The organism is Pseudomonas sp. AM8, assembly GCF_036346475.1.
GTDB lineage: Bacteria > Pseudomonadota > Gammaproteobacteria > Pseudomonadales > Pseudomonadaceae > Aquipseudomonas > Aquipseudomonas marginalis.
In genome coordinates this window covers 735021-791957 of record NZ_JAOTNX010000001.1, presented here as the reverse complement: position 1 = coordinate 791957, position 56937 = coordinate 735021, and the positions used below count along the sequence as shown (strand labels likewise).

The following is a 56937-nucleotide window of genomic DNA, read 5'->3' as shown; positions in this document are numbered from 1 at the left end:
ACCGTGGCCGGTTGCAGCCGTACGGTGCTGGCCGGGCCGCCGGTGGCCGGCATGCTCAGGGTTTCTCCCGGCAACACGTAGGTGCGCGGCAGCATCGCCTTGCCATCACCGGGCAGCAGGCGCAGTTCCTGGGCCAGGCGCACTACATACGGGCTGTCGTTGCGCACCTGCAAGGTGGCGCCGTGCTGCGACCAGCTCAGTAGAGTCCATGGTGTGCGATTGCGCGCCAGGCCTTTGGGATGAATGATCACCGGCAAGTTCTGGCGCACCGTCACGCCTACCCGTGCATGCCCGGCTTCAGTGGCCGGCCGGCCCTGGGGCATGCCTTCAAAGATTGCCCGCTTGAGTCGCTGGGTGAGCAACGGTTGCTGGCTTTGCAGGATGAAACGCACCAGTTGCGATTTGGACGGTTCGACCCGCGACAGTGGCGGCGTGACCACCAGTAACGACTCGGTGTCCTCGGGAACATCTTCCAGGGTGACGTGCAGCAAGGCGAGTTGGCTGTCGGTGTTGGTCACCGATACGGCGGCTTCGCCATCGGTTTCGTAAATGATCACCACGGAGGTGTCTGGGACCATGCCATCGGCCTGTGCATAAGTGGCCGGCAGCAACGTCAGGGCAGCCAGGCAGGCCGCGGTTTTCAACAATGTCGTCGTCATGACGGGGTTTCCCATAGGGGCAGCATAAAGAAGTCAGAGGTAGCGCAAATCCAGGACGATGGAGCCATCGAGCGGCACTTCCTGGTTCAGGGTCAGGTACTGGGCCAGGTTGATGGCGGTGTCGATTTGCAGTTGGGCGCTCAACTGGCCGATGAAGTCGGGCTGGCGATCACCGATGGGGGCAAAACCGACGTAGGTCCTGGGGGAGGCATTGGGGTGCGGTGCCCAGGTTTCGCCGTTGTCGCTGGAAGCCAGCGCTTGCATGGGTTGCGCATCGCCCAACGGGTTGCGATAAGACAGCGCCACCGACCCCAGGCGTTCGGCGGGCGCGTGGATGTTTCTGCCCAGGCTGTAAAGCCCGGGGCCCAAGGCGGACTCGGCTCGGTTGTCGATCCCAACCAGGGCAAATAGCATGGGCCTGGCGCACTGCACATTCAGCGCCAATGCCCGGCTGGGCAGTAGGGTGAACTCGCTGGGACTGAGGGTGTGAGCCGGGATTTTGCCGTGATCGACCGTGCCCTCGTCAGACAGCGTCACGTGGCAAGCGTCCGGCGTCAGCCGACCGGTCACCGTGATGTCGACAAACGACGCGGCAAAGGCCGCCGTGGCGTTCGTCAGTAAAAGGACTGTCGCCAAGAGGCGAGGGTAGGTAGTCATCGGTTTGCGCCACTGGCCGACGTGCAAACGGCCGAAACGGAAGAAATGCCCATGCCTGCCTGTTCCCGCCAGGCATGGGCGCCCAAGGCTTACAGGTACTTCACTTCCAGGGTGGCCGAGCCGTCGAGCGTCACCTCGTTGCTCAGGTCCAGGCCATCGGTGCGGGCGATGGAGGTGTCTACTACCAACTCCGTCACCAGTTCCTTGATGGAGGCCGGTTGGGTGGCGTCGTCCAGGGTGGCCAGCGCCATGTACAAGCCGGCGTCCCAGAACTTTTCGCTGTACCAGGTGTTGCCGCCATCCGAGGACGCAATCGGTTGCATCTGTGCGCCGTCGGCGACGGCGTTACGCAGCATGAGTTGGAACCAACCCAGCTTCTGGGTACCGTTGATCAGGCCCAGGCCGTAATCGGAAGACACGAGGGAGGAGCCTGCGCGGTTATCGATGGAGTGCAGGGCAAACTGAATGGGCGCGTCGCACACCACCACCAGGGTCATGACATGGGTCCCGATGTGTGTAGGGTTGTCCGGACGCAGGTCTTTTGCGGAAATCTTGCCGTGGTCGATGATCCCGCCACTGCTCATGTTTGGCGTGCAGGCGCTAGGCACGATCAGGCCCTTGACGGTCAGGTCGACGGTAGACGCGGCGTAGGTGCTGGCGGAGCCGAGCAGCAGCAGGCTGGTGGTGAGGGTGGTTAACAGGGCTTTCATAGGGGCGAGTTCCTTTCGAGTGAGTCTGTGTGTGGCACTTACAAGTAGCTGACCTGGACCGTGGCGTGCCCGTCAACGGGCACTTCATCCGTCAGCGTCAGGCTATCGGCGGGGGCGATGTGGGTGAACAGGCGGATTTCAGCGTCGAAATCCTTCACCGCGATCGGCACCAGTTGGTTGCCCACCGCGACGGCGGTCAGCAGGGTGTGCGTCAGCAGGCTGGTTGGTAGCCACGTCACGCCGCCGTCTTGTGAGGTGATGGTGCGTACCGCGACACCATCAGCCACGGGACCATAGAGATGGAAAACCGTGCCGCCGAGCTTTTCGCCTTCCTGGGTCAGGCCCAGCCCATGCCAGTACTGGTGGTTGGCAGAGGAGCCGGCGCGGTTGTCGACGGTGGTCAGGGTGAAGAACGTCGGTGCTTCACAACGCACGCTCAATTGCATGGATTGGTTGGGCAATGAGGTGTATTGCCCGGCGTTGAGGTCCTTGACTGCCATTTTTCCGAAGTCGATTGTGCCGCCGCCGGAGATCAGTGGCGCACAGGCGCTCGGGGTGATGGTGCCTTTGACCGTGAGGTCGGTGTTGCTGTCGGCCATCGCGATGGATGAAGCGCCGACTAAGCAGACAATCAAGGGGATGGCGTTGAGAAAGTGCGGCATGTGTGCCCTCCTGGCGTTCTGGTTGGTTATTACAGGTACATCACCTCAAGCGTTCCGGAGCCGTCGATGGGCTGCTCTTCGCTGAAGTCGAACTGATCCGCACGTGCGATTTGGGTGCTGACTTCGAGGTCCATGACCAGATCCTTGACCGGGAGCAGGGTCGTGGCATCGTCCAAAGCACCCGCGCCCCACAAGGTTTGCAGTTCCCAAGCCCACTCCGCATACCAGGTGCGGCCGCCATCGCCGGATGCGATGGGTTGAACCGGCACCGCATCAGCGACCATGTTCAGGGGCGTCAGGTAAAACCGGCCGAGTTTCTTGTTTGTGTTGATCAGGCCCAGTCCAAAGTCACTGCTGCCGATGGCGGTACCGGCGCGGTTATCGACGGGGCGGATGGCGATGGTGGTGGGGCCTTCGCAATTGATCGACAGCTTCAACATGGCCTTGGGCAAGAGGGTTGGGTTGTTCTGCACCAGGTCCTTGGACGCGATCTTTCCATGGTCGACCACACCGCCACCGGAGAAGGTGGGTGTGCAGGCGTTGGGCGTGATCACACCTTTTACCGTCAGGTCCACGGAGCTGGCGGCAAAGGCAGAGGCAGTGTTGGCGAGTAGCAGGGCGGTACACACCAGGGTGAGGGACGTGTTCATGTTCAGGTTGATCCAGTGCAAGGTCGGCGGTTGATGCGCGCATAGCTCCGTGCCAGTCCCTTTGAGGGGCAGGTTGCAAGGCGGCTTGGCGCGCTGTGTCGAGGCTGCCGCAGTGCGGCGAGCCCGTTCCCTCTGATCGGGGTGGGGCGCAATGTAGCGAGGGGAGGGGCCGCGAGAAATACAACTTTTACGACAATGCCGAGGGGGCCTGAAAGTCAATCGGGTCCATGTCGGAATAGATGCGAGATCATGTAGGAAAATTGGTTTTTCGTAGTTGTTGCATCGTCTTAGAAGTGGTCATGAAGATATTTTAGTCTGGCGATGACGGTCATATGAGTGTGCTTAGGCGCATCTCTGACTCTTGCGCCAGCGCCAACCGGGCGCTGGCGAACCGATCGCAACACTGAGGTGACCATGGAGACTGGCGTATCGTTGAGCGCAGTGCTTTCCCGTGAATTGACTCCCTCGACCGCGCTGCCACCACACTGGCAGCATTTGAAGGTGCTGGTGGTGGAAGACCACTCCGCCTACCGCGCCTTGATGGGGTGGTTTCTGCATAAACTGGGGCTTGGCCATCAGCTGGCCGTCGATGGGCTGGACGGCCTCGCGGCGCTCGCCGAATACCCCTACGATCTGGTGATCAGCGACTGCCAGATGCCCGTCATGGACGGCTACAGCATGAGCCGGGCGATTCGACGGCGCGAATGCGCGAATGCGTCGGCACGCGTACCGATCATTGCCTTGACCGGCAACTTGGTAGACGACGATCCGCAACGTTGCCGCGAAGCAGGCATGGACGCCTGGCTGCTCAAACCATTGACCTTCGATCAACTGCGTGAGGTGCTGGCACTGTGGCTTCCCGGCCCGCCTGTTGCTGCACCGGTTTATCGGCTGTCAGCGCGTTGGCCAACCCGCGCCGGCCTGATTGATACCTTTGGAGATGCCCAAGTCGTGAGCCAGATGCTGGCCAGCCTGCTCTGTGAAGTCCAGGAGGACAGCGCTGCCCTGTTTCAAGCCCGGCTGGCCTTGGATGTCCCTTCGACTGTCGAACGCCTGCATCGCCTGGTGGGAAGCCTGGCGTTTCTCGGCGTGGCTGAATTGGAGGTGCGAGGCATGAGCTTGATCGATCAAGTCCATGCTCAGGGCATCAGGCCGAGCACGCCTGCGTTGGAAGCCTTTGAGCGGGAGCTGCGTGACTACCTCACGTACTTGGGTTCCCTGTGAAGCCATTGCTGTTTGTAGGAAAAATAAAGCCTGAATTGCAGTCTATGGATGTAGGGTTTTTCTTTTTATTTTGTAGGCCTGCATGGAGCAGCTACGAAACGTTGATCGCAACGCAAACGCCTGGATTTAGACGGTTGTTGAGGGCCGCGGGCGAGGGTATTTTGCGCTGAATCAAGTTGCCATCATCTGTGGGTGTTTATGCTTCGCGTGATTATTGCTGACGACCATCCCATCGTGCGTATCGGGCAGCGAGTGGTGGTCGAGGCCAATGGCAGGTGCAAAGTGGTCGGCGAGGCCGATGGGCCTGACCAACTGCTGCGTTTGCTGGAAACGACCCCCTGTGACGTGCTGGTGACCGATTTCGCCATGCCGGGTGGCCAGCAGGCCGACGGGTATGGCTTGTTGAGCCTGTTGCACCGCCAGTACCCGACGTTGCCGGTGATTCTGGTCACGATGTTCGCCAACGTCGCCACGTTGCGCGCCTCTTTTGCCCATGGGGCCCAGGCGATTGTGGCCAAAAGTGCCTCGGCCAAAGAGTTGCCGCTGGCGATCAATTCGGTCAGCGCAGGCCAGACCTTTGTCAGCGAGTGCTTGCGGGTGCAATTGATAGAGGCGGGAACCGGCGACCAATCGCAACAGCCACAGTTGTCGGGCAAGGAACGGGAAGTGGTGCGCATGCTGGCCAGTGGGCTGACGGTCAGCCAGATCGCCGCTCGGGTCAATCGCAGCATCTCGACCATCAGCAAGCAGAAAAGTACGGCGATGCAGCGTCTGTGCATCTCTACCGATGTCGACTTGTTCGCCTATGCCCGCAGTTGCGGCATGGTGCCGTAGGTGCACCGGCATTCGCCGGATAAATGCCGATAGTGTTCAACCGCGCCAGGGCTTATCGTACCGAGCCCTGAACCTGATGGATGGAAGCTGCCCATGAGTGACGCCCACACCGCGCTGATCACCACGTTCTACAGTGCGTTTCAACGGCTGGATGCCGAGGCCATGAGTGCCTGCTACACCGAGGATGTACTGTTCAGCGACCCGGCTTTCGGCGAGTTGCGCGGGCGCGATGCCGGCGACATGTGGCGCATGCTGACCACGCGGGCCAAGGATTTTTCGCTGACGTTCGACCAGGTTCGCAGCGATGACACCACGGGCAGTGCCCATTGGGTGGCAACTTACCTGTTCAGCCAGACCGGCAATGTCGTGGTCAACGATATCCAGGCGCGTTTTGTGTTTCGTGACGGCAAGATCTGCGAGCACCACGATCACTTCGACCTGTGGCGTTGGTCGCGCCAGGCATTGGGCACCAAGGGCCTGCTGCTGGGCTGGACGCCGCTGGTGAAAAACGCCGTGCGCGCCCAGGCGAACAAAGGCTTGAAGGCATTCCAGGCCAGTCGTTGATAAGCTTGGCGCTCCTCTGGTGTGTTGAAGCTTGCCGTGACTGATCCCGCTGAACCCAAACCCTGGTACGTCTACCTGGTGCGCGCCGCCAACGGCGCGCTGTATTGCGGCATCAGCAATGACCCGCTGCGCCGGTTCGCCTCGCACCAGAGCGGCAAAGGCGCGCGGTTTTTCCTGAGCAGCCCGGCGGTGGCGCTGGTGTATACGGAGCAATGCGCGAGCAAGGGCGAGGCGCTGCGCCAGGAGCGGTTGATCAAGAAACTGAAGAAGAGCGCCAAGGAATGTCTGGCGGCGCAGGGCTCATTGATATGACTGATAGGCTCCCATCACGCCACCAGAGCCGGTTGCACGCTAAGCTGCGGGTTCATTTACCCCGTGGACCCCAGCATGCCTGAGCTAATCCTGCACCACTACCCAACGTCTCCTTTCGCGGAAAAAGCTCGGCTGCTGCTGGGCTTCAAAGGTTTGTCCTGGCATTCGGTGCATATCTCGCCGGTGATGCCCAAGCCAGACCTGACAGCCCTCACCGGCGGCTACCGTAAAACCCCAGTGCTGCAAGTGGGCGCCGATATCTACTGCGACACCGCCTTGATCGCCCGCCGCCTGGAGCAGGAAAAAACCGCGCCCGCGCTGTTCCCGCTCGGCCAGGAAATGATCACCCAAACCTTTGCTACCTGGGCCGACAGCGTGGTGTTTGCCCACGCGGTGAGCCTGGTGTTTCAGCCAGAATCGGTGGCGGTGCGCTTCGGCAAACTGCCGCCGGAAGCGATCAAGGCGTTTCTCGCCGATCGCGCCGCGCTGTTCAGCGGCGGCACCGCGAGCAAGTTGCCAGCCGAACTGGCCAAGCACCAATGGCCAGCGATCATGGCGCGCCTGGAGCAGCAATTGCAGCGCGAGGCCGGGGACTTCCTGTTTGGCGAGCCGTCGATTGCCGACTTTGCCCTGGCCCACCCGTTGTGGTTCCTCAAGGCCACGCCGGTGACTGCGCCGTTGGTGGATGCTTATCCGGCTGTGTCTGCATGGCTGGGCCGCGTGCTCGGTTTCGGCCACGGCACGTCCAGCCAGATGACGGCCGAGCAGGCCTTGGAGATTGCGCGCGACGCCACACCGGCAGCGTTGCCGGACGAAGTGTTCGAGGACTTGAATGGCTTTAAGGCCGGCCAGCAGGTGAGCATCAGCGCCATCGACTACGGCGTCGACCCGGTCGCCGGCGAATTGCTGTTTGCCGGGCGCGAAGAACTGATCCTGCGCCGTACCGACCCACGCGCCGGCACCGTGCACGTGCACTTCCCGCGCTTTGGTTTTCGCCTTCAGGCGCACTAACTGAAAATATTTGCAAATAAACGTGAGGTAAACCGGCGGCCCATCCGTGTAGTGCTTGAAACTGCGATCTATTCGCATTAACTGCGTTTTCTACACGGGTTCTCACAGCATGAAGTCGACGGCGGGCGGTTTGGTTAAACAGTGGCTGGGAGCCTCGGTACTGGCGGTATCGGGGCTGGCCTTGCTGCCCCTGTGTGTGGCACAGGCGCAGGAGCAGCAAAGCGCCCAGTTCAAGTTTGCCCTGGCTTCCAAACCGCTGCCCCAGGCCCTGAGTGATTTCAGCCGGGTCACCGGTATCAGTGTGATCTACACCGATGAAGCGCCCTACGGCCTCAGCGCCCCGGCGGTCAGCGGGCAGATGAGCGCGACGCAGGCCTTGCAACGCCTGCTGGGCAACTCCGGGTTCACCTTCCGCCAGATCGACGCCCGCACCCTGGCGCTTGAGCCGCTGCCGACCGACGGCGCGGTCAACCTCGGCGCTACCACCATCAGTGGCATCGGCCAACCCCAGGACAGCACCAGCTACCAGCCGCCGCCCACCAGCTCGGTGATGCGCTCCCGTGCCTTGCTGCTGGAAACCCCGCAGACCGTCAACGTGGTCCCCGCCCAAGTGCTGCGCGACCAGACCCCGCGCAATCTGGATGACGCCCTGGGCAACATCAGCGGCATCACCCAGGCCAACACCCTGGCCAGCACCCAGGACGCGGTGATGCTGCGCGGCTTTGGCGACAACCGTAACGGCTCGATCATGCGCGACGGCATGCCGGTGGTGCAGGGCCGTGCGTTGAACGCCACGGCGGAGCGTGTCGAAGTGCTCAAGGGCCCGTCCTCGCTGCTGTATGGCATCCAGGACCCGGGCGGCGTGGTGAATATCGTCAGCAAAAAGCCCGAGCTGACCCAATCCACAGCCCTGACCGTGCGCGGCTCCACCTTCGGCAACGGCAAGAACGGCAGCGGTGGCAGCCTCGACACCACCGGGCCGATCGGTGACTCGGGCCTGGCCTATCGCCTGATCGTCGACCATGAAGACGAAGACTACTGGCGCAATTTCGGCACCCACCGCGAGTCGCTGGTGGCGCCGTCCCTGGCCTGGTACGGCGATTCAACCAAGTTGTTGTTCGCCTACGAACACCGCGAATTCCTCTCGCCGTTCGACCGCGGCACCGCCATCGACAAGTCCAACCACCCGCTGGACATCCCGGCCACTCGCCGTCTGGACGAGCCGTTCAACAACATGGAAGGGCGTTCCGACCTGTATCGTTTTGAAGCCGACCACGACTTGAACGACGACTGGAAAGCCCATTTCGGCTACAGCTGGAACCGTGAGACCTATGATGCCAGCCAGGTGCGTGTCAGCGCGGTAAATACCAACGGCACCCTGACCCGCAAGATGGACGGCACCAAAGGTGCGATCACCACCGACCGTTTCGCCACGGCCAGCCTGGAAGGCAAGGTCAATGTGCTGGGCATGCAGCATGACCTGGTGTTCGGCCTGGACGACGAGTACCGCAAGATCTACCGCGCCGACCTGATTCGCCAGAACTCGCGCGGTACGTTCAACTACAACAACCCGGTGTACGGCAACGAAGTCGCGGGCACTACCGTCAGCGCCGCCGACAGCGCCCAGACCGACCTGTTGCGCAGCGACTCGCTGTTCTTCCAGGACGCGATTCACCTGACCGACCAGTGGATCTTTGTGGCCGGTGCGCGCTATCAGATGTATGACCAGTACGCCGGCAAGGGCGTGCCGTTCAAGGCCAACACCGACGGCAACGGCCAGGCCTGGGTGCCGCGTGCCGGCCTGGTGTATCGCTACACCGATGAGTTGTCGTTCTACGGCAGCTACACCGAGTCGTTCAAACCCAACTCCACCATCGCCGCCTTGGCCGATGGCAGCACGTTGACCGGTGACCTCACGCCGGAGGAATCCAAGTCGTGGGAGCTGGGCGCCAAGCTCGACATCCCCGGGCGCATCACCGCCAGCGCAGCGTTGTTCACTATCGACAAGCGCAATGTGTTGGTGTCGGTGGGGTCCCTCGCGAACACCGTCTACAGCATCGCCGGCCAAGTGCGCTCCCGTGGCCTGGAGCTGGACGCCAGTGGCCAGTTGACCGACAAGTGGAGCGTGATCGGCAGCTACGCCTACACCGACGCCGAAGACATCAAGGACAAGGACCCGACGCTGGAAGGCAACCGCCTGCAAAACGTGGCCAAGCACACCGGCTCGCTGGCGGTGGCCTACGACTTCGGTAGCATCTTCGGTGGCGACCAATTGCGCGTGGGCACCGGTGCACGCTACGTCGGCGAACGCGCCGGCGACGCCGCCAACGATTTCAACCTGCCGGGCTACACCGTGGCTGACGCCTTCGCCACCTACGACACCAGGATCGACGGGCAGAAGGTCAAGTTCCAGGTCAACGTGAAAAACCTGTTCGACCGCGTTTACTACACCTCGGCGGCCAGTCGCCTGTTTGTGTCCATGGGCGATGCGCGGCAGGTATCGGTGTCCAGCACCCTGGAGTTCTAAAACCTGGCGAGCTCCCTATGGCAAGTGTGCTCCTTGTTGTGGGCAGGCTTCCTCTGGTGAGCGGGCTTCCTCTGGTGAGTGGGCTTCCTGTGGTGAGCGGGCTTGCCCCGCGTTGGGCTGCGAAGCAGCCCCAAAACAGACTCCATGGTGTTCCTGAAAGAACGCGACGGCATCATTAAGGGCGGCTTCGCCACCCAACGCGGGGCAAGCCCGCTCGCCACAAAGGTACGGAGCTGTTAGCGTTGCGGCCATTAATGGCTTTGCGGAACACAGTACTGATGCACTTTGGACGATGGCTGCACCTGCTGTGCCTGAGCGTTTTACTGGGCGGCTGCGCGAGTGTTTCGCAGCCTTCCACGCCTTCAACCCTGGATCAGCTGTTGGCCGATCCTGTCCTCAACGGCGCCACGGTTTCTATCATGGTGCGCGACGCCCTCAGCGGCAGTACCCTCTATCAGCACAACCCGCGCACCCGTCTGATTCCGGCTTCCAACCTTAAGTTGCTCACCACCGCTGCGGCGATGGATGTGCTGGGGCCGCAATACCGTTTTTCCACCCAGCTGTTGAGCAACGGCACCCGGCAAGGCGAGCGCCTGGCCGGCAACCTGTACCTGCGCGGCCTCGGCGACCCGACCACGCAGTTCGTCGACTACCAGGCATTGGCCGCCCAGTTGGCGAGCCGGGGCGTGCGCCAGGTACAAGGCGACCTGGTTTTCGACGACACCTGGTTCGACGCCGAACGCCTGGGCGTGGATTGGGCGCAAGACGATGAAAGCACCTACTACGGCGCGCAGATTTCGGCATTGACGGTGTCTCCCAATGCGGATTTTGACGCGGGCACCTTGCTTGTCACCGCGAAGGCGCCCGTCGCGCTCGGCCAGCCAGTAAGCGTGATGCTGAGCCCGTCCACCGACTACGTGCAACTGAGCAACCGTGCCGTCAGCGGCCCCGGCAACAGCTACGCCATTACCCGCCAGCACGGTACCAACCTGCTGCAACTCAGCGGCGCGCTCGCCCCGGGCAAGCAAAGTCGGCAGTGGGTGAGTGTGTGGGAACCGACGCAACTGGTGGCCAATCTGTTTGAGCAGGCCTTGGCGCAGCAGGGCATCCAGGTGCTGGGCCGGCGCGTGATCGGTGGCGCCAGCCCCGCGACGGCGACGGTGTTGGCGGAGCATCAATCGGCGCCGTTGCAGGACTTGATCACACCGCTGCTCAAGCTCTCGAACAACAACATGTCCGAAGCGTTGCTCAAGGCCATGGGCCGCAAAACGGCCAACGCGGGTACGGCGGCGGCGGGCGTGGTGGCGGTAGCGGCGTTCATGCAGCGCCAGGGCCTGGACCCGGCGACGCTCAGCCAGGTGGATGGCTCAGGTTTGTCGCGGCGCAATCTGGTCTCGTCGCAGAACCTGACCGACCTGCTGCTGGCTAGCGCCAAACAGCCCTGGTTCGATGCCTGGTACAACGCCTTGCCGATTGCCGGCAATGCCGACCGTATGACCGGCGGCAGCCTGCGCTATCGACTGCGCGGGACGGCTGCGGAAAACAACCTGCACGCCAAGACCGGCTCCATGGCCGGCGTATCATCGCTGAGCGGCTATATCACCGATGCCGAGGGACGGCGCCTGGTGTTTTCGATGATCAGTAATAACTACGTCAGCGACGCAGCCCCTGTCCGCGCCCTCGAGAACCGCATGGCGTTGGCGCTGGCCCAGTGGCACGACTAGCTCAGGGCTGGTAGCCCATCCGCCAACTCACGGCCTGGGTCGCCGCCAGCAAACGCTGCGCCGCCGGGCCATCTTCGTCGGCGTGGAACAGCGAGGTGGGGCCGACCACGGTCATCACCGCCGCCACGTGCCCGACCGCGTTGAATACCGGTGCCGACAGCGCATCCACCCCCGGCATCAGCAGGCCATGCACAAAGTGCAGGCCGCGCCGGCGGATTTGTTCACAGGCCATGGCGTAGGCCTGGTCGTCGGCGAGGGCATGGGCGGTGCCGGCCTGGATTTCACGCTCACGCAACTCGACGGTTTCCCGCGACGGCAGGAAGGCACTGAACACCAGCCCGGTGGACGAACTGAGCAGAGGCAACACCGACCCCAATTGCGTCACCACCGTCACCGCGCGTACTGCCGGTTCGATCTGCACCACCGTCGCGCCCTGGTTGCCCCATACCGCCAGGAAGCAGGTTTCATTCAACTCGTCGCGCAGCTCTGCCAGGGGCATCGCGCCGACTTTCAGCACGTCCATGCTGCCCAGCGCGGCCAGGCCCACGCGCAGCGCCTCGCGCCCCAGGCCGTAATGGTTGGTGGCAGTGTTCTGTTCGGCAAAACCCGAGGCGATCAGCGCCTGTAAATAACGATGCACCTTGCTCGCCGGCATCTGCACATGATCGGCCAGCCGCGACAACGACGTGGAGGGCGACAGTTCGGCCAGGGCCTTGAGGATGTCGGTGCCCACTTCGGCCGAGCGGACTTTCTGTTTACCGGTGTCGCGGGGCTTTTCCATGGAGGGGCGAGAATCCGAGAGATGAATGGGCGTCTTTATAGCTTGACGGTCGATAGTGATCAAATTACGTTATGCGTAACTGGATTACGATAAAAACAACTTCCGCCTTGAGGATGATCCATGAACCTCGAATACCTGTCGGGCTTCGGCAATGAATTCGCCAGCGAAGCCCTGCCCGGCGCCTTGCCGGTCGGCCAGAACTCTCCGCAAAAAGCACCCTACGGGCTGTATACCGAACTGTTTTCCGGCACCGCCTTCACCATGGTGCGCAGCGAAGCCCGCCGCACCTGGCTGTACCGCATCCAGCCATCGGCCAATCACCCGGCGTTCGTCAAGCTGGAGCGGCAGCTGGCCGGCGGCCCGTTGGGGACGGTGACGCCCAATCGCCTGCGTTGGAACCCGTTGGATATTCCGAGTGAGCCGACGGACTTTATCGACGGCCTGGTCGGCATGGTGGCCAACTCAGGGGCGGAAAAACCCTCAGGCATCAGCATCTACACCTACCGCGCCAACCGCTCGATGGACCGCGTGTTCTTCAATGCCGACGGCGAACTGTTGATCGTGCCCGAGCAGGGCCGCCTGCGCATCGCCACCGAACTGGGGGTGCTGGACGTCGAGCCGCTGGACATTGTCGTGTTGCCCCGTGGCCTCAAATTTCGTGTCGAACTGCTGGATGCACAGGCGCGCGGTTACGTCGCCGAAAACCATGGCGCGCCGCTGCGCCTGCCGGACCTGGGGCCTATCGGCAGCAACGGCCTGGCCAATCCGCGTGACTTCCTCACCCCGGTGGCCCACTACGAAGACCTCAGGCAACCGACCACGCTGGTGCAGAAATTCCTCGGTGAACTGTGGGCGTGCGAGCTGGACCATTCACCACTGAACGTGGTGGCCTGGCACGGCAATAACGTGCCGTACAAATACGACCTGGGCCGCTTCAACACCCTTGGCACCGTGAGTTTCGATCATCCCGATCCGTCGATCTTCACTGTATTGACATCGCCCACCAGCGTGCACGGCCTGGCCAACCTCGACTTCGTGATCTTCCCGCCGCGCTGGATGGTGGCCGAGAACACCTTCCGTCCGCCGTGGTTCCACCGCAACCTGATGAACGAGTACATGGGCCTGATCCAGGGCGCCTACGACGCCAAGGCCGAAGGCTTCCTGCCCGGTGGCGCGTCGCTGCACAGCTGCATGAGCGCCCACGGCCCGGACGGCGAGACCTGCACCAAGGCCATCAACGTGGACCTGGCACCGCACAAGATCGATAACACCATGGCCTTCATGTTCGAGACCAGCCAAGTGCTGCGTCCCACTCAGTTCGCCCTGGAGTGCCCGCAACTGCAACCTTCCTATGACGCGTGCTGGGCCTCGTTGCCCGTCACCTTCAACCCGAACCGGAGATAACCCATGACGCAGCCAACCCCTACCCGCAGTTGGGTAGCCTCCGCCAATGGTCACCGTGATTTCCCCCTGCAAAACCTGCCGCTGGGTGTGTTCAGCATCAACGGCTCGGTGCCGCGCAGTGGCGTGGCGATTGGCGACGCGATCCTCGACCTGCACGCCGCCGTGGATGAGTTTGAAGGCGAAGCCCGCCGCGCCGTTGATGCGACTGCGGGCGGCCAGTTGAACGCCTTTTTCGAGCTGGGCCGTGGCCCGCGCGTGGCCTTGCGCGAGCGCCTCCTGGAGCTGCTCGCCGAGGGCAGCAAGCTGCAGGCCCGTGAAGCGCAGGTGCTGCACCGCGCCGCCGATTGCCAGATGCACCTGCCGGCGAAGATCAACGACTACACCGACTTCTACGTCGGCATCGAGCATGCGCAAAACGTCGGCAAACTGTTCCGCCCGGATAACCCGCTGTTGCCGAACTACAAGTACGTGCCGATCGGTTATCACGGCCGCGCCTCGACCATTCGCCCCTCGGGTGCTGACGTCCGTCGCCCCAAAGGCCAGACCTTGCCGGCCGGCCAGACCGAACCAAGCTTCGGCCCCTGCGCGCGCCTGGACTACGAACTCGAGCTGGGCATCTGGATCGGCCAGGGCAACGCCATCGGCGACTCGATTGCCATCGGCGATGCAGCCGAGCATATCGCCGGTTTCTGCCTGCTCAATGACTGGTCGGCGCGGGACATCCAGGCCTGGGAATATCAGCCGCTGGGCCCGTTCCTGTCCAAGAGCTTCATCACCAGCATTTCACCGTGGGTGGTCACGGCCGAAGCCCTGGAACCGTTCCGCAAAGCACAGCCGGCGCGGCCCGAAGGCGATCCGCAGCCACTGCCGTACCTGCTGGATAACCGCGATCAGGCGGCCGGCGCGCTCGATATTGAGCTGGAGGTACTCATCACCACTGCTTCGATGCGCGAGCAAAACCTGCCGGCTCATCGCCTCGCCCTGAGCAACAGCCTGCATATGTACTGGACCGTCGCGCAGTTGGTGGCGCACCACAGCGTCAACGGTTGCCAACTGCAGGCCGGTGACCTGTTTGGTTCGGGCACCTTGTCCGGCCCTGAAGCCGGGCAGTTCGGCAGCCTGCTGGAGATGACCGAAGGCGGCAAGAAGGTCATCGAACTGCCCTGCGGCGAAGTGCGCAGGTTCCTTGAAGACGGCGACGAAATCATCCTGCGCGCCCGTTGCAGTCGTGAAGGCTTCGCCTCCATCGGCTTCGGCGAATGCCGTGGCACCGTGGTCGCGGCGCGCTAGGAGGGCAGGGCGATGGAACTCTATACCTACTACCGCTCTACGGCGTCCTATCGGGTGCGCATCGCCCTTGCGCTCAAGGGCCTGGATTTCACTGCGGTGCCCGTCAACCTGCTGGTGCCGGCGGGTGGCGCCAATCGCCAGCCGGAGTACCTGGCCATCAACCCCCAAGGTCGTGTGCCGGCCTTGCGCACCGATGACGGCGAGCTGCTGATTCAGTCCGCGGCGATCATTGAATACCTGGACGAACGTTATCCACAGGCGCCGCTGCTTTCCAAGGACATGGCCACCCGTGCCCATGAACGCGCAGTGGCGTCGATCATCGGCTGCGATATTCACCCGCTGCACAACTCCAGCACCCAGAACCTGTTGCGTCAGTGGGGACATGACGAGGCGCAGGTGCTGGAGTGGATCGGGCATTGGATCAGCCAGGGGCTGGGGGCAGTGGAGCAGTTGATTGGCGATAAGGGCTATTGCTTTGGCGAGCAGCCGGGCATGGCCGATGCCTTCCTGATTCCCCAACTGTATGCGGCGGAGCGCTTCAAGGTGCCGTTGGGGGCGTATCCGCGCATCGGCAGGGTGGCGGCGTTGGCGGCGCAGCATCCGGCATTTATCCAGGCCCATCCTGCCAATCAACCCGACACTCCTGAGTGATCGTGCCCACGCAGAGCGTGAGCACAATAATAAAAACAGGTACCTTGCGATGCACAATCAGATTGCCAGCTTTCGCGCGGCACTCGATGCCCGTCCGGTGTCGCGCTACCAGTGGTTGATTCTCCTGTTGCTGGCCTTGTTGCTGGTAACCGATGGCTACGATGCCCAGGTGCTGGGTTATGTGGTACCGGCGCTGGCGTCGGATTGGGGGCTGGAAAAGGCCGCGTTCGGCCCGGTATTCAGTGCCAACCTGCTGGGGCTCACGCTGGGCTCGCTGCTGGTGACTCCCCTGGCCGACCGCTTTGGCGTTCGCCGCATCCTGCTGGGCTGCGTGCTGATCTACGCCAGCCTCACGGTGTTGATGGTCTTCGCCAGCTCGCTGACCACGCTGATGGCGGCGCGCTTTATCTGCGGTATCGGCATGGGCGGCGCGATGCCCAGTGCCATGGCGTTGATGTCGGACTATTCCCCGCCACGCTTGCGCACCTTGATGGTGACGTTGGCGGCGTGCGGCTTTTCGTTCGGCGGCGCAGCCGGTGGGTTTGTGGCCGCAGGATTTATCGACGGCTTTGGCTGGCAGGCGGTGTTTCTTGCCGGCGGCGTGACGCCGTTGCTGCTGTTCCCTTTCCTGGTGTGGCTGCTGCCGGAATCCCTGCCGCGCCTGCTGCGCGATGCGCCGCCGTATGCACGCTTGCATAAGGTCACCGCGCGCATGTTGCCTGGGTGGCGTGCGCCGCTGGCGAGCGAGGACGAAAACCGCCGCGAGCAGGGCAGCCCATTGACGGTGGTGGAGCTGTTTCGCCATGGCTATGCACGCCCGACCGTGCTGATCTGGGCGACCTTCTTTGTCAGCCTGATCCTGCTGTATTTCATGATCAGCTGGTTGCCGTCACTGCTGCTGGAAAGTGGCCTGGCGTTGAGTGAAGCCAACCTGGTGACCTCGATGTTCCTGTTCGCCGGCACCTTGGGTGCCATCGGCATGGCCTGGTTTGCCGATCGATTGAAGCACAAGGTGCGGCTGTTGTCCGGCGTGCTGGCGGCAGCGGCGGTGTGTACCGTGCTGCTGGGGCTGAACCACGACAATCCGCGCTATCTGGTGGCCTGTGTATTTGCCGCCGGGTTTTGCATCATCGGCGGGCAACTGACCCTTAATGCTTTCGCCAGCAATTTTTATCCGGCGCATGTACGCGCCACCGGTACGGGTTGGGCATTGGGTGTAGGGCGCTTCGGCTCGATCCTGGGCCCGTTGCTGGGCAGCATGCTGCTGGCGATGCATATTCCGGTGCAGCAGATTTTCTTCTTCTGCGCGATTCCGGCGGTGATCGCGGCGTTGTTGATCATTCAAGTGCGCTCGCCCGCGCCTGACGCGCCGAAGAGCTCTTTGCACGGCGATATCCTCAAGGTACCGGCCAATCACTGAAGATGTTGCATCTACATCGAGCAGGATCACTGTGGTGAGCGGGCTTGCCCCGCGCTGGGCTGCGTAGCGGCCCCAAAAATCGTGGGAGCGCTTCGCACTCCAGCGCGGGGCAAGCCCGCTCACCACAGAAGGCCGCTCACCACAGGGAAATAGGCGCTTGAGAGCAGTGGGTTCAATGCACCACGGAGTTGGGCGGCAGGTGCCCCAGGCGTTCAGTCAGGCGCAGGCGTTGGATTGGGTCTTCGCTGAGCATCAGCGCGTGTTCAAGGTCGAAGCGCTCGGCGTTGGGGCAGTCCAGGCGTTGATACAGGCTGGCCCGTGCGAGGTAATCGGCAGCGCTGGCATTGCCCAGTTCCAGCACGCGCTCGGCGTCGATCAGCGCGGCCAGGGGGTTGTCATTGGCCAGGTGCAACTGGCGCAGGTTGCGGGACAGCCGTTGCAGGATCGAACGGGGTTCGGCGGTGTGCAAGTGGTCGACCTGCAACTTGAGGTTGGGGCCATACTGGCGTTGCAGCAGCTCGCGGCAATCGTTGGGGTACAGGCGTCGTCCGCCGCAGGGGTCCAGCAGGTGATCGGCACCGGGCACCCGCAGCAGGAAGTGGCCGGGAAAGTTGACGCCGACCATGGGAATGCCCAGGCGTCGCGCCAGCTCCATGGCAATCAACCCCAAGGCCAAGGGCTGCCCGCGTTTGCGCTGCAGTACCTTGTCCAGCAGGGCGGCGGCGGGGCGCAGCGGGGTGAAGTCATCCTGGGCGAAGCCGAGGTCATTCATGCGTCGCAGCAAGGGTTGGCCCAGTTCATCCGCCGGCAGCAGGGGCATGCCCAGGCTGACCTGTTGCTCGAGCAGTTTCAGGTCCTGCATGATCAACGCCGGTTGCACCGCCGGGTCATGCTCGGCGGCGATCCACAGCGCGGCTTCAAACAGCGCGGGGGGCGAACGTTCCAGGCAGGCGAAAAAAGCGTGACGGGGATTCATTGCATTCTCCGGCGAATGCCCCCGTTTTAGCCTTGCTGGGAATTTTCGTCCAGTGGCTTAAGAAATATCCTATCCGCTTATGTCACAAGACCTACAAAACCGGACGGCTTATTCCAGCGCACTTCGGCAGTTTTCTGCCGCAAGCCTATACTTGGCGACACAAGAAGTGATTCGGGAGCTCGACGATGTTTGCTCTCATGCACAGCACCCGCCTTGAATCGCTGCACCTGAGCATCGACCCGGTGACGGGGTTGAAGGCGGTCATAGCCATCCACAACAGCCGCCTGGGCCCAGCCTTGGGTGGTTGTCGCTACCTTGCCTACCCCGACGATGAAAGCGCCGTGGCGGACGCCGCGCGCCTGGCCCAAGGCATGAGCTACAAGGCCGCCCTGGCCGGGTTGCCGGTGGGTGGCGGTACGGCGGTGATCCTGCGCCCCGCCCATGTGGAAAACCGTGCGGCGCTGTTTGAAGCCTTCGGTCGTTGCATCGAGCAACTCGACGGTCGCTACATCACCGCCACCGACAGCGGCACCTCGGTCGCCGACATGGACTGCATCGCCCAGCACACTCGCTTCGTTACCAGCACCACCGCCGCCGGCGACCCTTCGCCCCATGCCGCCATGGGCGTGTTCGCCGGTATCCGCACCACCGCCATGGCCCGCCTGGGCAGCGACAACCTCGAAGGCTTGCGCGTGGCCATCCAGGGCCTGGGCAACGTGGGCTTCGCCCTGGCCGAACAACTGCACGCCGCCGGCGCCGAACTGCTGGTCAGCGATATCGACCACGGCAAGGTGCAACTGGCCATGGAACAGCTCGGCGCGCACCCTATCGCCAACGACGCCTTGCTCAGCACCCCGTGCGACATCCTCGCACCCTGCGGCCTGGGCGCCGTGTTCAACCGCCAGAGCGTCGGCCAGCTCCGCTGCGCCGCCGTCGCCGGTTCCGCCAGTGCACAACTGACCAACCTGCAAGTGGCCGACCAACTCGAAGGCCGCGGCATCCTCTACGCCCCGGACTATGTGATCAATTCCGGCGGCCTGATCTACGTCGCGCTCAAGCACAGCGGCGCCGAGCTGCCTACCATCACCGCGCACCTGTCCAACATCGGCACGCGCCTGACTGAAATCTTCGCCCACGCCCAGGCCGAAAAACGCTCACCCGCACGGGTCGCGGACGAACTGGCCGAGCGATTGCTCTACAAATAGACCACGCATTAAAAAGGCCCTGAATCCATGATTCAGGGCCTGTTCAATTCGGGCTTTATTCCGCCGGCGCGTTCAGCAACTCGGACAACGCGTCCGGTTGGCTCTTGAACGCCTTGGCAAACACATCGCGATTCTTCGCCATGTAGATCCCGGCTTCCTCCACCTGCTGCTCGCTCAGGGACGGCACGGCTTTTTGCAACACTTCTGCGAGCAACTCAGCGAGTTCAAGCATCTTGTCATGACGGTCAGCTTCGGCTTTATCCATGATTTAGTGGATCGAAAGGTGCCTACTTAATTTTAGGAATATATTAAATTGCGGAGTGGCGAACCTGCTGATAGCGCGCTATCGTCAATTAGGGGCGTCATCGCAACGCCTCGGGACCATAGATAGCGACCGCCTGTCGGAGTCCGCTGACGCGCATCTGTACCCACGAACGTTTACTAAGACGTCGGGGTTGTGCGCATGTGTATTAAAAGATCACACCTTCAATATCAATTTCGAGCCGAATCTCTAATTGGTCTACCGGGCGTTGCTTGGTGGGATGCTAAGCCCATGGGCAAGAAATTCTATGTGTCTGTGATCTTTCGCTCGTTATTGTTCGCTATAGGTAAGAAAAATCTATATCGATGTGCATTGTTTGGCTGCATATGGACGGACGCCTGCGAATCTAAATGGGGGCGTGAACTGTGAAAGTTAATCTTCGCATATCGAAGGGTCGAAAAAATCTACGGTATAAACTAGTCAAGTTTCAAGCCGAAGGGATCGGTAGATGCTTATTTGTCAATTCTAGAACACTGGTTCCGTCTTTGGCTGCATCGCTTTTCGAGGCAGCGTACGCCCGAGGGGAAAGAAAAAACAAAGGTAGCATATTTACCCTGTTTCATCACGTAGCATTTTTATTTACTTGGGCTAGCGAACGAAAAGTCGATTTAGAATTCTATCTATTGAGTGGATTTGGGCTTCGCTATAAACAAATAAAAAGTTTCTCGGATTGGCTCAGTGAGGTGGTTGACAAAGACTCAAACACTATCAGCTCCTACAATAGGCAGGTAATGCAAAGCTGTAAAACTTTTGTTGTGTGGTTTGTTTTCAACTATGTAAGCTCGAGTGAGCTGATTAAGGCGGATGTGGAGTTAATTGCCCTCGTTAATACGCAGCGTTTTTTTTGGAGTAAGGCGACCATTGGAGGGGAGGGAGGAAAACTCGCTTTGGACTTGAGCGATAGTGAAATTAATTCAATCGAGAATCTCTTGCTACATGAATTTGAAGAGGCAAAATTTGACAAGGGTATTTGTCATAGAAATTATTTATTATGGCGACTCGTAAAAGCGTTTGGATTAAGAATTGGTGAGGCACTATCGCTTAGGTTGGAAGATTTGAATTTGTCGGGTAGTGATCCGTATGTTGAAATAGTTCATCTGGATAGAAGAAATAGCAATCTAGACTCCAGAGTTCCTTATAATCCAAAAGTTAAAACGCTAGGTCGATATTTGTATATGCAGCCTGAGGATGATGATCTAGTTGGATTGCTTGAGCTGTATGTAAAGAAATATAGGGTCATGAAGAAATTTATCAGGGGCAAGATGAGAGTGACTAATTTTTTAGATCATGATTATCTGTTTGTTGCGCATGGAAGTTTTGGCGCAGGAAAACCTTTGTCTTGTTCTGCCGCGAGCCGCATCGCAAATGTCATTCAGCGGAAATCTGGAGTAACGTTTAGATGGCATTTGCTTCGCCATTCAAAGTTTAACCGATTATATATTGCAGCTCAGGAATCTCCTGACCGAAGCGCTGCAATCGATAGCATCGTATATATGGGGGGATGGCGAAGTGAAACGTCTTTGCTTCTTTATGCAAACCGGGCAGTGAGAGATTCTACACGTAGAAAAGTTACTGAAAATAATAAGAGGAGGGTTCAGAATGGAAGTCAATGAACAGGGGAAGTATGTAAACAGCGACGGGAATATCTTCATAAAGTGTTACGCTGATCCTTCTTCCTGTTTGTTGATTGATGTGACTGGGCCGAGGATAGAAAGTATCTGGAGGGGCAGAAGGTATTGGATTGACTTTTCCATGTACCTGTTTTGCTCTCAGGTAGTTGATGCAGCATACGAATATGTGTGTGATAAACTTCAAGACCATACGCCGGCAATTGTAAATGAAGTGAAGTCAGCATTAAAGATGATGGCTGTTGTATGGAAGGATGAGTGGAAAAATTTTTCGTCGTTGTCATGGCATGAACTTTTTGAGATGTTCGCTACCGCGTCGAAGTCTATAAGGCTTTGTTTTAGAAAATTTTATACATATTGTGCTGATAATGGTTTGGCCCAGGCGGACGAAATTTACGCTGCTGAACTTAATCAAATTGCAGTGGGCTCGCCATCGACAAGAGTTATATCGGATTGGGATAAAAAACGTGGGGCTTTGACTAACGCAGAGCTGGAGTTGGTGCGCCGAGCGATGCTTGAGAGTGGGAACGAGTCATGGGATGAAAATGTTGCAAGACTTTTTGTTTGGATTTCTTTTGAAACGCTCAAGCGACCAATGCAGATTTCAAGTATGGATATTGAGGCTCTCTGGTCGCCGCCAGGTATTTTAGGTGAAAAAGAATTCTTCTTGAGAATTCCGAAAATTAAGTATAACGCGGGACAGCCCAGTGATTTGTGGCCTATTACAGCTGAACTAGCTAATGAAATTTTAGAGTATGGAAAGCGTGAAGGCGTAAGTGAGTGTCAAAAGGCTAAGGGGCGGCTAATTGTAACATCTAAACCTGGCACAAAATCGAATTTCGACGCTATGATAAAAAACTGGTCCAGAAAAAAGAAAATCATTAGCCCTAGAACCAACGAAATCTTGATTTTGACGCCTTATCGTATTCGTCATAGCGGCGCAACACAAATGGCCATGCAGGGATGTACTAGCGAAGAGATAAGGTATGTGTTGGAGCATAAGAGCCTTTTCGCAGTAAACGCATATATTGACTGCCTAGTATCTGATTTTTGTCCACTCTTGGATCGTGTCGGAAGAAAGTTAGGCGGTATCTTTTCCGAGCTCACAGCTGCATTTTTTGCAGGGAAGATAGCGCCGATTTCGCCAGGTAATCCAATACTGATCCCAGTTATAGCTGCCCCCGCAGTAGTGGGGTCCTGTGGAAGTCAAGTTGCTTGTACTAAACACCCATTTTTTAGCTGTTATAACGGATGTCCATTTTTTATCGCTTGGAAAGATGCCGATCACTACCGGTCTTTGAATTACATAGAGGCTATGTTGAATAAGTGGAATGCGGCAATCAACGGATCCGAACGTAGTAAAGTGCTTAAAGAGTTGGAGCGTGTTTATCAATCCATCACAGATGTGATTGTTAAAATCGAAGCAGGTGACTAAATTGGAATTATTAAAGAAATTAAAAGCAATCGGTATGCCAAGTCAACTAATCGATAAGTGCACGCGGTGGATGCAGATTTTGGAAGATGATATCGATTTTTTTTCTGACAAATGGAATGTTTTGCGTTGGAAAAGACGTCCCGGTAATGCGCGATATTCAAATGTTCTTTTTTCGTCCATTAGTAATCTTGGTCTCAGAGCTGTAGCTAAAGCATACATATTAAATAAGCGCTGGAAATCTAATATCTGTGATGCTACCGCCGTTGGAGATATGAGGGCTATCAAAAAACTGGACGAAATCTTAGGGTCAAAAAGTATTATGCAGGTGAATAATGGTGATTTTGAAATTGCCGTGGGGAATAACGTCAATCTTCAAAAAAAGCTATTTAATTTTGGTTCTTGGCTGAGAATAAATCTAGGTCTTAGAATAAGTTATAAGGCGCTCGCAACCAGCACTATAGAGCATGGTCGGGATGGAACTGAGGAAGGGAGACGTAATAAACTCATACCTATTGAGGTGATGAGAGATTTTTTCGGGCTAGCGTCGAACGAAAGTCTTGCTCCGAAAGATCGCTTTTTTATAAATGCAATTGTACTGAATTCAGCAATGGGGGGGCGTGTTGGCGAGCTGGCAAGTTTGCCAGTTGATTGTTTAGTATTTCATGAGGGCGCGTGGGTGCTCAGACTGTTTCCCGAAAAGGTCGAAGGTCAGACGTTGAGATTGTTTCCACAGGATTTGCTGCCGGCAGTTAAAAGTGCAGTCGAGTTCTTGAAGAACCTAACAGTGGAGGGCAGACGTATAGCGCGCAAAAGAAAAGAATCATCGGCTGTCGATTGGTATAAGGTTTGGAAATCGCCGGAAGCTACAGAGTACTATGCGAGGAGATTTTGTCACGAGTGGACCACCAGCTTTAGTATCTTTACGCCTGATGCAGTTTGGGTTAGTAAACGTAATCAATTTATAGATTTTGTTGGAGTCCAGCGGCGCCTGGGTATCAATGGAGGAGCTAAGTATGTAGGTGTTAGTGCAAGGCATTTTAAAAGACAGGTTAACAGGCAAATGGCACTTAAAGAAGGTGTCTATTATTCTTTTGATTCGAATTGGCGCTCGTTTCCTGTGACGCTTGATACTCCTAATTGGAGGGAAGTATTGTTGGTGCATCCTCATTCGGTTTCATTCAATCGCTTCGAGCAGTTTTATCAGATGCGCTTTAGGCATCACAAAACAGCGACTAGTATTGTGAGGAAGATTTTTGATGTGTGTCTTTCGGATCAGTTGTTGAAAAAATCGTTCCCATTTACATATGACTCCAATTTTGAGGGAGAATTTCATAAACAAATTGAGCCAGTTATTCGAGATGGTACTGGTGCAGTGCTTGAGGTTGAGGATGCGCTGATGGTTCTACCCCGTTTCTTTTTTCATACTTCGTTCAATACGGATTTGGCTAATTATACGATGGTATCTCGAGCACAATTTTGTTATTGGCTGGCCGATGCCGCGAAAGGCCTAGATTCAGTTTTTTCTAAATACAATGTTATTGATCCTAGAACTGGTAATGTTGCCACTTTCACATGGCATGATATACGACACTGGTTGAATACTGTTTACAAGCAAGGGGGGCTGACTGATTTGCAAGTTAATGCGCTCTTGTCTAGAAAAAGCTTAGCGCAGGCGCGAGTATATGATCAGACGTTAGCGATCGATAGAAGCAAAGTTGTTCAGGATTTGCTGACAAGCATCCGGCAAGATAAAGCCATTGGGCAAATACAAGAGACTTATAACATTTTGGGCATGACCGATCGCCAAACTGCCGAACAATACCTCAAAGCCGCAGTACGGATTGTCAATCCAATGCCACATGGGGGATGTACATTAGATTTAGCTCTGAAAACGTGCAGGCATAGTCTCTCTTGCTTGTCAGTCAATGAGCGAGGAGACTGCTGTGAAAGTTTGGTGGTGGATGTAGAGAATGAAGGTCAATTTATTGAGCTGAAAAAAATCAATGATGATGCTAATACTATTAGGGAATATATTCAAGCGAACGGTGGGGAAGGTGGTCATCAAGATGTCCATTTCAGCCGCGTGGCAAGAAGTACCGCTCGCCTGTTGGAGGTTCGCCAACTTAAGTAGCGCCGGAGACTCAAAATGCAGCGTAGAGGAAAGCGGTTGAGTGAGTATCTTAATAAGTCGTTGAATGCATTGAATACTGAATATCTAAGTCGTGGGGAACAATATGTATATAGCCAAAAGGAATTAGCCGTTTTTGCGAGCGTTTCTAGAGAAACTATCAGGAAGCATCAGGGGGAGCTTGATGAAGCCATATCTACACTTTCTCTTAAAAAATATAGTCTGGACAAGGACTCGCACGCTGCCAATTTAAAAGTGAAAATTTCAAAGCTAGAGAATGACTTGACTCGTACAATCATGAGTTATGAGGCGTTGCGCGTGCAATATTTGCACGTGATCAGCGTTATCGTAAAAGAGTCGTTAGATATTTCTAAGTTTATTAGGCGTGATATGGCAGGTGTGGTCGAATGCCCTATTTGCAATCGAATGCCGGAGGTGCGTCTACATGCTATGGACCCTTAGCTGCAATTCGGTAGAAATCAATTTTTTTATACTTGATTCGAAGTGTAGGCGCGAATTATTAAATCTATTCCAACCTCAGCGATACCCATAGCTAAGGGATATGATCAAATGATTTACTTACCCTCGAAGCTAAGGCTCGCTCATTGAATAAAAATGGCCGTGCATAATTTTATATGGCTTTTAATATGTAGGCGGCTTCAGTCATTATTAAATTCAGTTTGCTAATTTTGGTGATTGGCATTTCAACTAGACGAGCTTTGTTGAAGTTGGTAAATAAGAAGAATCAGCGGATTTTTAATTTTAATATTTTGTGTCGTGAATCCTCTAAGTTGAAGGCGGGCCTACAATAGGTGTAAAAATTTAAGATAACCTGACCAGGTTGGATTTAAATGCGTTAAAGTACTGGGAAACGGACGGCATTATCATCTTGAAGATACATTCAGAAAGTATGACAATGAAAATTCCGGGTTAACGAAAACTCTTCTTCAGAAGCTTGATTCCTCAAAGCCAGAGTCTTGACCACGAATTGCTCAGACTGTATGCACTAAAGCTTGTAAATATGATCAGAAATCCTTACGTGCGTAAAGCGCACCCTCGGAATATTTAGAGAGATAATTGGTGCTGTGCCAGACTTTATGCAGAAAAGCGTTATTCGTGTTCACAAAATTTTGATAATGTGGATATGCTTCTTACTTTCAATAAATATTGTGTTTGTTTTACTGGTTTAAATGTTTTCTGCGCTTTGGGAACACCTTTTGGTATACCGTTTAAGCCGCAGAACTTTTCAGGTCTTCACTCTGTTGATGTGGCTGGACCGAAGTTGTCTTAATTGATAATTTTCTTATGACTGACTGTTACCGCTGAATGCTAAGTGCTCCCACACCTATCTGAATATATCCTGGTGACTATAGATTATAGTCTGCAGGATATATTCGGATATTTTCCGCCGGCAGCTATGCATCAGTACGGCAGCGCTACTCTTGCGGTCATTGCCGAAACTAGAATGGTTGAGGTGATGTTTATTCAAGTGGCAGAACGGTTTGCGTTGTGAATCACCATGCTCCAGCGTTTGGTGATACCTTTACCCCAAGACCCCCCTAAAAAAACGATTAGACCTAATGAGATTGACCATGAAAGGCAAACGTAAGGCCGAAACATCCAAGTGGCTCATGAAAGGTCAATTCGAGAGGGAGGCGAGGCTAATACTGCGGAGACGATCCCGTGATGCTTCGAACCATTTCCTTGATGCTGCAGCTATATTTGGAGTCGAGCATGAACCGGTAGGTTTGCTAACGGGTAAATTGCTGTGAGTGATTATATTCTCAAAACTCGCCTCCTAACGTTGTAGAAACCCCACCGATAGTTGATTGCCGGGGGCTTTTAAGGCGATAGATTGACCGCTACTGATCGACAGTTGTCAGTCACTCTTCTGAGAAATAGTATGAATACGGAATTGATGGAAGATGAGATGCGTGGGGCGCTATTCGGTGATTCTGAGCCCTCTACGCCCGCAATTAACTCAGACGTTCAGGACACAGTCACGGATGTCGTGATCGTGCAACCGGGGAAGGCAGCGAGGAAAAAGGCGGTTTCAAAAGGCTTCACATCTAGGTTGAAAGTTACGCTCCGTGTGGGGAGCGAATTCGAGGGTGAGACGCACCAGATGGTGCATGAGGCCGATACGCTGAGCTTACTAGTTGCAGAACGAGAAGCTACAAAGACGGCCAAAAAAATTTAGGTTTGTGAAAGTAGTGTCGGTCACATCGATGTAAGTGGGTACTCTCACTTTTCGCCCGCGGGGTATTAAGCCGCCTTCACTTACCGCGGGGTCATCTAACAGGTTCGTGTCGATTGAAGCTTAAAATATTAGGGGCGTCAGTCATATCCCGGACTGGATTTAACACCATCAATCGATCCAACTCTCAATGTTTAAGTGGTCGCCAACCCAAGCCAGGTATCTAAGGGTGGCGACAGGTAAAAATCGACCAGTTGCAGCGTAGCACCGCAGTTTCTTGTCTAACCCAATAGAGTTTTCTTCGCCGTCGATAGCCCCAATTTCTGTGTGCTAACCTGAGATTTAACTCGAGCCCTGAAATGGTTCAGGGGATAGTTTGATCCTTCGACTTAGGAGTTAAAACAATTGCTCCGTCGACCACTTCAATGGTCAATTCATCGCCGATACTGAGTCCCATGCTCACGAGTAGGTCGGCAGGTAAGTCAACGATGACGTCTCCACTTCCATCTGTAGGATTTTGGCATTTCACGTTCCAGCGCTGAGCTTCGATCATAATATTCTCCACGAGTTGGTCTTGGTAGGAACGATTCATTATGCTCGCGATGCCTAAGCCGGTTGAAGCGTGATAATCACTGCCGTCTGCTTTTGGCCGATTTTCTGCCTCTCCCGAAGTGCTGCAACATACGCTTTGGTCAGCGCCATTACCCATCAGCATTTTCCAGAAAGCGAAAGCTGCCATCACTCCGTTTCGATGAGTCAAAACAAGCGTCCTGCTCGAAGTTGGCTCAGCATTGGTCACCACTCAGATCTCTCTTGAATTTGAGGCAAATGACCTTAATATGATCTTATCTTGCCATCATCGTTTTCAATCATGGATGTTTCTCGGGGGTAGGTCGAAATGGCAGAACCAGAAGACGCTAAGCCCGCGATTGGGCGCTTTAACACGAATGATGAGACGAAGCGGATCGTATGGACACAGACCGCTGGTCATTGCGAACTGTGCGGCACAGATCTAACGTTCGACTATCGTGCCGGCAAGCCAATGAAATGGGGCGAGGTGGCGCATATCCTACCCGCCAGTCCCAAGGGGCCTCGGGGACGCGCGGATCATGATGCTGAGGCGCACACGAACGATACTGCTAACCTGATGCTCCTGTGCCCAGGCTGTCATGACAAAATTGATCGTGACGCAGACGGTTATCCTGAAAATGATTTGAGTGGTTTACACCAAGCATACCTAGAGCGCATCCGAATCGCCGCAACGACCCCTGATGGTGGCAGAGCGATTCCTCTCATTGTTCAGAGTCAGCATTTCCAGACGATCAACGATATTCCCGTTCGCGATCTATTGACTGCGATGTCTGCGGAGGGATTAACCGCCTTCGATCAAGGCATCAAAATTGCCTTCCCTGCGCCCGGACCGCGCGGCAGGGACGCTGCCTATTGGCAGAACGTCAAAGACAGCATCCAGTATGAGCTGGAGCAGCAACTCAAGCGTCGGGGCGGCACCTATGGCGACTCGCCCGCGCTAGCAGTAGTAGGCTTGGCCGATATCCCAGCTTTGATGATGTTGGGCCAGAGCATCGGCGATCGTTCCAAACGCTTAATCTTCTCTTTTCACCGCGAGCATCTTTTGCGCTGGCCCGATCAGTGTGCTGAGCCGCCCAGTTTTCTGTTCACGCCTCCACCCAACGGCGATGGTCCACTGGCGTTGGTGCTCTCCATTTCTGCACAAGTTCCAGTTCGCGACGTGACCGACGCTCTACCCGGTGCACGTATTGCAGAGCTGTCGATCCCTGAACCAAGCTACGCGATGGTACAGAACCGTCGGGTGATTCATGCCTTTCGCGACGCACTCCAAATACGACTGAGTCAGCTTGAGGCTCTGACTCCTGATCCTATCCACGTCTTCGCTGCCATTCCTGCGGCACTGGCCATCGAGTTTGGCGCGTTGCTCACAACGCAGCATCAACATACGTACCTGATCTTCGATCGGGACAAAGAAAACCAAGATCGGTTTACGCAAACACTGCAATTGGGCTCGGTGGCCCAGGAGGCTATGTAAATGCTTTTGAGCAACGAACAGACCAAGCGCAGCAGTTGGGAATATTTTCTGCTTCGCGCCGCGCGGGAAATCTCGCTGTCGGAAGCGCAGTACGAAAAAATCAACGACCGCTACTCCCAACTGGAAAAAATCCTCTCGGCTTCTGACAATCCGTTGCTCGCTGAGGCCCATATCTTCGTTCAGGGCTCAATGCGGCTGAAAACCACCATCAAGCCAATTCCCGGCGCGCCTGCGGATCTGGACACCATTGATGCGGACGCGATTATCTGGCTCCCTCACGCTCAAGGCGCTGGTGCGAAGGAAGTTCTAGAGGCGATTGAACAGCGTTTTAGAGAAGGCTCCCGCGTTCAGGAGGAAGTTAAGCAACTACGTCGTGGTATTCGGATCGTTTATGCCGACGAAAATCCAGGTTTCCACATTGATGTCACACCTGCCCGCGCGATCAACGGAAATGGCGAAGCAAACGGCGAGGGTAAGCTGGAGGTTCCGGATCGGATCACAGGGTGGAAAGCAAGCAGCCCTATTCCCTACTCGAATTGGTTGCAGGTTGCTTCGGCCCAGAAAATCTCTCTGGAAAGCTTGGCAATTGCCAAAAGCCAGCGAATGCTTGATGCCGCAACACAAGATCCTTTGCCGCATTATCAGGACTACATCGATCAAGATCCCCTGCGTGCGACCATAAAGCTGCTTAAGCGGCATCGCGATGAATGGGCCATCAAAACAAGGAGCGCTGATACTCGCCCCATATCTGCTGTTATCACCACTTTGGCCACTCACGCGTACCTAGATGTCGTGAAGGAGTCCCAGTCGAAGCCTTTGGCACCGCTCGATGCAATTTTGGAAATCGTTCGCAGAATGCCGCAGCACATCGCGCAAAGAGGTAGCGATTTCTTTGTCTGCAACCCTGCCGATAATGGCGAAAACTTTGCAGAGAAGTGGAATCGACCGGGCGAGGGGCAAGGCTATCGTCAATCATTTGCCAAGTGGCATGCGGACGCCAGTGCATCTGTGTCATTGGGTTTGGAAAGTTTTGAATCCAACGATTCCTTTGCCGAGGCAGTGAAAAAGAATTTCGGTATTGCACCGGCACTCATTACGGCAGTGAACAATGAGATCCCTGCGAATTGGACGATGCCCGGCCGACCGGATGGCACTACTCGAAACTCTGCTTCGATGGGTTCGCTCTTCGGAGGTGCCAGCGGTGGCGGAACCTCTCAGTCGAGCGTAAAGCCAGTTGGACGCCTTGGCTGATCCTATTAAGACGCCATTGCAGCGCGGAATCGCGGCACTGCGAAACACCCTAGGTCAGGATGCGGCCGATGCATTGCTCCAGCCCGCACCCATGCGGGCTGACGAAGCGGCGTGCTTTCACTTCCCCTTGCCCATCGATTACACGGGGCAGGAGCGGCGACTGCGTATAGGTTTCCCCTCCAACTTTCCCCGTGGGCTCTTGCGGCTGAACGTCGAACCTTCTCCATGGCTGGTTTGGCCGCATGCCACCAAGTCGGGGCTTTGTCTTCATGGCTTTCAGGAGCGCCCCATTATGGGCTCCCCGGAGGTCGTGGTAGAGGACAGCCTTGCGCGCTTGGCCCAGATCGTTTCGTTGTCCAAGATGGGATCAAGCCAGACAACGCGCGATATCGAATTTCAGAATGAGATCACTACCTACTGGTTTTTTCAGCACGGTCAGTCATTCCAGAACCTCTTACTTTTGGATCGACCTCAGACCGCCTCGCAGTTGTTTGCTCTCAGCGATCCGCGCCGGGCTGTGCCATCCGGTCAGGAAACGGTTTGGCTAGCATCGAACATAGCTGCACTCAAAGGGCATTACCGACGGGTTGTCGGGCGCTCCGCTGTCATTCGCGCGGCCGAAACTCCCGGTTTTTACGTCAAGCTTCAGACTTATCCGGATATCCGCACCCCGGATCCAGAAGATTTATTGCTGTGGCTAACGCCACACCTTCAACCAGACGATGCCGAGCAATTGCTGGCATGGTTTGAGCTGCATGGAACGTTGGCGAGTCGATGGATTGTCCTGGAGCTTCCTGGGGGGGCGGATGCTCCAACTTATTGCCTCAATGTGCGCTCGCTTGGCGTACAGCAAGAGCGGGGGGCAAAGTTTGGCTTGCGCACAGCGCGCCGCCGGCCAGCCATAGCAAATGCACATCCTCCGGCACTCGTCCGCGCAACTGCCCTAGACGTGCTTGATCGTGCGTCCATTCTGTCCCGCGATATAAGCGGCACAGCAAAGCACCTTGAAAATGCTCGGGTCGTTTGTGTTGGCGTTGGCTCGTTAGGCAGTGCGGTGGCAATACAGTTGGCACGCTCCGGTGTCGGCCACCTTACCCTCATCGATCCTGACACTTTGGTGTCAGCCAATCTGGGTAGGCACGTTCTGGGAGCGGATAGCCTAGGGAGGCTGAAAGCCTCAGCGTTGAGGGACAAGATTCTGTTAGATCTTCCGACTACAGAATGCACCGCTTATTCGACTTTTGCAGAAGTAGTGATGAGCAGCAAACCAGAAGTGTTCGATAACGCAGATCTTGTCGTGATTACGACAGCAGACTGGCAGTCGGAGGTCACTGTATGGCGAGCCAAATCCAGCGGCGTTTCTTGGGGACTTTTACAAGCCTGGAGCGAACCTTATACCCAGGTGGGCCACGCACTATTCGCACCAGCCGGTATCTTTGATGGCCGTCATTTATTCACGGACATCGGCGATTTTCTTCATAAGTTTACAGAGTGGCCGGGAGGAGGTGTGGTTCCACTGCCCGCGTGTGGGGAGAGCTTTATTCCAGGCGGGTCGCTGGGTATGACCAATATTGCCTCTATGGTGTCGCACACGGCTTTACGCGCATTGACCGGCAACATCGGCACTGCATCTTGGGTCAGTAGCATCTACAGGCCTGAAGATGTGCCGAGCCTAGGAGGCCAATACCATGGGCCCAAGCTGCCAGAGGGGGCGCAGCAACTCTTACTCGAGCGCGGATGGCCGGAACATAGGGATGAAACTGTATGACGGATATCGCTTGGCGCTGGAGATGGGCGGAGGTGGATTCCGAGCTATTGGTGTCGCAAGCTGTCGCGGACATCTTGGATAGTCATCGGCAGGGCCTTTTTGGCGTGGAGCGAGGGGGACAGTTATTCGTCAGCCCGGTTAATCCGAAAGGGTTGCTGCTGGCCTTGGCCACGTTGCCTCATTGCGCCGATCGGTCAGGCTGGTCTTGGCTAGAGTTGGATGCGGAGCGGTGCCGTCAGGAGATCCAAGCTGCCAACGAACAAGGGTTACGTCTGGTGGGCTATTGGCATACGCATCCCCAATCTGTCCCGGTGATTTCTCCGGCAGACATAGGAAGTTTTTTCAGATTTGCTGCGCGTTATACGCAGGATCTGCCGCACCCAATAGCCATTATCGTTGGCAAGTCCGAAAAACCAGAAGGCATCAAGGCGTGGTCGTTCAGGGGCGGCAGATATGTTGAGGCAACTTGGCTTAGATAAGCTTCAAGTCGGTGCCGTGGGAGGCACGTCAGTGGTTACCTTTACCCGCAAGCATTAGCGCGAAGAGCTCTGCCTGAAAGCGAGCATCATCCAAGGCGTTATGGTTCGGTTCGCTGAGTGGCTTCAGCGCAGCGGTCATCTTGGATGATTTTGTTTCCTGCCAGCTGCAACCTACAGCTCCCATGAAGTAGGCCTTCATGTCGATAGCGGTAAATCCAAAGGGGTTGGTTTCCAAGTATTTGTGGAAGTAGTAGTTGACGAATGACCAGTCAAACGGTGCATTGAGTCCTACGAAAATGACCTTCTGTCCCGTTTGGCAGCATGATTTCAGCCATTCACCAAATGTCAGCATCGCCTGTTGCGGAGTGAGTCCTTCGCGCTCCAGCTTCTCCAGACTCAGCCCCGATACTGCCAGTGCTTCTGGGTCGTGTTTTGGACTGTCAGGTCGTAGTTCAAGATAGATGGACGTGGCAGGTTGATCTACAAGGCAAGCTCCAATTGAAAGCAGACTGTATTCGCCTGGTATAGGTCCAGAAGTCTCGACGTCGACGGAAACATAAAGCTCATCAGGGTTCATGTTATTTCCTTTTCGTGTAATTGCCAGATCAAGCTCGTAACCATGTGACGGTGGAAAGGCGGCAAAGCCATTGACCCATTTCGCTGTTATCCGGCGTTCGAGCAGCGGCAGTGCATGCCTCCCGGGGAATTGTACGTTCCTTTGGTCAGCTCTGCGTCCGAGCATAATGATGTGTGTCATTCTCATAGTGTCGGATGAGGGCTCGGAAGATTATGAGCGAGCGTTGGGCAGTCAAGTGCCAGAATACTGAGGACGGCACTGGCGACATCATCCGCTAGTTAGCAGGGTATGGACAGTTGGCGAAACCACCGAAATTAGTGCTTTGTAGCGCTATTTAACTGTGTCCATGGCGACGAGATATTTTTTAAAAATTAGGGCATCAGTGTCCATTCAGAAAGTGTTCGACACGTCACCTGAAGAATTTGAGAACAAATGCGAGTTTTCAGAAAACAACGCTATTAAACGTGGCGATTGGGGAATTACGCTTCATTTGACCACCTTTTTGCATTGCAAATGATTGCGCTGTATCAGAACAACAACGCTACGAGCGCAGTTGATGTAGTACGTCATCCAATCCTTCACGGCCACGGTTGATTCAATCGGGAAAGGCAACGGAGCCCCTATTGATGGTGCAGCACCCTGAAACGCTGCCCAAAACTCATCTTTGCTGTTTTGATAGCAATGCTTAGACGTTGGGCAGCATGAGCTAAAAGGCTTTCGGTAGAGTAAGTGGAGGGGGGTATGGTCGAGGTCATTGGAGTCGGTCACCGGTCGTATGCGAAAGGTGAAATAAAGCGCCAGAAATTCAAACGATCCTATTCATAGGCCTTTGCGTCTCCTAAAAACGCTTACTACGACCCTCAGGAAGAGCGCCAAATGCTCTAATAGCGCAGGGAAGCTATGCATTGACATTTCTCCTTCATTTGAGTGTCTATTCTGTTGTAACGTAAAAATACCAATTACTAAGGAAGTTTCCATGTCCAAACTCGCAGAATTCCGTCAGCTCGAAAAACACCTCGCCGTCCAGCTCCAAGCGCTCGAAGCCCTCAAGGGTGACGCTGGCCTCAAGAAAGAAATCGAATTCGAAACGAAGCTGCGCGATTTGCTCGCAAAATACAGCTACAGCCTGAAGGACGTGATCAACCTGCTTGATCCACAAGCTGGTCGTCGCGCTCCAGTATCTGAGCCTAAACCCACACGCAAGGCCCGCCAGGTGAAGGTTTATAAGAACCCACACACCGGTGAAATCATTGAAACGAAAGGCGGGAAGCATCGCGGCCTGAAGGAATGGAAAACTGAGCATGGCGCAGCGACTGTCGAGTCCTGGCTAAGCAAGTAATTTGGGGTTGTGTACATAAGGGCCAGTGGTGGCCCTTTTTTGGGCTTAACTTTTGGTTCGCCGGCAGCGCTGCGAGCAGTAACGAACCTCCTCCCAACACCGCGCCCATTTCTTTCGCTAGGTGAAAGGAAGTCCGCAGGTAAGGCAGGTTTTTACAGGAAGATCGCTCTTTCTTATTGCTTCACCGATTGCTGTTGTGTCCTCGAAGGCGCTTTTCTGAAAGCCAGTCGATAATTCGTAGGGGTCGTACCTACGATATGTAGAAAGTGCTCTCTTAGAGAAGTCGAAGAACTAAATCCTACTTCTGCAGCAACCTGTTCGATTGGTAAATCAGTCGCTTCAAGCAGGCATTGCGCACGAGTGATTCTTACATGGATCACCCACTGCAGGGGGCTTAGGCCTAGTTGCTCTTGAAAGCGACGAGTTAGTGTTCTCGTGCTGACCTTTGCAAAATCTGCCATACCTCTGATCGTAATAATCGTAGCTAGTCGGCTTTCGATCCACTGAATGACGGGCGAAAGGCTCGTGTGCGCGCAGGGGATTTCTCTGACAATGAACTGTGCTTGGCCGCCAGATCGCTCCAATGGGACAACGGCGAGTCGCGCCGCTCCCGCCGCGACACTGGCGCCATGATCCTGCTTGATCATATGCAAGCAAAGATCCAAGCCAGCCACAGCCCCTGCGGATGTCAGTATTTGACCGTTATCGACAAACAGTACGTTTGGATTCACTTCGATCTTCGGATATCGCCTCGCCAGCATTTCAGCGGCCTTCCAGTGGGTAGTAGCCTTCAATCCATCTAGTACACCGCTTTCAGCGAGAACAAATGCACCTGTACATATTGACGCGATCCTTGCTCCCGTCTGAGTGGCGGATCGGATGACGTCGAGAATGGCGTCGGGAACGTGACTGGTTGGATCGCTTAGCCCAGGCACAATCAATGTGTCAGCGCGGGTAATTTCGTCTAGAGAAAATCTGATCTGCAAATCAAATGAGCGTGTCTGTACCGTGGGGGTGCTAGCGCATACACGAACTTGGTAGGGGTAGTGGCTTTTCGTGAGTTCCACGCGTTCAAAAAGCTCGGCAGGCATTGTCAGGTCGCCAGCTACTACACCGTCGAAGGCGAGAATTACTACGTTATGCGTTTTGATCGTAAATTTCCTCGGGCCTTGACTGTTCAAGCAGTCGAAGTAGCGCTTATGTATGATGGCGGGAATCATACGGGAAATAGTATTTCAGCCACATTGTCTTGACCATATGATTCCGGCCAATTTCGACAGGATTTCAGTCTCACACCTTGATGCGCAATGAGCGGTCAAGACCTTAGCGGGGCTCTGCGAGGAGGGTAAGGGCTGCTGGGGGAGAGAATGGTAGCGATCTAGTGAAGGCGGAAAGGCTTTGGTCGAAAAGCTCACGAGACAGAGGCGGGGCGTATAAGGACATCGCTTAGCTATGCGTTAGGCTGCAGTCCTTGTGGTTAATCAACATTATGGATACGTGGAAGCCCGTCAGTAAAAGCGTCCGCCGACAGCTCTAATATCTACTCGCTCTGATCTAAGCCAAGTTTTTGGTTGGCTTGAATCCTATGAAGAATGGCGTTCTAGCCATGGCGTAATGCAGGTACGTTACAGACAATGAGGCCTACGACGACCTAGATGGGTTAAACAATGCTTAAGCAAAAAATTGGAACGTTCTCCCCTCGGCGGTTACTGGGATGGGTTGCGCTGATGGAAGGCTCTACTTTGATACTGTTGACCTGCGTAGCAGTGCTCATAAAGTATGTTTTAGGTTATCCAGGAATAGTTACCTGGATGGGCCCTATACATGGCGTATCGTTCCTTATTTACATCTGGTTGGTTTTATCTGTTGCTGCAGAGGATAAATGGAAGGCAATTATTGTTTTACGAGCTTTAGTGGCTGCATTTATACCTTTAGGTGGGATATGGATGGCCACCATGTGCTGCGATGTCAAGCTTCTGGCGGAGTTAGACGACGTATGCTTTATCTGATCCTCAAAGTTATACATGTTTTTTCGATACTGCTCTGGGTTTCTGGATTAATAATGCAGGCTGTAGTCATAATCGTCGACGGCAAATTATCAGGCCCGGCTATGCCTAGGGAGCTAGCGCGGCTTCGCCTGGTACGCAAATGGGACAAGGTCATAACTACGCCAGCCATGATTTGTGCTTTTGTTAGTGGCCTATATATTGCGCTTACGTTCAATTTCTTCGGTAGCGGATGGTTGTTTGCGAAGATAACTGTCGTAATGATATTGGCTGCGGTACACGGGGTTCAATCGGGCTGGTTGAGACGGATGCTTTCAATTGAAGAGGCTGGAGGCTACGGGAGAAATATGCTACCCGTAATTCTGGTTGCACCTCTCATCATAATTTTCCTAGTGGTACTTAAGCCTTTCTGATTCTCACGATTTGCTATCTAGGTAAGAGTCTTTAAGTAACCAGAGCAGAGCGCTTAATTTTCACATATCGGATTTTTGTTCGGGCGCGTGAGCATTTGGCATGCATGAATTTCTTTTAACGAGGCGATTTTTATGACCAGGTTTTATTCTTCAGATACACCGCTTTGTGTACAGATTGTATTGTTTGATGGTTTTGATTTACTTGACGCCATCGCTCCGTACGAAGTCTTCCTAGCTGCTGCACAACTTTCCAACGGAGCATTGAAAGTCAACCTGGTCACCGCCGAGGGGCCGCGCTCCGTGACCAGTGGACTTTGTTTTCTATCTATTCCAGCCGATGGAACGCTAAGCCCTGAAGAGGCTGACATCATCGTAATTCCAGGGGCTGCAGGAAATCCGCACGGTGATGGCAAGGATACAGCTCCATTTCTTCTCAACCAAGCCGCCAACACCGAACTTGTGCCTCTAATGAAAAGGGCTTTCGATCTGCCTGAAACGATTGTCGCAAGCGTCTGTGGAGGGAGTCTGTTGCTCGCTATGGCCGGTCTGCTCGGAAAACGTAACGCAGTGACTCATCACTTCGGTATGACGATGCTGTCGACACTTGGGGCGTTCCCGGTAAATGCTCGTGTGGTGGATGATGGCAACTTCGTTTCTAGCGGTGGTGTTACTTCAGGACTGGATCTCGCCTTGTATTTGGTTGATCGTATGCTGGGCTCACAAATAGCCCTCAGCATTGAGGTGCTCTTTGAATACGAACGGCGTGGCACAGTGTGGAACGCACGAGGTATGACGCCTATGAGTTGGCATCCAGCATCCGATGTAGATCAACAGCACGGCATCGCTGATGTTCAAAATCCAAAGGCAGTGTCTAGCGAGGGCAGGGGCTTCCTGGGCGACTGGGACGTTGAGATAAGTACACCTATCGGTGTTATGAAGGTCATGCTTTCAATACTCATTGTGGATGGTCTCCTTCAAGGGACTGCTACGCAAGAGGGAGAGACTACGCAGCTCGATTCAGTTTGGATCAACGGCGATCAACTCTGTTGGTCTCAAGCCTTAAAAAAGCCTTTGAAGATCACCCTCGATTTTGCGGTTCGTACTTCATTGAACACCATGAGCGGAACTGCAAAAGCAGGTAGCCTTCCTGCGTCTAGATTGACAGGAAGCAAGGTTGGCTGATTTTTATATTTACTAATAAAAGACTGTTGTTATAGCTTGCCCTATAAGAGGGCTTAAGCATGAAAAATATTAGGGTTAATTAAGGTTGGGGGCTTATAAGTGCTAAGTATACAAAGACTATTTTGCTTGTGTCGAGCCAAGTTTTGGTGTGGTGGTTTAAAGCTATTCCTTATGAGTATTACTTTTTGTGTGGTGTTAGGTTGCTCCGCCGGTATTGTCGGCGATCATAAACGCACTGACGCGACAGCTCCCGTAAATTTGCCGGCTGGCCCTGTCGCCATTATCATAAGCGACTCTGCGACAGAAACAGCTCAAGAAATAATTACTTATAATCGCTATTATAACACGGGGTCGAGTGCAAATTTATATAGTAACTTTCTACGCGAAGCATACTTGGACGCCTCAGCCCCTAAATCCGGTGTCGCAGCCATCACTGAATTGCTGGAGGCTCGGTTGGGAAAAGTCCATCAGTTTAAGTCGTTTGAAGAGGCATCGCGCAATGGTTTCAAGCTCATAGTTAAGCTTGATATGCAGTCACAACTTGTCAGTACCCGGTTTTCACAACCGTCCGCTTACGTGTCACTAAAATTTTATTCAGCAGATGATCAATATCTCGGGACTTTGGAGAGCGATAGTCGTCGCACTGCTACCCCTATGTGGACGGGGCACATCCGCGAAAAGGAGATTTTGTCAAATATACCTAAACATAGTGAAGTCCAGGTGCAAGCGCTTGAGTTACTCCGGCAGAAACTCGATCTTGTTCCCGTGAAAAACTAAAGCTGGTTTCCAAGTAACTATTGCTGACAATCCCGTCTCAGACGACGGGCTGGGATATTAATATCTTCTAGCCTCTGTACACATTAAGATCGCATTTGGGGATGGTTAGGAGAGCTACCTCGTTTCGATATAGTCCCAATAGAAGCTCGCGCAGCGGTTACACTAGTCACACGTCAGTCGAAATCGTTGGCCCTAGTTAGGACTTAAGTTTGAGCGAAAAGGTGTGCAACATTCGTCAAAACTGGAGATGTCTGATGAGCTTGCCCCGACCATATGCTAATGACTTGCATTGCAGTGCCGAGTGGGCGGGGCTGAATCTCACAGCTTGATCTTCAATCCTCAGTGCTTCAGTGCTAATCTTACTGCGATGAAACTATCTCTGACTAATCGCTCGCTCGTTGCATGGACGCTTTATTTTTGCGTCCTGTTCAACGTGTTCGCTTGCGGATTGGGGCATGGGCAGATGATCGGATTCGAGCTCAACGGAGTGGGTGGTCAATTTTGCTCTGAATTGGGCAGCAAGAGTCCGCTCAAAATCACGGATCTACCTGGGCAGTCAGCAAACGGTTGGACGTCTAGCTTTTCCTGTCCTATATGTTCGGCGGTGACGTTAAGCATCGCGTTTCTATTTTGTCTGACCTGGCTGCTGCGAGTCGGACGAAACCCGCGCCCTAGTCGTGAGCTGCGGTGCAAGGCACCTCCTCGATATTCCTGGCCCTCGGCCAACCCTCGCGCTTCCCCTTGATTTGACGCTTGCCAATAGCCGGTCTGGTTCGCCGGCTATTGCTTGTTTTCCGTCGTCCGTTTTACACAAGGTTGTTGCTGATGCGACGCTTCGTGGGCGACGTTCAATCATGTTTGGAAGGGGCGCAGCATGTCGTCTTTGGTTGATCATTCAGATCGCAGATTCATCCTATTCAAAAAGATAACGTTCGGTTTTCCTACAGCCTGTGTACTTCAAGCTTCGATGGCAGGGAGGAAGATATGCGCACTGTAGCTATTCCTTCTGGAGTGACGCGGCTAGTCAGTACACCGTCGAGCTTAAAGGGGCGCGGTGACGTCCTGATGCCGTGTGACGACTACCCCAGCAATGCACGTTGTTTCGTCCATCTCGATGCGCGCCTACTGCCGTATTGGCATGCACTGTTCGATGTATGCCCCTCGCTTCTAAAGCTAGATCCGCCAGAAGGCTTGAATATATTTCGAAGCTTCATGACATGGGCATACCGTAACCGGCCACCTTTGAACTGGACTTATTACCTGAGTATTTGTCGTTGGTTGCTTACGTCGTCATATCGAAAGCAAATTCATGAGGAGCACATAGACGCGTTCATGACTGCGGCAGCGGCACGTTGGATAAATACTGACGAAACCCAGTCGGTAGGACTGGTTTTGGCTTGGGAAGGTTCGCCGGTGAGGGTGTATGACTGGAAGGTTAAGCCCCGTCTTTCCGGCACCATTGACTCTCAGTATGAGGCGTTAGCGCCTTTACCGTGGGATTTCGCCTGGCGTCCATTATCAGGTGCGGAGGGGGGAGGATTTAATCACTGGTTACCCATACCCCGAGACGTTGGTCAACCGCAGTTATCCACCGCCGTACGTGATCAGTAGAGCACCTGCGCGTGCGTAAGCGCTCACTGATCGGAGCATGGCTGAGTCTTTTCGCCATGCTGATGATCTTTGTCGGCCCGCTGATTAGTCAGGGTATCAGCCTTGCCCGTGGTAAAAGCCAATCAATGAGCATGGCGGGCATGGAGTGTCACGACATGCCTGGCATGAGCCAGGTGACTCACCATGGCTCAGCTGATAAGCACCATGATCTGATCGTATGGGAGAAGTGCGGGTATTGTTCACTGCTGTTCCAGCATCCTGCACTCACCGACTCAAATCTGGCTGGCTTTAGGCTAACTGTCTCACCGTTACAGCATTTACCCGCCCGCTTCATCACTCAGCAAGCAGCGCCACCAGTGTTCCCTGGCGCGCGAAGCCGAGCACCCCCTATCAACCGTTGAACGTCACTCCATTCTTTGCTGAACACGCATTGCCGACTCTGCGTCAACGGGCGTTCGTACCTGGTGATGTTGACTATCCATGTGTGCTTAGCCCGCACCTGACTTTCATCGGAAGATCCCATGAACTCGACAAAGAACGAGTCTCTGTTTCACCTCCATCCATCGCGCCTGCGCAGGTGCAGCGCGTTTTGTATGTTCGTGGGGCTGGCGCTGCCAGTCATTGTTCAAGCCGCTCAGCCGGAGACCGGCTCGTTGGATGCACCGCCAGCCTCCAAAAAGCTACAGACCTGGACGTTGGAACCTATTACCGTTTCGGGTGCACGTGAAGGCTATATCGCACCTACTTCTGCGTCGGCCACGCGCACCGACACTCCCTTGATCGAAGTCCCGCAGTCCGTGCAAGTTGTCACACAGTCGATGATTAAAGAGCAGGGCAGCCACACACTTGCCGACGCGCTGGTTAACGTCTCTGGCGTTAGAGCGACCAAGCCTCAAGAGGCACTGTTCGCTCAACCTATCGTGCGCGGTTTTCCGGCAGAAATTTACATGAACGGGCTGCCGGCTTTCGGCGGCACTGCGGCGAGCATTGATCCGACGAGCCTTATAGGTACCGAGCGCATTGAGGTACTTAAAGGCCCTACATCTGCACTGTACGGTGGCGGTATTGGCGCGCCCTTAGGTGGCTTGATCAACGTCATATCCAAACGTCCCGAGACTGAGCCAAGCGCGTTGCTCTCTATACGCACCGGCAGCTTTGGCACTATGAATCCTGCTATGGATCTCAATACTCCAATCGGCGACAAGATTGCCGCGCGGATATCTGCTGACTATCAGGAGAACGATAGCTGGATCGATCACGTCAACGGCCACCAATGGTCGATACAGCCGAGCATCACTTTTCAGTTGTCGCCAGAAACCGAGCTGTTACTACGCGGCCAATATGAGGATCGCAGTCAGCTTGAGTATTCTGGCCTGCCAGCCGCCCAGGCACTGGGTGGTCAGATTGATCGTGATGCTTTCCCGGGGGCCACCAGTGGGCAGCCTCACACCACAATCGAGAATCGAACAACCACTGCAGAACTCAAGCACGAGCTTAATGACGACACTCGTATGAGCGTTTCTGCCCAGTATTACGAAGGCAAAATGCGGGACAACGGCGCCTTCATATTTCCTGAGCTTCTTGGGGCGAATCCTGCGACACCCACGGTTTACCCGATATTCAAGCTTTACTTGCCAACAAACATTCGGGAAAGCACGCTGGATACCAACCTGGGCTCCAGAATCGAGACATTGGGCGGTGTCCATGAAGTGTTGGTGGGCGTTAGCTACGACAGAACCGATTTCACCTCAGGGGTTTCCAATGCCGAGTTGATCGGTGAACTGGATCTGGCCAATCCCCGTTATGGGATTTCCTATGGCGCGAGGCCGGAAACGATTGTGTCCCAGACCAACCGCTACGAGACGAAGGCCGTCTATGTTCAGGATCAGGCGACCTATGGCCGTTTTCACCTGTTAGGTTCATTGCGTCTGACCCAGCTCAACCTGAAGCAGCAGGAGCAGGGCGTTGATACCTCTTATCACCGTGTGATACCGCGAGTGGGCGTCACCTATGACCTGACTGAAAACGTTGCCCTCTATGCGGCATATTCGACCGGGTTCAGGGGCGCTTTTAACTTCAATGGTACGGAGACACCCAAGCCTGAGCTTTCACGTAACTATGAAGTGGGCGTCAAACTGGCATCCAGCGATATGGGGCTATCCGGTAGTGTTGCGGTGTTTGAGCAAATACGCCGTAACGTTTCCACGCCTGATCCCGATCCTGCCAACGCGATCTTGGGGTATTCGGTGCAGAGTGGTGAACAACGCGCTCGTGGCGTAGAAGCAGACCTGGTCTGGGAGCCCATTCCAGCACTTTCGCTGCTGGCAAACTACGCCTATACCCAGGCAGAAGTGACGGACGACAATTCGATTCCAATAGGTGACGGATTACCGCGCGTGCCTCGGCACAGCGGTCGCCTCGCAGCCCGCTATCGGATACTAGATGGCGCCGCCAAGGGGCTGGGATTTGGTGCTGGCGTCACTGCGCTCAGTGCGCGTGAGCTAACCCTGCCGAATACTGTCTCCGCGCCGGGGTACGCGCTGTTTGATGCGCAGGCTTCCTACGATTTCGACCGTTACACGCTCTCAGTCTCGGCGGTCAATCTGACCGGTCGCAAGGTTTTCGAGACCTACCAATACCTGGGATCTCCAGTGGTTTTGCCCACCCAACCACGTTCGGCTTTTTTGACGCTGACCGCCAGCTTTTAAGGAATTCATCATGATCGATAACCAACGTCGAAACCTGGTCATTGGTGCGCTCCTTGCACCGCTTGCTGCCAGCATCACCCTCAAAGCGTCGGCTGCCGATGAGCCTACGCATGACCACAAGATGCCTGACTTGGGGCCCGACATGGCAAAGGTGCCATGGATGGGGGAAGAGCAAATCGCCATGCTGGTCTATCCAGGAATGACAGTAATGGATCTGGTTGGGCCGCATTGCATGTTTGGTTCGCTAATGGGGGCCAAGATCTATATTGTCGCCAAATCGCTGGATCCGGTAACCAGCGACGCAGGGTTGACCGTTATACCGACCGATACTTTCGAAACGTGTCCTCGCGATCTGACTGTGCTTTTTACGCCGGGCGGCACGGATGGCACCTTGGCAGCGGCTTCGGACGCCGAGACACTTGCTTTCATGGCTGATCGTGGCTCACGTGCGAAATACGTGACCAGTGTCTGCTCTGGGTCTCTGATCCTTGGTGCGGCGGGGCTATTAAAGGGCTATAAGGCAACTTCGCACTGGTCGTGCCGGGATGCGCTGGCCGGGTTCGGTGCAATTCCAACCAAAGCGCGTGTCGTACGTGACCGTAACAGGATTACGGGGGCTGGGGTGACGGCAGGGCTGGATTTTGGCCTGAGCATGGTTGCTGAGCTGCGCGATCAGACCTATGCCGAGTGTGCCCAACTGATGAGCGAATATGACCCCGACCCTCCGTTCAACGCGGGTTCAATGCAGACTGCTCCAACGTATGTGAAGACTGCCATGATCGACTTGGTGGCAGACTTCACGAAAAAAGCGGATGTGCTCGCGGGGCTGACGAAGGTCTGAAGTCCACAGACTCACGGCGCTCTCCATCGCATGGGCGCGCCGTGGGCGTTCATTTCACTGCGAGTGTTTCGCGACGAGTCGGTACTTCGGGAAGGTTCAATAAGCAGACCCAGCTGAATTTGATTTCGGACGTAACGGTTCAAACAATTTTTGCCAGCAATGTAGCGGCGTGCCTGATACCTTTTTCACGAAAAATACTGCTGAGATTAATTCCTTCGGCGTGGATAAAGGTGATGTCGTGGATGCCAATAAACAACAGCACCTGACGTAGGTACGGCTCCTGGTGATCCGAAGTGTCATCAGTATGAATTCCGCCTCGGGCGGTTAAAACGACTGCGCGCTTGCCAGTCAACAATCCTTGAGGGCGTGCGTGGGTGTATTTGAACGTTACGCCAGCCCTGATCACATGGTCTAGCCAAGCTTTGAGAGTGCTGGAGATAGTGAAGTTATACATCGGCGATGCTATGACTAACACGTCGGCGGTCAAGAGTTCGTTGGTCAGTTCGTTGGATCGTTCTAAGCAAACCTGCTCATTTTCGCTACGATGTCCAACTGGCTTCATCCAGCCACCGATCAAGTTTTCGTCCATGTGGGGTATAGGATTGAGCGCCACGTCACGAATGATGATTTGATCTGTTGGATGGGCAGTTCGCCATTGGTTGACAAATTGTTGGGTAAGTTGGCGAGATACTGATTCCTGTTGGCGGGCGCTGCTCTCGATAATAAGAACACTGGACATGATTTTTTATTCTCTATCGGCTTGAGTCGATACGGTCGAGATTAGTCGTTTTCACATCCTATAAAGCGCAAAAAACCGCTGTTAATTATCTAGAAATTCGTTAGGCAGTTGTCCAGGCTGCGCGGATTCAGGAGGCATTCATCTGACGATTAACGACCTGCTGCCGAAGAGTTCGGCAAAAAAGCCAGCGCGACACCGCCCAGTACGACGCTCGATATCATCAATAGGTGCAGCGATATCGGCTCGTTCAGAATCAGTACACCCGACAGCGAAGCAATGATCGGAACGCTTAACTGAAGAGTGGCGGCTTGCTGAGAGCTAATGTGCTTAACAGTGCTGTACCACAGCGCATAGCCGCAACCTGATGCAAGCACGCCAGATGCAACGGCAAACATCACTCCAGGAAGGCTCATATTGAGGCCACTTCCGAAAACGGTTGCTGGAGTCAGTAAAAGCAAAAAGGGGAGAGCTCTCGAAAAATTACCGGCGGTCTCCGCCAGTGGATTCACAGCTGACTTTCCGAGCAGCGAATAGGCTCCCCAAGCTACTCCTGAAATTGTCATCAGCAATGCGCTACCCAGCGGCGGAGAATTGGCGCTGGGCAACAACAATACAAGCAACCCGCAGGATGCCACCAGCATGCCGATCACCACTTTCTTCTGAAAGCGTTCACCTTGCGTCCATGAAAAAATGAACATGGTGACCTGAACCGCACCGAACAAAATCAGGGCTCCCATTCCTGCGCCTAGCTGAACGTAAGCGATAGAGAATAGATAGGCGTAAAGGAAGAGTGAAAGACCTCCTTTCCAGCTTCCACGGATAGTGGTTTGAGGGTTGCGAAGTTTGATCAGCAGCAGTAGAAAAAAGCCGCCGCTGAGCAACCGAATCGCCGTAAAAGACTCAGGATCGATTTGACCCTCCATCAACGCCAGCCGACAAAAGATCGAGTTTGCCGCGAATGCCACCAGGCATAGGATCAATTGGATTATCAAGCGTGGGCGGCTTATGAGGTCTCTATTCGTGATCGTAGTTATTGTCATTTCCTAGAGCCTAAAAGATAGAAAAACTTTATCGGTTAAAAGGAACGTTACTAGGATGAAGCATTAAGTATGGCGATATATCCATACTCTTCCAGATTCTGGGTTGCTCACAACAAAGTTTTTCTACGTCAATAGGGTTTTTGAGCAGCGCTCCAGCTACGCGGCGTGTTTTCACGGGGCTAGTCATCTGGATTAGGTTTCAGGAATTTGTTTCTCGTGTTGAAGTCAGTTTTTTGAACTGAGCGGAGATGGTCGAATTTGGGGGGCAGATAGTGAGATTCGAGTGAAAAATTTAAGGCATGCCACATGGCGGGCTTGCCTATTGCGGGCCTGGGAGTCCAGGTTGTGGGGGCTAAAGGGGGAGTGCTGAAAAAAAGACTAGGACTGAGATACCGGCTGGTCAGCCTCCGCGAGCAGCCAGTTTCGAAAAGCTTCCACTTTAAGCAGATCACTGCACTCAGGGCGGTAAACGATGTAATAAGCCTGGATCAAAGGGCAGTCCACGCCTTTGTCGGCAAACGGTCGTATCAGACGACCTGCTGCCAAATCGTCCTTGACCATGACGCTTCGGGCGAGCGCCAGGCCTTGCCCATCTATCGCGGCCTGTAGAACCGAAGCTGAGTTGTTGATTCGCAATCCATGGTCTGAATTTACCTGAGTGAATCCAGAAGCGTCCAGCCACATACGCCATGTGGGATAGTCGCGGTCGTTGGCCATTGATAGGTCATGAATTAGCGTACAGCGTTCCAATGCCTTTGGCGTAAGTCTTTCCTTCTTCAGGTGGGCGAAGTCCGGGGCGCACACAGGGAACATAACTTCATCCATCAAATGCACAGCTGTAAGCCCTGGCCATTTCCCCGCGCCGTACCTTACACCCACATCGATACGCTCAATCTGGAAGTCCACGGATCGAGCGTTCGTATCCAATAGAACGTCTAGCCCCGGATATTTCTGTTGAAACCGTTCAATTCGTGGCAGTAACCATTTTGATGCGAAGGCCGGACTTACCGTCACCATGAGCCGCGCATGCACGCTTGAGTCTTTCAGGCGACTCAATCCGATAGATAAGCGATCAAACCCTTCTCGGATATCAGGTAGGGCAGTCCGTGCTACGTCAGTCAGCATCAGGCGAGCAGTCCCGCTGCTTGCACGCATGAATAAGGCAATGCCCAGCCATGACTCCAGGTTTCGAACTTGCTGCCCTACGGCTGCGGGCGTGACGTTCAGCTCGGCAGCGGCTGATGAAAAGCTCTGGTGTCGTGCCGCTGCTTCGAAAGCTCGCAATGCATTGAGGTATGCGGGAGTCGTCATTGATAGTTTTTCTGTCTCATCAGCGAAAATTTATGGGTCGTTAGATAGGGCGCTTTTCTTCAGGATGTATGCAAAGCCAATCGGAACTGCGTATCAGCGGACTTAACACCATACGCCGTCCATCATCCGAAATCCTATCCCGGAGATTAAAGCATGCAAAGTTTTTCTAACAAGGTAGCCATCATTACTGGAGGCAATTCAGGCATCGGTAAAGAAGTCGCGCAACGTCTTGTTCAGGCGGGCGCTCTCGTCGTGATCGGTGGTCGAGATGCTGACAAGCTTGCTCAAGCCTCATTGGAAATCGATGCGTCAGGCAAAATGGTACGCGCTTTCGCAGGGGACATCGCACAGCCAGCCACAGCACAAGCCCTGGTTGATGCCGCAGTCAACAACTTTGGTGGGGTAGATATCCTCATCAACAACGCAGGCATCTTCAATCCCAAACCATTTCTTGAGGTAAGTCCGGAGGAGTACGACTCCTTCCTAGATATCATTTTGAAAGGCAAATTCTTCATGGCTCAGGCTGCGGCTAAAGCCATGCAGAAGCGTGGAGGAGGGGTAATCGTGCAAACAGGCTCCCTCTGGGCAATCCAAGCCGTCGGTGCTACTCCGTCCGCAGCCTACTCCGCAGCAAACGCCGGGGTGCATGCGCTGACACGGAATCTTGCACTAGAACTCGCTGATTCCAACATTCGCATTAACACTGTTGCACCTGCGGTGGTCGAGACGCCGGTTTATGGAACGTTCATGGACGCAGCTCAGGTTGCAAAGGTACTGCCGACGTTCAACGCTTTTCATCCGCTCGGGCGTAATGGTCAGCCAGCAGATGTAGCCCAGGCGATTCTGTTCCTTGCTTCAGATGAGGCGTCTTGGATTACCGGGACGGTATTGCCGGTCGACGGTGGCGTGACTGCCGGTCGTCCTTAATCAGCAGGGATAAAGTGGCATCTACTGGAATGAGCATATCCTCGAACTACAGGGAGTGATTCATCGACTCTCAAAGCTGTAAACGGTCGCTTGGCCCGACTCGACGTTTCATATGGGCCAAGAGAGCTGCCCCATTACTTGATTTCAGCAATGCTCTTCATCGCTTGCCAGCCATGGGTAATACCTCCACCAGCACGAAGGGCCGTCGCCACCATGATTGCCTCAGCCACGTCTTGCTTCGACGCACCCGCGTTGACTGCTCGCTTGGCATGGTCGGCAATGCAGTAGGAACACTGTGTAGTGACGGCTACTTCCACGGCGATCAGCTCCCGTGTGGCTAGGTTACCTATTGAGTGCATTGCCGGGGAGGCAGGCTTCGGAACGGCCCTTTCTTTGAGGCAACAATTCGGTGTACAGCTCGGCACTTCGCCGTCTGAGTATCGGAGAATGTTTTTTCGAGGAGTAACTTCGGGAAGTAACGTGTAGGTAATCCACGTGTTGTCAATTAAATTTTGAGGCCAAGAGTTGTCAGGAGTTTTATTTAAGTATTATACAAAATACCTATTTTTCTCGGCATGTTATTTGATATAGATGCTTATCAATTACTTTGTTTGAAACGCTCTCTATAGTCCTTGGGCGTGACGGAGTATTTCTTAATGAAACTACGTATGAAGGTCGATTCATCGCCTAGGCCGCATTTGTTGGAAACGGTTTTAAGTGGAGCCCTTGATGTTATCAGTAAGTGGCAAGCTGCTTCCAGGCGAATCTGCTCAACCATTTTGCTTGGCGTGCAGCCTGTCATTTCACGATACTTTCGAGCAAATGTTCTTTCGCTCATATTCATAAAATTCGCTAAAGAAGACACCGATAGGTCGCTGCTGAGGTTGTCATTAAGCCAAACATGCAGGTCTGAGAACTGAATGCTTTTCGCCTGTAAGGTCAATGATGAGCTGAATTGGTTTTGATCTCCAGGACGCTTCAAGAAAACAACTAAATGTCGCGCAACTTCAAGTGCTGCAGTATGTCCTAAGTCAGATTCCACCATCGCCAGAGCCAAATCTATTCCCGAGGTAACTCCTGCAGAAGTCCATAAGTCTCCATCATTGATGAATATCGGCCCGCGCTTCACGTTCGCAGAAGGAAAATCGAGTTCCAACTTGTCATAAGCAGACCAATGGGTCGTTACATTTCGCCCATTTAGTTTTCCAGCGGTGGCTAGAGCAAATATCCCTGTGCAGACGGAAACCAGACGTTTTGCTTTTTCAATGTGTTTCACGAAATGTGTAAAAAACTTCTGGTCTTCACAAAATTTATGTATTCCAGGGCCGCCAGGTACGATAAGCGTATGCGGTGCCGGCGCCTCAGGCGCCAAAATTAAGGCTTTCAATGAGAAATCAGAGAAAACTTCCGTCGTTTGATTTAACGAAAGAATAGATAGAGAGTACGGCGGGTGATCAGGATGAGCAAAATGATTAGCAGCGATGAATACATCCAAGGGGCCAGCTAGGTCGAGCAGGCTAACTTCGGGGTAGGTAATAAACTGAACAGATTTAACAGACATTTTGAGTAAACCCTCCGACAGGAGCCCAATGGGCTCTAGCGATTTTGGCAGAAATCATCAACGTTTTGTCATGTTTTTAACCGACTTGCGTCTATTGTGGCATTAATCGAAAACGCGTCAGGGTAGCTCGATATCGCAGAGTTTTTTTAGTGACACTGAGTGTCATTTTGTCTTCCCTTGGCGGTATCTGGATATTAATTGGTAGCTTTGAATGGAGGTTGGTTATATGTCGGGTCTTATGAAGAGCGCAATGGGATTCGAAGTGAACATGGATGATAATTTTCAGATCAGGATTTCTAATATTCTTCGACTGGTCGAGTGTAATTCTTTGGGTCTAGCAAAATGCGAATTAAATAGCGTTGCCGCACCGAACAGCTGGAGGATTGAGTGTTTGTGGCATGATGAAAAGGCAATGCATGATCATTTCGTATCATGCCAACTTCAGGATTTGATAGGGCTACTTGCTTCTCGATCCCGTAAAATTGTATTTGAGTGCGATTGTGAATGAGGCCATCCCTAGATATCGATGCGCTTAGACTGACTACCTGGTTCCTTCTGAAGACAAAGTGGACGCCAGCGTGGTAGCCCAACCCGGTGTGCTGCTGAGGCCAAAATAGACCCCAGCAATCTGTCACATCAGAATTCGATGGTTACTCCGGTATATAGCGCACGTCCATCACCTGGTGAATGTAGGGAGGCTTTTGCGCCATCCGGGTCGTACCAGACGTATTCGTAATAGCGGTTGGTGAGGTTTTTAAGCTGCAGGTCGACGCTCACTGACTGCGTCACCTTGTACGTTGCACCAATGTTCATCAGCACGTAACCGCCGTAAGTCCCCTTGGTGTTTTCCCTCTCCAGGTAATAGTTGGTTTGGCCGTTCATCCAGGCTGTTAGCTGTAGCACAGGTGTCGCGTCATAGCGGATGCCGGCGTTGTAGAGGTGATGCGGGATGTGGTCGATTTCCTGGCCTTTGCTGTTGGGCAGCGTGGCACTGGGCTGGAGGATTTTCGAATACTGCCAGGAGTAGGCCATCCACATTTCAGTGCGGTCATTCGGGTGCAGGTTGATCTGTAGGTCATAACCCCAGCGCCGGGTTTCACCGACGTTGTCGGATTCGCCGCTCGGGTCGTTGAGTCGGCGGCTGACTTCCCCCGAAGCTTCTTGCTGCCAATAGGCGACACGCCCGTCTACCCAGTCTGCCGGTGTGAACTTGATCCCGGTTTCCCAGCCTTCGTTGATCGACGGCGCCAGATCGGTGTCTCTCGGCGGAATCTTGTAGGCCGCAGCCCCGGTGCCCACCTGAAATGTGCGACCCCAGTTCGCATAGAAGCTGGCGACGTCCCACGGGGAATAAACCACGCTGATCTTCGGCTGCTTGATCAGGCCGTAGTCATTGATGTCGTAGTCCATGCCGGTCATTTCGTTGGTGAAATCGCCCTGGATCTTGTCGACCCGATAGGCGGGTACGATTTTCAGCGACTCGACCGGTTTGATCTCTGCCTGGACATAAGCACCGTAGGTTTCAAAGTCGAACTGCTGGTTGCGGGTGGTAGCCAGACGTATGCGGTCTCTGGTGCGATAGCGCTGACTTTTGTTCTGTTGCTGCTGTACGTCTGCACCGCCTTCTAGGGCGAGATCGTAGAGCCAGCTGACTTCAGGGCGCCACGTCAGGGATGTGAGTGCGCCGTATTGGGTCTCGTAGGCTTCGCGCTCCTGCTGTGCGCTGGTGCGCCAATATTGCGTCCAGCGGCGGTCATCAAAGGTGTTGACGTAAGTTTTCGCTGACCAGGCGAGTGTGTCAGCTATGTCGGTATCGAAATGTACACTGACCTGATTCATGCGTCGCGTGCCCTTATCCGTGGCGTTGAAGCTGTTGGTCATTTCAGGGTGATGGCGGGCATCCTCCTCGCTCAGATAACCGGGCTCTTGCGCCTCGGTCTCATAATGACGGGCGATCAGGCCGACGCGGTAGCTGTCATCGTCCGGCGTGTAAAACCATTTGCCCGATATGGAAAACTTGTCGGCTTCGGCGTGATCGCGATAGCCATCGGCTTTCTGATAAGCGAAGAAATAGTTCTGTGTCCAGTTGCTGCCTTCGATGCCCTTTGCGAATTGGGTTTCCTGAGTATTGAAGGTGCCATACCGCAGTCGCGCCTTGGTGTAATCGCCGCCGGTGCGGGTGAACATATTGACGTTGCCGGCGATGTTATTCAGGCCGTAACGCGCATCGCTGGTACCGCGCACCACCTCGATGCTGTCCAGCTCCATGGGGAAAATCATGTCCATGAATGGCATGTTGCCGTCGTTGCTATTGCTCGGGATGCCGTCGATCAGCAATTTCACCGCGTTCACTTCGCCTTCGCCGTTAAAGCCCCGGAAGGAAATTTTGCCTGAGGTGGTACCTTGATTGAACTCGGTCAGCATTACTCCGGGCGCACGGCTGAACAGCTCCCAGCTGTAGTTGACCGGCATCTTTTCAAGGATGTCCGCGCCCAGAATATCGACTGAACTCAGTACGCTGCTGGTGCTTAACGGGCCGCTGGCTGAGCCTTGAATGCTCACGGCGCCGAGGGTCAATGTTGAGTTTTCGGGTTTGCCGGCGTCAGCTAATGCCAGCGATAGTGGGCTCAGTGCGAGCACGCCTATGGAAAACACGGGCCACATGGTGGTGGACACAGACAAACGCTTTGCAGGGCGCAGAGAAAATGGAGCAGGCATAACACGCACTTCCTGATGATCAAGAAACTTAACGTTCAGCGCTAGTTGCTGAAAGGATTTAAAGCGGGCAACACCGCACAGCATCAGCGGTGGTGTGATCAGGCAAAAGGGGAGGCGCGAGGGCTCAGGCTGGGCCAGCGAATACGCGGATGCAGCGTCGGGAGGATAGGATTTTCTAGAGCGGTGTTGGCGGTGTACTGCGGTAGGAAATGCCGGTAGTAATTGGACGGTAATGAGGCCAGTCCGGCGTGCCCGCAACAGCAATCAGCATGCGGCATGGTAGGTTTTGACTGCGACAGTTGCAGGGCATGGATTACTTTGCTGAAGTCTTTTGGCTGCGCACTCAAGCTGCCGCCTGAACAGAACCCACCCCAGAGCATCAGGCGCACATCCGGCGTCTGCATCGCACGGCTCATCGGCATGGCGAACAGGTTGAGTAGGACGGTTAGGCAGGCTATCCAGGGACAGATGCATTTCAAAGAACTCATGATTGAATCGCCGCTATGTGGGGGCTATTTAGCTGGTTTTATTTAGTTAAGTAAAATTTTATGCACCGGTACTTGGCCACACGTCGTGTTTAGGTATCCATATCTCGCAATCAGACGAGTTGATTGATTCAGCTTTATCAGGGCGTCCTGATGAGGATGTTCACTTAGCCATCCACTCTATGACTGCTTTGTAATCCTCTGGGGTGCATTGCATGCAGAGGCCGCGCGTTGGCATCACGCCGTATCCAAAAGTGACTCGATTTACCAGCAAGTCCATCCCTTGCTCAAGGCGTGGCGCCCACGCTTTCGTGTCCCCTTTTTGAGGTGCGGTGCGCAATTGACCGTTATGGCATATGCCACATGATTGATTGAAAACCGTCTCAGGATCTTGTGCAGCGTCCGCCAAAAAAGGCAATGAACCGACAGCCCAGATAACTAAATATTTCATTTCATACCCCGAAATCCCTACCGATGCTCAGCGAGCAGTTACTGAAAAAAGCTTAACATTTTAAAAAGATCATATTGTAGTGCGACAGTTGGCCGCAGTGTGTTTGGAGGTTTTTATGGCAGAAATAATCAACGTTTTGGCAGTGTTGCTATTGCCGCCGAAACTACAATTACTGTTACGGCTGCCTATTTATTTGGCACTGTCTAGTAATACTAAAATATTTCGAATTTTTGGTGTCCGAAGCCTTTCTATTATGATTGGTAGGTCATATGTGCTAAATTTTAAGGTGTCGAAGTCTTTTTTAGCTGGCCGATAATTTTTTGGTGTTCTAAGAGTTTTCTTTATTTAATTATCTATTGTAATGTTATCAGGCTGTACCACCGAAAAAAATAGCGAAAACATTGAGGGAGTACGGAAGAATCCTGTGAGCCTACCAGCAGGGCCAGTCGCTCTCATTGTGAGCATCACTGCGAATGAAACAGTTAAGGAGCTAGAAAGTTATAATCTGCGATGGTCATCAGGCTTTGCAGCGAACCTGTACACGAAAGCTATACGCAAAGCATACATAGAAACTTCAGATCCTTATTTAAGCGTCGAAGCAGTCGTGCGAATGTTGGAGACTCGTTTTGGCAGCGTGCAACGTTTCCAATCTTTTGACGAAGCATCACACAATGGATATAAGCTCATTGCAAGTTTAGACATGCGAGCGCAGCTTATGGGTGAGCGGTCTTCACAGCTAGCTTCTTACTTATCGCCGGAATTTTATACAACAGATCATCTATCTCTTGGCGTAGTGGAAAACAGCGCTAGTCGTACCCTATCACCTGTTTCGGCGGTAGCTAAGCGCGAAGATGAGATAGTATCTGATATACGTTAGCAGGGCGAAGTTAAAGTGCGTGCCATTGAGCATCTCCAGCAGAAACTAGATGATATTCCTTCGGGCATTTAATGAGCGCCAGGATAAATTAGTCAAGGTGCAATTAACGTGAATAAGGCTGCAGTTTATAGAGAATTATATGTTGACTTTCTTATCGTGTTTCGTTCGGGCTCCACTGCTGCGCCCTTGTCGCAGCCTGGGTTCTAGTTCTTTAGCCCAAGGTTAGAATATGCAATGAGCTATGATCAGCTGCCCGAAGATTTGGGTTGAGCTCATATACTGCTCTACGTTATGTCCCTGAGACACACAGGTCGCCAGCTAATCTCCGCTCCGCTAGCACTGAACATCGACTGTTGGCAACTCAATGCCTAGCTCCTCGCGCAGCTTTACAAGAGCCTAGCCACAGCGACCGCTCATTAGGCTCTTATGACGGAGTTCCATGACTGAATTGACTTAGATGTCATGTAGCGTTCAAAGAGCTTGTAGAGCTCATTGGCTGTAAGAGCAGGTAATGGGTTCAGTATTGGCCGGTAGCGCGATTGCTCTGGTCGCGTACGTAGTGCTTAGCGTTCTGGGAACTGCTATCGGTGCCAGCGCGGTGTCCCCGACTCAGATCGTTGATAGTTACGGTCAGGCCTATCAGCAAGCAATGCAGAAGTTCGAAAAGCTGAAGCAACAAGTTGAGCTAAAGGCGCGTGAAGCTGGAGAAGTCGCAGCCAAACAAATCTCCCGCGCAGCCTGGAGCCGGAGTTCACACGTAGATGATCGGAATTACAATTTAGACATGCAATGGATATAAAGTAATTCCGCATTACAAAAATGCTTAGAGCCTCGGTTAGCTGTCACCCAGAGAAATTAAATCAGGCCGCGCTCCGCTACATTTGAGCGAATCGGGCAAATCTTGAAATTCGGTGCTGGCTGAAGTACGGCCTACTTCAATAAAATCGGCCTATCCTCCTGAGCCAAGCTGAAATGCTGCAGGCCGCAGAATCCAATATGTCAGGATGACAAACATGCATGACTGTCAGCAATCTTGCGGCTCCATCAAAAAAAACGCAGAGTTACGCTGCTGCCATCGCCTTCATTGACTATCGCCGCCACCAACCCGCTTCTAAGATAAATAATTAGAAAGAGCTTAACAGGTAGGACTCTATGTCTGCATCCACAAAGGTTATGGAATCGTAGGTGAAAAGCATTGAATCAAATGTGAATCCGCAGTGCAGGGATCTATATAAGCTTCGCAATAAAACTCGAATAACTAGGCCAATGCATATTAGTATTAAGCGAATTGCCAAAAATTACGTTTTGGTAATTTACCCAGCCGAATAACATAGGCATGACCTGAAGATTACAATTTTGAAAAAATAAGGCATTGACTGGTAGCAGTGAGATAAGCTCCTCTGCACAGAGGGAATCATGTATGGTCACACAAAACGAAACATATACAGGCAGTTCTATTCCTTGCAGCCTTGGTATATTGGATGATCTGCCAATTACTGATCAATTAGCACTAGAGTTTTTTGCAACAGCCCGGTGCGCGAGTTTTAAACAGGCAGCCAGGGGGCTCAATGTGCCTGCGGTATTGCTCCGTAAACGTATGGAGAAGCTGGAGGAGCATCTAGGTGCTCCGGTGTTTGTCTACAAGTGCAACAAGCTTGTCCTTACGCGTACAGGCCAGAAGCTCAGAGATCATCTATCACAATCATTCGGTCGGGAAGCTCTGGTTAAGAGGGGGACTAGGGAAACGCTTATTCTCTCAATGGCTATCACCGAGCCAGTCTTGAGCGACATTGTCAACCGCGATCTCGTAGCCTTTGTACGAGATAATGCAGACATTCGGTTAGACATCCATTCAGAGTGCAACTTACAGACTCTCTCTGAGAGTGATGTAGATGTAGGTATTGCTTTACTAGGCTCTGACGAGGTCAAGGCGATAGACCACCATCCCGATTACCGATTCGAACGACTGGGCCGAATTGGACATGCGCTGTTTATCTCCAGCCGCTATTCACGAAACGTTACGCTTCCCGTAGATGGCCTGGATCTGCGTAACTTCATGCTCGTAATTCCTTGGGATGACGATATTTTATCGGGCTCATCAGGGTGGACGTCGGTGATGGCTGAGCACGAGGGTGGAATTACTAGGGTCAAGAGCTACAACTTGGCGCGTGGACTGATAGTAGGAGGAGCCTGCATCGGCGTATTGCCCGATTACAGTCGACGACTGGAAAAAAATATCCTACCTATGCCCGGATTCCTGGGGGACCTAGAGGAAAAAGATGCCTATCTCGCTATAAAAATGCAACTCACATACGACACGAGAGTATTAGAACTTAGAAGGCAGATCAAGAAAAGCTTTTCTGACAAGAAGGAATGGCTTGTTCGATAAAATCCGCGTTACCCCTCAAACATTCCCGTTAACATAAATGAAATATTTCTGTCATTTTTGCTTGTGGCCTAGTCAAAGTGCTTAGAAGAAAGGCATCTTGTTAGGGTAGTTAGTTAACTGCCAACTTCAGCAAGATTTACCCATGCCGACATAGGGCTATGTATTTCGTCGGCAGCTAAGCACTTCACACACGAGAGGTAAGCAATGATCTGTTCTTCGAACATGCGGGAAAAGCTTTTGACTGCCGCAATTATCGGCACATTTTCTTCGCAAGCATTCTCCGGAACAGTAACTACTGACGGAGCGGATATCGTTCTCAAGACTAAGGGTGGGCTTGAAGTTTCTACTGCTGACAAAGAGTTCAGTTTCAAATTGGGCGGCCGGGTGCAGGCCGACTATGGTAGATTTGATGGCGCCTTCACTAAAAATGGTGAGACAGCAGACGCAGCTT

General features: G+C 54.0%; 54 protein-coding genes and 3 pseudogenes (2 of these 57 running past the window's edge). 37 read left to right on the top strand and 20 right to left on the bottom strand.

Going from position 1 to position 56937, the window contains the following annotated elements; all coding sequences use genetic code 11:
* The 5 genes from V3W40_RS03845 to V3W40_RS03825 form a co-directional block, all read right to left on the bottom strand.
* Positions 1 to 659, bottom strand: partial view of a fimbria/pilus chaperone family protein gene (locus V3W40_RS03845; RefSeq protein ID WP_065924218.1) — the 5' portion only. The gene continues 43 nt to the left of window position 1, outside the view; 659 of the gene's 702 nt are visible here — the first part of the coding sequence; its start codon is at positions 657 to 659; the stop codon falls past the left edge of the window.
* A 33-nt stretch (positions 660 to 692) separates the two neighbouring features.
* On the bottom strand, positions 693 to 1316 hold the full coding sequence (locus V3W40_RS03840) for a DUF1120 domain-containing protein (protein WP_065924217.1): 624 nt from the start codon (positions 1314 to 1316) through the stop codon (positions 693 to 695).
* 89 nt (positions 1317 to 1405) lie between these two features.
* Positions 1406 to 2026 (bottom strand): DUF1120 domain-containing protein, encoded by a 621-nt coding sequence (locus tag V3W40_RS03835; protein ID WP_323147135.1) that lies wholly within the window; start codon positions 2024 to 2026, stop codon positions 1406 to 1408.
* Between the two features lie 38 nt (positions 2027 to 2064).
* Complete coding sequence (locus V3W40_RS03830) at positions 2065 to 2688, bottom strand: DUF1120 domain-containing protein (RefSeq protein ID WP_323147134.1); 624 nt, start codon at positions 2686 to 2688, stop codon at positions 2065 to 2067.
* Positions 2689 to 2717: 29 nt separating this feature from the next.
* Positions 2718 to 3338: a DUF1120 domain-containing protein gene (locus V3W40_RS03825; protein ID WP_330214475.1), complete on the bottom strand. Its 621-nt coding sequence runs from the start codon at positions 3336 to 3338 to the stop codon at positions 2718 to 2720.
* A 414-nt stretch (positions 3339 to 3752) separates the two neighbouring features.
* On the opposite strand from V3W40_RS03825, the gene V3W40_RS03820 reads away from it, so the two are divergent.
* From V3W40_RS03820 to dacB, 7 genes are all read left to right on the top strand, one after another.
* Positions 3753 to 4562, top strand: a complete 810-nt coding sequence (locus V3W40_RS03820) for a response regulator (RefSeq protein WP_330214474.1) — start codon at positions 3753 to 3755, stop codon at positions 4560 to 4562.
* Between the two features lie 198 nt (positions 4563 to 4760).
* Positions 4761 to 5396 carry a response regulator transcription factor gene (locus V3W40_RS03815; RefSeq protein ID WP_330214473.1) on the top strand — a complete coding sequence of 212 codons (636 nt, stop codon included), beginning with the start codon at positions 4761 to 4763 and terminating at the stop codon, positions 5394 to 5396.
* A gap of 93 nt (positions 5397 to 5489) precedes the next feature.
* Positions 5490 to 5960, top strand: a complete 471-nt coding sequence (locus V3W40_RS03810; RefSeq protein ID WP_065948976.1) for a nuclear transport factor 2 family protein — start codon at positions 5490 to 5492, stop codon at positions 5958 to 5960.
* A 36-nt stretch (positions 5961 to 5996) separates the two neighbouring features.
* Positions 5997 to 6272 carry a GIY-YIG nuclease family protein gene (locus tag V3W40_RS03805; RefSeq protein WP_065924326.1) on the top strand — a complete coding sequence of 92 codons (276 nt, stop codon included), beginning with the start codon at positions 5997 to 5999 and terminating at the stop codon, positions 6270 to 6272.
* Positions 6273 to 6347: 75 nt separating this feature from the next.
* A complete protein-coding gene (locus tag V3W40_RS03800; protein ID WP_065924210.1) occupies positions 6348 to 7283 on the top strand; it encodes a glutathione S-transferase family protein in 936 nt (311 codons plus the stop codon).
* A gap of 109 nt (positions 7284 to 7392) precedes the next feature.
* On the top strand, positions 7393 to 9810 hold the full coding sequence (locus V3W40_RS03795) for a TonB-dependent siderophore receptor (RefSeq protein WP_330214472.1): 2418 nt from the start codon (positions 7393 to 7395) through the stop codon (positions 9808 to 9810).
* 278 nt (positions 9811 to 10088) lie between these two features.
* Positions 10089 to 11534 (top strand): D-alanyl-D-alanine carboxypeptidase/D-alanyl-D-alanine endopeptidase, encoded by a 1446-nt coding sequence (gene dacB, locus V3W40_RS03790; protein WP_330214471.1) that lies wholly within the window; start codon positions 10089 to 10091, stop codon positions 11532 to 11534.
* Between the two features lies 1 nt (position 11535).
* On the opposite strand, the gene V3W40_RS03785 is transcribed toward dacB, so the two are convergent.
* Positions 11536 to 12315, bottom strand: a complete 780-nt coding sequence (locus V3W40_RS03785; protein ID WP_323147129.1) for an IclR family transcriptional regulator — start codon at positions 12313 to 12315, stop codon at positions 11536 to 11538.
* A gap of 120 nt (positions 12316 to 12435) precedes the next feature.
* Between V3W40_RS03785 and hmgA the strand changes: the two genes are divergently transcribed.
* Genes hmgA through V3W40_RS03765 form a run of 4 tightly spaced genes read left to right on the top strand, consistent with a single transcriptional unit; the run spans position 12436 to position 17080 of the window.
* The gene (gene hmgA / locus V3W40_RS03780) at positions 12436 to 13719 is read left to right on the top strand and encodes a homogentisate 1,2-dioxygenase (RefSeq protein ID WP_065924206.1); all 1284 of its coding nucleotides are present in this window, start codon (positions 12436 to 12438) and stop codon (positions 13717 to 13719) included.
* Positions 13720 to 13722: 3 nt separating this feature from the next.
* Complete coding sequence (fahA, locus tag V3W40_RS03775) at positions 13723 to 15009, top strand: fumarylacetoacetase (RefSeq protein WP_330214470.1); 1287 nt, start codon at positions 13723 to 13725, stop codon at positions 15007 to 15009.
* A gap of 12 nt (positions 15010 to 15021) precedes the next feature.
* Positions 15022 to 15660, top strand: coding sequence for a maleylacetoacetate isomerase (maiA, locus tag V3W40_RS03770; RefSeq protein WP_330214469.1), 639 nt, complete (start codon positions 15022 to 15024; stop codon positions 15658 to 15660).
* A gap of 49 nt (positions 15661 to 15709) precedes the next feature.
* Positions 15710 to 17080, top strand: a complete 1371-nt coding sequence (locus tag V3W40_RS03765) for an MFS transporter (RefSeq protein WP_330214468.1) — start codon at positions 15710 to 15712, stop codon at positions 17078 to 17080.
* Positions 17081 to 17252: 172 nt separating this feature from the next.
* Here the strand turns inward: V3W40_RS03765 and V3W40_RS03760 are convergent, their stop codons facing one another.
* Positions 17253 to 18056 (bottom strand): SirB1 family protein, encoded by an 804-nt coding sequence (locus V3W40_RS03760; protein ID WP_330214467.1) that lies wholly within the window; start codon positions 18054 to 18056, stop codon positions 17253 to 17255.
* A 185-nt stretch (positions 18057 to 18241) separates the two neighbouring features.
* On the opposite strand from V3W40_RS03760, the gene V3W40_RS03755 reads away from it, so the two are divergent.
* On the top strand, positions 18242 to 19261 hold the full coding sequence (locus tag V3W40_RS03755) for a Leu/Phe/Val dehydrogenase (RefSeq protein WP_027604689.1): 1020 nt from the start codon (positions 18242 to 18244) through the stop codon (positions 19259 to 19261).
* Positions 19262 to 19316: 55 nt separating this feature from the next.
* Here the strand turns inward: V3W40_RS03755 and V3W40_RS03750 are convergent, their stop codons facing one another.
* Entirely contained in the window at positions 19317 to 19526 is a 210-nt protein-coding gene (locus V3W40_RS03750) for a YebG family protein (RefSeq protein WP_090409119.1), read from the bottom strand.
* Between the two features lie 542 nt (positions 19527 to 20068).
* Between V3W40_RS03750 and V3W40_RS03745 the strand changes: the two genes are divergently transcribed.
* The 5 genes and pseudogenes from V3W40_RS03745 (at position 20069) to V3W40_RS03725 (ending at position 27008) form a co-directional block, all read left to right on the top strand.
* Positions 20069 to 21196: a tyrosine-type recombinase/integrase gene (locus V3W40_RS03745; protein ID WP_330214466.1), complete on the top strand. Its 1128-nt coding sequence runs from the start codon at positions 20069 to 20071 to the stop codon at positions 21194 to 21196.
* A complete protein-coding gene (locus V3W40_RS03740) occupies positions 21183 to 22646 on the top strand; it encodes a tyrosine-type recombinase/integrase (RefSeq protein ID WP_017734296.1) in 1464 nt (487 codons plus the stop codon). Before V3W40_RS03745 ends, V3W40_RS03740 begins: the two co-directional genes overlap by 14 nt.
* A gap of 1 nt (position 22647) precedes the next feature.
* A complete protein-coding gene (locus V3W40_RS03735; RefSeq protein ID WP_177114979.1) occupies positions 22648 to 24777 on the top strand; it encodes a hypothetical protein in 2130 nt (709 codons plus the stop codon).
* A gap of 15 nt (positions 24778 to 24792) precedes the next feature.
* Positions 24793 to 25236, top strand: a complete 444-nt coding sequence (locus tag V3W40_RS03730) for a hypothetical protein (protein WP_017734294.1) — start codon at positions 24793 to 24795, stop codon at positions 25234 to 25236.
* Positions 25237 to 26677: 1441 nt separating this feature from the next.
* Positions 26678 to 27008, top strand: a pseudogene (locus tag V3W40_RS03725) (hypothetical protein).
* 327 nt (positions 27009 to 27335) lie between these two features.
* On the opposite strand, the gene V3W40_RS03720 reads toward V3W40_RS03725, so the two are convergent.
* Positions 27336 to 27710 (bottom strand): AbrB/MazE/SpoVT family DNA-binding domain-containing protein, encoded by a 375-nt coding sequence (locus tag V3W40_RS03720; protein WP_017734290.1) that lies wholly within the window; start codon positions 27708 to 27710, stop codon positions 27336 to 27338.
* A 159-nt stretch (positions 27711 to 27869) separates the two neighbouring features.
* On the opposite strand from V3W40_RS03720, the gene V3W40_RS03715 reads away from it, so the two are divergent.
* From V3W40_RS03715 to V3W40_RS03700, 4 genes are read left to right on the top strand one after another with little or no spacing between them, the layout of a single operon-like run.
* On the top strand, positions 27870 to 29036 hold the full coding sequence (locus V3W40_RS03715; protein WP_017734289.1) for an SAVED domain-containing protein: 1167 nt from the start codon (positions 27870 to 27872) through the stop codon (positions 29034 to 29036).
* Positions 29037 to 30287, top strand: a complete 1251-nt coding sequence (locus V3W40_RS03710; protein WP_177111399.1) for a nucleotidyltransferase domain-containing protein — start codon at positions 29037 to 29039, stop codon at positions 30285 to 30287.
* Entirely contained in the window at positions 30271 to 32055 is a 1785-nt protein-coding gene (locus V3W40_RS03705; protein WP_330214465.1) for a ThiF family adenylyltransferase, read from the top strand. The genes V3W40_RS03710 and V3W40_RS03705 overlap by 17 nt, the downstream gene beginning before the upstream one ends.
* Complete coding sequence (locus tag V3W40_RS03700) at positions 32052 to 32534, top strand: Mov34/MPN/PAD-1 family protein (protein ID WP_153328936.1); 483 nt, start codon at positions 32052 to 32054, stop codon at positions 32532 to 32534. Before V3W40_RS03705 ends, V3W40_RS03700 begins: the two co-directional genes overlap by 4 nt.
* A 28-nt stretch (positions 32535 to 32562) precedes the next feature.
* Here V3W40_RS03700 and V3W40_RS03695 read toward each other — a convergent pair whose 3' ends face one another.
* Positions 32563 to 33111 carry a 3'-5' exonuclease gene (locus V3W40_RS03695; protein WP_330214464.1) on the bottom strand — a complete coding sequence of 183 codons (549 nt, stop codon included), beginning with the start codon at positions 33109 to 33111 and terminating at the stop codon, positions 32563 to 32565.
* A 976-nt stretch (positions 33112 to 34087) separates the two neighbouring features.
* Here V3W40_RS03695 and V3W40_RS03690 point away from each other — a divergent pair.
* On the top strand, positions 34088 to 34450 hold the full coding sequence (locus V3W40_RS03690) for a histone-like nucleoid-structuring protein, MvaT/MvaU family (RefSeq protein ID WP_330214463.1): 363 nt from the start codon (positions 34088 to 34090) through the stop codon (positions 34448 to 34450).
* A 45-nt stretch (positions 34451 to 34495) separates the two neighbouring features.
* Here V3W40_RS03690 and V3W40_RS03685 read toward each other — a convergent pair.
* Together V3W40_RS03685 and V3W40_RS03680 are read right to left on the bottom strand one after the other, a co-directional pair.
* A pseudogene (locus V3W40_RS03685) lies at positions 34496 to 34627 on the bottom strand (DUF2256 domain-containing protein).
* Positions 34624 to 35670 carry a GlxA family transcriptional regulator gene (locus V3W40_RS03680; protein ID WP_330214462.1) on the bottom strand — a complete coding sequence of 349 codons (1047 nt, stop codon included), beginning with the start codon at positions 35668 to 35670 and terminating at the stop codon, positions 34624 to 34626. The pseudogene V3W40_RS03685 and the gene V3W40_RS03680 overlap by 4 nt, the downstream one beginning before the upstream one ends.
* Positions 35671 to 36117: 447 nt before the next feature.
* Here V3W40_RS03680 and V3W40_RS03675 point away from each other — a divergent pair, with 447 nt between their 5' ends.
* The 9 genes from V3W40_RS03675 (at position 36118) to V3W40_RS03635 (ending at position 43988) form a co-directional block, all read left to right on the top strand.
* A complete protein-coding gene (locus V3W40_RS03675; RefSeq protein WP_330214461.1) occupies positions 36118 to 36459 on the top strand; it encodes a DUF3817 domain-containing protein in 342 nt (113 codons plus the stop codon).
* Entirely contained in the window at positions 36447 to 36869 is a 423-nt protein-coding gene (locus V3W40_RS03670) for a CopD family protein (RefSeq protein WP_330214460.1), read from the top strand. The genes V3W40_RS03675 and V3W40_RS03670 overlap by 13 nt, the downstream gene beginning before the upstream one ends.
* 132 nt (positions 36870 to 37001) lie before the next feature.
* Entirely contained in the window at positions 37002 to 38051 is a 1050-nt protein-coding gene (locus tag V3W40_RS03665) for a DJ-1/PfpI family protein (RefSeq protein WP_330214459.1), read from the top strand.
* Between the two features lie 171 nt (positions 38052 to 38222).
* Positions 38223 to 38828, top strand: a complete 606-nt coding sequence (locus tag V3W40_RS03660) for a hypothetical protein (protein ID WP_330214458.1) — start codon at positions 38223 to 38225, stop codon at positions 38826 to 38828.
* Positions 38829 to 39195: 367 nt separating this feature from the next.
* Entirely contained in the window at positions 39196 to 39573 is a 378-nt protein-coding gene (locus V3W40_RS03655) for a DUF2946 domain-containing protein (protein WP_330214553.1), read from the top strand.
* Positions 39574 to 39812: 239 nt separating this feature from the next.
* Entirely contained in the window at positions 39813 to 40439 is a 627-nt protein-coding gene (locus V3W40_RS03650) for a putative natural product biosynthesis protein (RefSeq protein WP_330214457.1), read from the top strand.
* 11 nt (positions 40440 to 40450) lie between these two features.
* Positions 40451 to 40840 (top strand): DUF2946 domain-containing protein, encoded by a 390-nt coding sequence (locus V3W40_RS03645; protein ID WP_330214456.1) that lies wholly within the window; start codon positions 40451 to 40453, stop codon positions 40838 to 40840.
* A gap of 120 nt (positions 40841 to 40960) precedes the next feature.
* On the top strand, positions 40961 to 43147 hold the full coding sequence (locus tag V3W40_RS03640) for a TonB-dependent siderophore receptor (RefSeq protein ID WP_330214455.1): 2187 nt from the start codon (positions 40961 to 40963) through the stop codon (positions 43145 to 43147).
* Positions 43148 to 43157: 10 nt separating this feature from the next.
* On the top strand, positions 43158 to 43988 hold the full coding sequence (locus V3W40_RS03635; RefSeq protein ID WP_330214454.1) for a DJ-1/PfpI family protein: 831 nt from the start codon (positions 43158 to 43160) through the stop codon (positions 43986 to 43988).
* 139 nt (positions 43989 to 44127) lie between these two features.
* Here the strand turns inward: V3W40_RS03635 and V3W40_RS03630 are convergent, their stop codons facing one another.
* From V3W40_RS03630 to gcvA, 3 genes are all read right to left on the bottom strand, one after another.
* On the bottom strand, positions 44128 to 44727 hold the full coding sequence (locus V3W40_RS03630; RefSeq protein ID WP_330214453.1) for an FMN-dependent NADH-azoreductase: 600 nt from the start codon (positions 44725 to 44727) through the stop codon (positions 44128 to 44130).
* A 149-nt stretch (positions 44728 to 44876) separates the two neighbouring features.
* Positions 44877 to 45767, bottom strand: coding sequence for a DMT family transporter (locus tag V3W40_RS03625; RefSeq protein ID WP_330214452.1), 891 nt, complete (start codon positions 45765 to 45767; stop codon positions 44877 to 44879).
* 378 nt (positions 45768 to 46145) lie between these two features.
* Complete coding sequence (gene gcvA / locus V3W40_RS03620) at positions 46146 to 47078, bottom strand: transcriptional regulator GcvA (RefSeq protein ID WP_330214451.1); 933 nt, start codon at positions 47076 to 47078, stop codon at positions 46146 to 46148.
* Positions 47079 to 47231: 153 nt separating this feature from the next.
* Here gcvA and V3W40_RS03615 point away from each other — a divergent pair, with 153 nt between their 5' ends.
* Positions 47232 to 48005, top strand: a complete 774-nt coding sequence (locus V3W40_RS03615; RefSeq protein WP_330214450.1) for an SDR family NAD(P)-dependent oxidoreductase — start codon at positions 47232 to 47234, stop codon at positions 48003 to 48005.
* A gap of 134 nt (positions 48006 to 48139) precedes the next feature.
* Here the strand turns inward: V3W40_RS03615 and V3W40_RS03610 are convergent, their stop codons facing one another.
* Positions 48140 to 48322, bottom strand: a complete 183-nt coding sequence (locus tag V3W40_RS03610) for a carboxymuconolactone decarboxylase family protein (protein ID WP_198822266.1) — start codon at positions 48320 to 48322, stop codon at positions 48140 to 48142.
* 25 nt (positions 48323 to 48347) lie between these two features.
* On the opposite strand from V3W40_RS03610, the pseudogene V3W40_RS03605 reads away from it, so the two are divergent.
* Positions 48348 to 48491, top strand: a pseudogene (locus V3W40_RS03605) (GlxA family transcriptional regulator); the annotation flags it as partial.
* A gap of 112 nt (positions 48492 to 48603) precedes the next feature.
* On the opposite strand, the gene V3W40_RS03600 reads toward V3W40_RS03605, so the two are convergent.
* The 4 genes from V3W40_RS03600 to V3W40_RS03585 form a co-directional block, all read right to left on the bottom strand.
* A complete protein-coding gene (locus V3W40_RS03600; RefSeq protein ID WP_330214449.1) occupies positions 48604 to 49566 on the bottom strand; it encodes a GlxA family transcriptional regulator in 963 nt (320 codons plus the stop codon).
* A 636-nt stretch (positions 49567 to 50202) separates the two neighbouring features.
* Complete coding sequence (locus V3W40_RS03595) at positions 50203 to 52230, bottom strand: TonB-dependent receptor (protein ID WP_330214552.1); 2028 nt, start codon at positions 52228 to 52230, stop codon at positions 50203 to 50205.
* 152 nt (positions 52231 to 52382) lie between these two features.
* Positions 52383 to 52772, bottom strand: a complete 390-nt coding sequence (locus tag V3W40_RS03590; RefSeq protein ID WP_330214448.1) for a DUF2946 domain-containing protein — start codon at positions 52770 to 52772, stop codon at positions 52383 to 52385.
* Between the two features lie 160 nt (positions 52773 to 52932).
* Positions 52933 to 53220 carry a c-type cytochrome gene (locus V3W40_RS03585; protein ID WP_153326436.1) on the bottom strand — a complete coding sequence of 96 codons (288 nt, stop codon included), beginning with the start codon at positions 53218 to 53220 and terminating at the stop codon, positions 52933 to 52935.
* A gap of 424 nt (positions 53221 to 53644) precedes the next feature.
* On the opposite strand from V3W40_RS03585, the gene V3W40_RS03580 reads away from it, so the two are divergent.
* The 4 genes from V3W40_RS03580 to V3W40_RS03565 form a co-directional block, all read left to right on the top strand.
* On the top strand, positions 53645 to 54097 hold the full coding sequence (locus tag V3W40_RS03580; protein ID WP_330214447.1) for a hypothetical protein: 453 nt from the start codon (positions 53645 to 53647) through the stop codon (positions 54095 to 54097).
* Between the two features lie 511 nt (positions 54098 to 54608).
* Positions 54609 to 54896: a hypothetical protein gene (locus V3W40_RS03575; protein ID WP_330214555.1), complete on the top strand. Its 288-nt coding sequence runs from the start codon at positions 54609 to 54611 to the stop codon at positions 54894 to 54896.
* A gap of 621 nt (positions 54897 to 55517) precedes the next feature.
* Positions 55518 to 56486 (top strand): LysR family transcriptional regulator, encoded by a 969-nt coding sequence (locus V3W40_RS03570; RefSeq protein WP_330214446.1) that lies wholly within the window; start codon positions 55518 to 55520, stop codon positions 56484 to 56486.
* 204 nt (positions 56487 to 56690) lie between these two features.
* Positions 56691 to 56937, top strand: partial view of an OprO/OprP family phosphate-selective porin gene (locus V3W40_RS03565; RefSeq protein ID WP_153326442.1) — the start only. It continues 1061 nt past the right edge of the window; 247 of the gene's 1308 nt are visible here — the first part of the coding sequence; it begins with the start codon at positions 56691 to 56693; its stop codon lies off the right edge, out of view.

What these genes read in the sequence shown, in the direction of transcription:
- hmgA (WP_065924206.1), top strand. Translation starts at nt 12,436, where the DNA reads ATGAACCTCGAATACCTGTCGGGCTTCGGCAATGAATTCGCCAGCGAA.
- V3W40_RS03650 (WP_330214457.1), top strand. Translation starts at nt 39,813, where the DNA reads ATGCGCACTGTAGCTATTCCTTCTGGAGTGACGCGGCTAGTCAGTACA.
- V3W40_RS03690 (WP_330214463.1), top strand. Translation starts at nt 34,088, where the DNA reads ATGTCCAAACTCGCAGAATTCCGTCAGCTCGAAAAACACCTCGCCGTC.
- V3W40_RS03575 (WP_330214555.1), top strand. Translation starts at nt 54,609, where the DNA reads ATGGGTTCAGTATTGGCCGGTAGCGCGATTGCTCTGGTCGCGTACGTA.
- V3W40_RS03785 (WP_323147129.1), bottom strand. Translation starts at nt 12,315, where the DNA reads ATGGAAAAGCCCCGCGACACCGGTAAACAGAAAGTCCGCTCGGCCGAA.
- V3W40_RS03740 (WP_017734296.1), top strand. Translation starts at nt 21,183, where the DNA reads ATGGAAGTCAATGAACAGGGGAAGTATGTAAACAGCGACGGGAATATC.
- V3W40_RS03715 (WP_017734289.1), top strand. Translation starts at nt 27,870, where the DNA reads ATGGCAGAACCAGAAGACGCTAAGCCCGCGATTGGGCGCTTTAACACG.
- gcvA (WP_330214451.1), bottom strand. Translation starts at nt 47,078, where the DNA reads ATGACGACTCCCGCATACCTCAATGCATTGCGAGCTTTCGAAGCAGCG.
- V3W40_RS03670 (WP_330214460.1), top strand. Translation starts at nt 36,447, where the DNA reads ATGCTTTATCTGATCCTCAAAGTTATACATGTTTTTTCGATACTGCTC.
- V3W40_RS03840 (WP_065924217.1), bottom strand. Translation starts at nt 1,316, where the DNA reads ATGACTACCTACCCTCGCCTCTTGGCGACAGTCCTTTTACTGACGAAC.
- V3W40_RS03720 (WP_017734290.1), bottom strand. Translation starts at nt 27,710, where the DNA reads ATGGCAGCTTTCGCTTTCTGGAAAATGCTGATGGGTAATGGCGCTGAC.
- V3W40_RS03695 (WP_330214464.1), bottom strand. Translation starts at nt 33,111, where the DNA reads ATGAACCCTGATGAGCTTTATGTTTCCGTCGACGTCGAGACTTCTGGA.
- V3W40_RS03570 (WP_330214446.1), top strand. Translation starts at nt 55,518, where the DNA reads ATGGTCACACAAAACGAAACATATACAGGCAGTTCTATTCCTTGCAGC.
- V3W40_RS03655 (WP_330214553.1), top strand. Translation starts at nt 39,196, where the DNA reads ATGAAACTATCTCTGACTAATCGCTCGCTCGTTGCATGGACGCTTTAT.
- V3W40_RS03730 (WP_017734294.1), top strand. Translation starts at nt 24,793, where the DNA reads ATGCAGCGTAGAGGAAAGCGGTTGAGTGAGTATCTTAATAAGTCGTTG.
- V3W40_RS03815 (WP_330214473.1), top strand. Translation starts at nt 4,761, where the DNA reads ATGCTTCGCGTGATTATTGCTGACGACCATCCCATCGTGCGTATCGGG.
- V3W40_RS03590 (WP_330214448.1), bottom strand. Translation starts at nt 52,772, where the DNA reads ATGAGTTCTTTGAAATGCATCTGTCCCTGGATAGCCTGCCTAACCGTC.
- V3W40_RS03630 (WP_330214453.1), bottom strand. Translation starts at nt 44,727, where the DNA reads ATGTCCAGTGTTCTTATTATCGAGAGCAGCGCCCGCCAACAGGAATCA.
- V3W40_RS03625 (WP_330214452.1), bottom strand. Translation starts at nt 45,767, where the DNA reads ATGACAATAACTACGATCACGAATAGAGACCTCATAAGCCGCCCACGC.
- V3W40_RS03795 (WP_330214472.1), top strand. Translation starts at nt 7,393, where the DNA reads ATGAAGTCGACGGCGGGCGGTTTGGTTAAACAGTGGCTGGGAGCCTCG.
- maiA (WP_330214469.1), top strand. Translation starts at nt 15,022, where the DNA reads ATGGAACTCTATACCTACTACCGCTCTACGGCGTCCTATCGGGTGCGC.
- V3W40_RS03800 (WP_065924210.1), top strand. Translation starts at nt 6,348, where the DNA reads ATGCCTGAGCTAATCCTGCACCACTACCCAACGTCTCCTTTCGCGGAA.
- V3W40_RS03665 (WP_330214459.1), top strand. Translation starts at nt 37,002, where the DNA reads ATGACCAGGTTTTATTCTTCAGATACACCGCTTTGTGTACAGATTGTA.
- V3W40_RS03765 (WP_330214468.1), top strand. Translation starts at nt 15,710, where the DNA reads ATGCACAATCAGATTGCCAGCTTTCGCGCGGCACTCGATGCCCGTCCG.
- V3W40_RS03595 (WP_330214552.1), bottom strand. Translation starts at nt 52,230, where the DNA reads ATGTGGCCCGTGTTTTCCATAGGCGTGCTCGCACTGAGCCCACTATCG.
- V3W40_RS03635 (WP_330214454.1), top strand. Translation starts at nt 43,158, where the DNA reads ATGATCGATAACCAACGTCGAAACCTGGTCATTGGTGCGCTCCTTGCA.
- dacB (WP_330214471.1), top strand. Translation starts at nt 10,089, where the DNA reads ATGCACTTTGGACGATGGCTGCACCTGCTGTGCCTGAGCGTTTTACTG.
- V3W40_RS03700 (WP_153328936.1), top strand. Translation starts at nt 32,052, where the DNA reads ATGACGGATATCGCTTGGCGCTGGAGATGGGCGGAGGTGGATTCCGAG.
- V3W40_RS03585 (WP_153326436.1), bottom strand. Translation starts at nt 53,220, where the DNA reads ATGAAATATTTAGTTATCTGGGCTGTCGGTTCATTGCCTTTTTTGGCG.
- V3W40_RS03640 (WP_330214455.1), top strand. Translation starts at nt 40,961, where the DNA reads ATGAACTCGACAAAGAACGAGTCTCTGTTTCACCTCCATCCATCGCGC.
- V3W40_RS03675 (WP_330214461.1), top strand. Translation starts at nt 36,118, where the DNA reads ATGCTTAAGCAAAAAATTGGAACGTTCTCCCCTCGGCGGTTACTGGGA.
- V3W40_RS03660 (WP_330214458.1), top strand. Translation starts at nt 38,223, where the DNA reads ATGAGTATTACTTTTTGTGTGGTGTTAGGTTGCTCCGCCGGTATTGTC.
- V3W40_RS03830 (WP_323147134.1), bottom strand. Translation starts at nt 2,688, where the DNA reads ATGCCGCACTTTCTCAACGCCATCCCCTTGATTGTCTGCTTAGTCGGC.
- V3W40_RS03810 (WP_065948976.1), top strand. Translation starts at nt 5,490, where the DNA reads ATGAGTGACGCCCACACCGCGCTGATCACCACGTTCTACAGTGCGTTT.
- V3W40_RS03600 (WP_330214449.1), bottom strand. Translation starts at nt 49,566, where the DNA reads ATGTCTGTTAAATCTGTTCAGTTTATTACCTACCCCGAAGTTAGCCTG.
- V3W40_RS03750 (WP_090409119.1), bottom strand. Translation starts at nt 19,526, where the DNA reads ATGGATAAAGCCGAAGCTGACCGTCATGACAAGATGCTTGAACTCGCT.
- V3W40_RS03710 (WP_177111399.1), top strand. Translation starts at nt 29,037, where the DNA reads ATGCTTTTGAGCAACGAACAGACCAAGCGCAGCAGTTGGGAATATTTT.
- V3W40_RS03760 (WP_330214467.1), bottom strand. Translation starts at nt 18,056, where the DNA reads ATGAATCCCCGTCACGCTTTTTTCGCCTGCCTGGAACGTTCGCCCCCC.
- V3W40_RS03680 (WP_330214462.1), bottom strand. Translation starts at nt 35,670, where the DNA reads ATGATTCCCGCCATCATACATAAGCGCTACTTCGACTGCTTGAACAGT.
- fahA (WP_330214470.1), top strand. Translation starts at nt 13,723, where the DNA reads ATGACGCAGCCAACCCCTACCCGCAGTTGGGTAGCCTCCGCCAATGGT.
- V3W40_RS03835 (WP_323147135.1), bottom strand. Translation starts at nt 2,026, where the DNA reads ATGAAAGCCCTGTTAACCACCCTCACCACCAGCCTGCTGCTGCTCGGC.
- V3W40_RS03755 (WP_027604689.1), top strand. Translation starts at nt 18,242, where the DNA reads ATGTTTGCTCTCATGCACAGCACCCGCCTTGAATCGCTGCACCTGAGC.
- V3W40_RS03615 (WP_330214450.1), top strand. Translation starts at nt 47,232, where the DNA reads ATGCAAAGTTTTTCTAACAAGGTAGCCATCATTACTGGAGGCAATTCA.
- V3W40_RS03820 (WP_330214474.1), top strand. Translation starts at nt 3,753, where the DNA reads ATGGAGACTGGCGTATCGTTGAGCGCAGTGCTTTCCCGTGAATTGACT.
- V3W40_RS03825 (WP_330214475.1), bottom strand. Translation starts at nt 3,338, where the DNA reads ATGAACACGTCCCTCACCCTGGTGTGTACCGCCCTGCTACTCGCCAAC.